Here is a 44,414-nt window from a genome sequence, read left to right as displayed (position 1 = left end):
CCTTCTTGGTGCGTGTGGTAACCCCGAGAATACCCTACTTTTTTGCTGCCTGTTAAGGCTCCAAATCTTGGTACACAAACTATTTTACATCGCCCACAGAGGCCTTATTGGGTTGAAATAGCTAGAAATACATGAGTTTATAGCTAAATAAGTCCTGTAGGATTCGTTAGAATTTCAAATCCCTATTTTCCAAGCAAATAAGACCTGTACGGTTCGTTACAATTATTCGCACTTAGCAATATTGTCGGGAAGTCCACGCTGGCCTCAGGTTGACCTTGACCTACAAAAAGAGCCAAACGCATCAAAGCGCTCGGCTCTTTCTCTACCATCTAACCTGTCGGACCATCTGCGAACAATACGCGCAGCTCTTCCAGCCTCGCCTGCATATGTTTAAGCTCAATCGCCAGAAACTCTTCACCAGAGGCTTCGAACGCCGATCTTAGCTTCGCTAAACTCTCGGTTGCCTCCGGCAGCAGCTTGAATGCCTCTTCAGCATGTTTGTAGAAAGGGTGGACTTGGACCGCCTGATGATCTGTCATCGATGCTCACTCCTTGCGCGTATGTAGGTACTCTATACTCTACCATCTCGCAAGCCGTTTTGCAAAATCCTGCCAGTTCAGCTTCCTCTATATGTGCTGTAACCGCCTGGCGAGACTAGCAGCGGGATATGATAGTTGGAGCTCGAATCCTCGACGAGGAATCGAACCGGAACAAGAGTCAGAAACCGTATCCCCCCGCCAAAATAGCCCCCAACATCAAAGATAAGTTCATACTCGCCTATGTGCAGTTCGCCTCGGCCCAACAACGGCGCATCCACACGTCCATCCGCGTTCGTTTGAACCTCTTTGATTAACTGCGGCGGTTTTCCAAGAGAGGAATGTACCCACAGTTGAATGTTCATCCCGACTGCCGGCTTTCCTTGCGACATGTCCAGCACATGCGTGGTTAATTGTCCCATCATGGCGACGCAACCGACTTTGCAGAAGGATTAGCAGCCAGCGCCTTCAGAAAATCCTCGCGCTCCAAATCCACTCTGCTCAGCGAGAACCCTTGGAACCCGAATGGAGGCCTCGGTTCCGTATATACACCTGCTCCTGTGACCGGATCACGCTCGACGATCGTTTCCCATGTCCGATTGTTGGATTCGAAGCTAACCTCCTCCAATTGCGGAAACCTGGTCAATAGCCGTAAGCCAATTTGGCAGACTAGATATTGAATAGACGGAGACTGAACCGAGTGGAACACATGCTGGGCCAAATCTCGGACTTGCTCCGCCGCTACATACCCGCCACCGTTCCCGTCCAACGCGTCCGCAACCTTCGAATACCGCCAATGCAGATTCAAGAAAATAAATAAAGGCCGATCATAGCTCTCAGGCAACGTCGTATATTCATCACGAATGAACCCGTAGAATGAGCTTCCGCTCACTTTGATAAGCTGCACATCCACGATTCCGCTGCAATGACCGACAACGACGGCTCCGGTATCGGCTGCCCGTTTCATCTGTAGGGATGCATGTGAATGCTCGTTATGAGACCGCCGAAACACCAATTCACTCTCGTTAAATCCGGCTTCTCCGCCTATCGAGATCGTCTGAAAGGGAATGCGATCCGCAGCAATTTCAATATCCGTCACGTGCGGGTATTGCGCGAGGAAGGCTTCTGATACAAAGGCTAGAAAGCCTTCGGTCGTACAACCGTCATAAGCAGCAGCATGTCGGAGTATGAAATTCTTCATCGAGTCGGTAGCCACAACATGCGTGTTGTCCCCTTCGCTAAACGAGCCCAGCAGCACCTCGCTGCTGACGGAGAACGTCACATTATGTGCAAAAACAACATTGGATTCGCCACAATAAGGTGATTCCGGAATCGGCGCTACAACAAGCGGAGCCGCATAGGTTCGATAAGTCAACACATCGCCTTTGCCATAATAAAGCGTCCGTCCATCACGAAGCTTCATCCTGCATCATCCTTTCACCTCAAGACTTATTCTTCGATTACATCCATCAGACGGAGTTGGGTGATCCGCTGAATTTCCAGCAGTGCTTGTCTGCGCTCCTGTACGGTAGAGTGCTGCAGTCGCTCTTGCATCGCCGCAAGTAAATCGGCCTTTGTTCTTCCACGTACCGCCATGATGAAAGGAAATCCGAATTGAGTGGTGTAAGCCGCATTTAACTGGGCAAATCGCTTATACTCGTCCGGAGACAGTTCATGCAGCCCTGCCCCTTGCTGCTCGGCAGAGGAGTAAGACGTCATCGTCATGCGAGCTGCCAAATCCGGATGTGCTCGCAGCAGCTCGGTCACTTGATCTTCCGGCGCTTGTCGCACTACGTCCAGCATCGCTTCATGCAGCTCATTCACGGAATGAAAAGGCCTTGCTTCCCAAGCCTTCTCCGCAATCCACGGCGAATGCTCAAACACACCTCCGATTTGACCCACAAACATCTCTTTACTGAGCGTATTCAGCTGCCATAAACTTATGCTCATGTCCAGTACCCCGCATGTACGGAAGCCGTCTCCGCATCGATTTCCGGGAATGGTCCAATGACTTCGATCGGCTTGCGACCGCAGGCAAAGACGTCTCTGCAAGGCAAATTCAACGTTAAATTCCGTTCATCTTCTCCGGTGAGCTCCGACAGTCTTTTCTCCGAGATGCCATATACGACCGTGCCCACATTCCCCCAATAGATTGCGCCTGCGCACATGGCACAGGGCTCTACGGAAGTGTAAAGTGTGAACTGCCATAGCTGCTGCTTGGAGAAGGTTCGGGAAGCGTTCACCATGAGCGTCGTCTCCGCATGACCGGCACAGCTGCCTGTAGTCACCTCCACATTGCCCTGCTCCAGAACGATCGTGCCGGACGAATCGACCAAGATCGCGCCAAACGGCGTATTGCCCGAAGCCAATGCCTGCTTGGACACCTCGATGCTTTTGCGCAAATAATACAAATGCCGTTCCTTCTCATTCATGGCTGAGCCCTCCCTTGTTCAATCACCCTGTGCACTGCACGGATAATTCCCCCATAGCCCGTACACCGGCATAAGTTGCCGGACAGCGCCTCCTCAACCTCTTCAAGCGTCGGGTTCGGCTGTTCCAGCAGCATAGCGGTTACCGAAACAATCATCCCAGGCGTGCAATACCCACATTGGTAGCCGCCTTCGTCGAGAAAAGCTTGCTGGACCGGATGCAGCCCTTCACGGCCCTCTATACCTTCAATCGTCGTGATGTCCTTCCCGCTGCATTGGTAAGCCATCGTCAGGCAGGCGTTGACCGCTTTGCCGTCCACCATCACCATGCAAGCGCCGCAGCGCCCGATTTCGCATGATATTTTCGTACCGGAGAGCTCTAAGTCTTCTCGAAGGATGGCCAACAACCGTTTACTCTCGGGCACGTTCAACTGTATTTCTTCGCCATTAACGGTGCAGCTTAGCGGAGAAGGCGAGGACCACTGCTGTAAGTCGTGTTCATTTTTCATAGATCCATCACCGCCTTCGCCATGAAAGTCGGACGCTCCAGCAGCTCCAATGGATCGATTGGTAGCTTATTCAATCGCTTTCCGGTTGCATCATGCACGGCTGCCAGTATGGCAGGCGCGACGCCGACCGAACCGATTTCGCCGACTCCTCGCGGACCGTAATCATCGCCTTCAGGCAACTCCTCAATCGCTTCGACATGAACAGTTCCGTTAGCATCCTTGATCGTTGGAATGAAATAGTTATCGAGGTTCGTCGTCAAATAACGCCCTTCGTGCATGAGTGCTTCTTCAGTCAGCGCGTAACCGAGCGCCATGATGCTGCCGCCTTCGATCTGCCCCAGATAGCCTTGTGGATTTACGACCGGACCGGCAGCTACAGCATGATATTGCTCTAGTACGTGAACACGGCCTGTCAGCGTATTTACCTCCACCTTCACGACCACCGCAGCAAAGGTGTACAGATAATGAGCTCCTGACCGTGGAAACGTCGTGGTAGGAAACGCGAATTTTGTCTCGGCGCGAATGTCCCGTCCGGCAGCGCCATCCGCCAACGCTTTGTAACTCAGCAATAGAATACCGCTGCCTTCGCTCGCTTCACCTTTACGCCAGATACCGCCTTCGCCAACGCGCAGCCCTTCCTCGGGAAGAGACAATAATTCAGCCGCCGCGCCGAGCAGTCCGCTTATGAAAGGAGACCGCAGCTTCTGCAGCGACTTCCACATCATCGTTGTCGCTCTGGAAGCGGTCGTCGATCCGCTGTCCGGCACGGCATCGGTGTCGCCGATAATGAGGCGCAGATCTGTTGACGCAAAGCCGAACTGTTCGATCAGCATGAGCTCTAGCGATGCTAATAGCCCTTGCCCACACTCCTCGTAACCGAAATGCGCTTCAATGACGCCATCTCCGGCGAGCACCAGTCTGCCCCCAGCGGGATCGGGTATGCCGGCTCCAAGCCCCGCTCCATGCATGATGAACGCCGCTCCTATGCCGGTATGAAGCCATGGTTCCGACGAGGTAAACCGCTGCACCTGCTGCTTTTCCTGCCACAATGGTGAAGCTGCTGTCGCATCCCATACTTGCCTGGCACCGTCCGTTGGTGCGATGGGATGGCCGAATGGTCCCGGATCATCGGGTTTACGCATATTGAGCAGTCGGAATGCCCAAGGCTCCATCCCGCATGCTTCCGCCAAACGATCCATCTGACCTTCCAGTGCAAATATCGCCTGATTGCCGCCAAATCCGCGAAACTCGCCGGACATCCCGTTATTGGTGTAGACAGAGACACTTTGTACATCGAGTGTTCCATATCGGTAAGGCCCAATCACATGCTCGGTGGCAAAATGAAGCACTTCCGCTCCAAGCGTCGCATAAGGCCCGGTATCCGCAGTTATTAGTACTTGATGAGCGAGGATGGTGCCGTTCCCATCCATACCTGTTTTCATCGTAATCGTCATCGGATGCCGTTTAAGTCCGGCTCTGACTGACTCTTGCCGGGAATTGTGTATCTTTATCGGCCGATTCGTCTTGAGGGCGAGCAAAGCACCATACGGCTGAACATTCAGTTCATCCTTGCCGCCGAAGGAACCCCCGATCGGACTGGACAAAATGCGAATGGCAGTCTCCGGCAGTGCCGTAATGCGCGAGAGCTGCAAGCGATCCATAAACCCATGCTGGGTCGGGGAGTGAACCGTCAGCCGTCCATCCGCTTCCGGAACGAACAAGCCGCCTTCGGTTTCCATGTACGTATGCATCTGACGAGGGGAAATGTAGGTCTCCTCCACGATGTGAACGCAGTTCGCGAACCCTTCCCCGATATCTCCGCGAGCAAATTCGGTTTGATGCAATATATTCCCCTTCGGATGCAGCTTCACCGCATCTGCCGCCATCGCCTTCGAAGGACTGTCCATAATCGGCAGCTCTTCATAATCGACCTCAATCAAAGCCAAAGCCTGTTCTGCAAGAAGCGCCGACTCTGCCGCAACACAGGCAACCGTATCCCCGACATAGCGGACTCTGTCCCAGCACAGGACAGGTTGATCTTGAATCGCAATCCCGTACCCATTCAAACCTGGGATATCCGCATGCGTCAGCACGGCATGCACGCCAGGCAGCTGTTTGGCTCGTTCGGTACGAATCGCTAGAATACGCGCATGCGGATAAGGGCTGCGAAGCACGCGTCCGAACAGCATGCCGGGCGTTGTCCGATCCGTGAGATAGGCAAGCTTGCCAGTCACTTTGTCAGGACCGTCGGGCCTGACTCGCCACCGCTCCTTGCCGGAGCTTCGGTTAAGCAGCATGCTCATCGCCCTCCCATCTTTCCTGCGTTCTGCCATTGCTGCCACAATAACGCCGAGATAAGCCCTGCAGCCGTTCGTTTCCGGTACGCCGCAGACACGAATGCATCGCCTATGAGCTGCGCCTCAAGCACGACTTGCTCATACAGCTTCTCCATCAGCTCGGGGCTCATCACGGCATTGAGCAGCAGCTTCTCTGCGCCATGCAGACGATGCGGAACGGTCTGCCCCCCGCCAACGGCGATCCGTATACGGCCGATCTCCCCGCTAATTGTATCGATGTCGCTGGTATAAGCTGCCGTCACGACAGATGGAGTAAACGCCTCGCGTCTGCCAATCTTCTGATAGACTTCCAATCTCCGCACAAGCGGGTTCGCCTCCGGCAGCTGCAGTTTCACCTGCGTCAGTATTCGTCCCTGCGGCGACGTCCCTTCGCTTACACGTTCGAGCCACTGGATAAGCGGTTCACGCTGCACACTGCGTCCATCATGCCAGAGCAGCTCGGCTTCACTGATCATTAGCGCCGGGAGGATGTCTCCGGTTCTGCAAGCGATATTCCCTCCGATTGTTGCCGCATTCCGGATCGACGGTGCGGCGATGCCGGTCACTGCATCGACGATGCTCCTGTAATGTTCGCTTAGAAATGGGTCTCGCCGAAGCGTCGTTAAGGCGGTTAACGCGCCGATTGTCGTTTCTTTCGAGCTGAAAGTGATCCCTTTCATCCCGGAAATGCAACTTAGATCGATCAGATGCTTAGGTTTGGCTGCTCCATTCTCCCACTGCGCGGAGAGCCAAGTGCCGCCGGAGATATACGTCGCTTCATCGCCATAGCTCTGCTTCAATCGCCAAGCTTCCGCCGCGTCTATCGGATGCCAGACCGACGGGGGGTCTTGCCAGCCCTCATTGCCTGTAATGCTCATCGTTCGATCACCTCCTTACCCAAACGAACAATCGAATCAGAATCGTTGTTCCCGATAATAAGGGTTGCCCAGCGCTTCAGGTGCACCGGACGGTTTGTTGCGGTTACGCCACCCTAATGCCATAAGGACGAGAATGGTGACGAGATATGGGATCATTTTCAGAAAATAAGAGGGGATTTCAACGCCAATGAGCTGAAGTCTAAAGCCGATCGTACTAAGCAAGCCGAAGAAATACGCGCAGAATAACGCACGAATGGGGTTCCATCTGGCAAATATAATGAGCGCAACGGCGATCCAGCCTCGTCCAGCCGTCATTCCCTCCGTCCAGGTCGGGGTATATACAAGCAGCAGGTCGGCACCGGCAATCCCGATCAGCATCGAGCCCGCGATCACGCAACCGTAGCGGAATGCATATACGCGGATCCCCATCACATCCGCTGTCGCCGGACTGTCGCCCATTGCACGCAGATGCAAGCCCCAAGAGGTACGATAGATATATACATGCATCGCGATAACTAGCAGGAAACTAAGCCAAGTGAACAAGTCCATCCGAGCAAAAATATCACCGATCACCGGCACTTGAGTAAGCCAAGTCAAACGAACCACAGGGATGGCATGTGCAATGGGAATACCGCTGATTCCTTTGCCCAGATAAGCGCTTAGTCCTGAACCGAATAACGTCAGCGCAAGTCCGGTCACGATTTGGTTCGTTCGCAGCGAAATCGTAAAAGCCGCATGCAGCAATCCAAGCACAGCGCTAATCCCGATGACAGCCAGCATGGTGAGTGCCAGATTTGCGGTATGCAAATAGGTCAGCCCTGCCATCACAGCGCCGAGCAGCATCAATCCTTCCGCTCCAAGCTGAATGATGCCGGAGCGTTCAATCAGAATGCCTCCAAGCGCTGCAATCAGGAGCGGCGTACCGGAGGAAATGGCGACCTGTATCAGCTGTACTACGGTATCCATAGGCGTGGCACTCCCCCGTTAGACGTTTCGACGCAGCCGCAATCGGCCAATGAAGCCCCCTGCTATGAGAAAAAATAAGATTGCGCCTTGCAGCATATTCGAAATAGATGACGGCAGGCCGATGGTTTGCACGCTGTAGCCGCCGACGATCAGCCCGCCGAACAATACGGAAGATAACACCAAGCCTAGCGGGTTCAGTTTAGCAAGCCATGCCACGATAATCGCTGTATACCCGTATCCCGGTGAAATGCCGTACATGAGTCGATGCGTAACGCCTGACACCTCGCTCATCCCGGCAATGCCGGCTAAGCCGCCGCTAATCAGCATGACAAGCAGGATATGTTTGCGCAGCGGAATTCCCGCATGCCTGGCCGCTTCCGGGTTAGCACCGATCACCCGAAGCTCATACCCCCATTTCGTATAGCGAATGGTAACGGCGTATAGTGCCACTGCGATGAGTCCGATAATTAGTCCGGCATGGAGTCGCGTGCTGCCGAGTACGGGCAATGTTTGTGCGGCGGTGAATATTGGCGTGCCGGGGAAGTTGAAGCCTTCCGGATCACGCCAAGGGCCGAATACCACGTAATCCAGTGCGAGCAGAGCAACATAATTCAGCATCAAAGACGTAATCAGCTCGTTGACACGAAAGAAAATGCGCGGCAGCGCCGTGAGCAAGCCCCATAATCCACCGGCTAGTATGCCGAATAGGGCCATTAAAGGAATAGAGAAGTACATCGGCAATGTCGGAAAATAAACCGTGACTGCAGTCGCCGCAATAGCGCCCGCTGCAAACTGTCCTTCTGCACCAATGTTCCAGAACGAGATCCGATAAGCGATGGAAACGCCGATCCCGCACAGGAGGAGCGGTATCGCTTTAACAAGCGTTTCCGATAGGCCATACGAGGTGCCAAATGCACCGGTCACCATCTTCTTATATACGATGAGCGGGTTCATCCCATTCATGGCAATGAAGATGCCTGACACGATCAGTGCCAGCATGATGGAAACAAGGACGACCCACCACGGATTCCGGACCGAATCTCCTCCCGGTTCCACTTCTAGCCGGAGAGGAAACCTGCGCTTTGCTTCAACCTGCTGCGACAATGTATGACCGGTAACGGGATGGTCGTTCATATCACTTCCTCCCCTTCACCGCTCTCATCTCGGACTCCTGCCATATAGAGACCGATCTGCTCTCGCGTAGCTTCCTCCCGCTTCATTTCCCCAACAATTCCTCCTCGGCTTATGACAAGAATACGGTCAGACAGACGAAGCACCTCATCGAGGTCCTCTGAGATTAGAAGTACGCCTCCACCTGAATTGCGAAGCTGAAACAATAACCGGTGCACGCTGCTTGCAGCCCCTATATCCAAGCCTTGCGTCGGATGAACGGCAATCATCAGCTTCGGAGACTGATGAATTTCCCGTGCGAACAGGAGTTTCTGCTGATTGCCGCCGGAGAGCCGGCTGACGGGCGTATCCACAGAAGGCATTCTTACATCGAATTGCTCGATAAGCTGCTGCGACCAGGCCATATTGCGTTTCATCCGCAGAAATCCAAGACTCGTCCGTTTACCGGAACGATAGGACTTCAATAACAGATTATCCGCAGCCCCCAAGCTTCCCGCCAATCCGCTGCGCATCCTGTTCTCGGGAATATGCGCAATGCCGGCCTCGATGAAATCTCTCACGGAAGCGGAACGCATATCCTTGCCTGCCATACGGATGGAGCCTCGAGTCGGATGGCGAAGTCCTGTCAGCACTTCAGCCAGTTCTTTCTGTCCATTGCCTGCGACACCTGCGATACCAACGATTTCTCCGTGGTGTACATGAAGCGACAGGTCCTTGCACGCCACGCGGCCATGATCGGCGATCACTTCAAGCTCTTGCGCGGAGAGCAGCAGCTCCCCGCGCGCATTCATGGCTGAGTGATGCGGCATTTCGATGATCGCTTTACCAACCATCAGCTTCGCTAAATCTCGTTCATTCGTTTCGCCGGTTTCCATCGTGACGACCATCTTGCCTTTGCGCATGACGGAGATTCGATCAGAGGCTTGCATCACTTCACCCAGCTTATGCGTCGTCATAATGACGGTCTTGCCTTCCTTCTTCATCGCTTCGAGCGTCTGGAAGAGGAGCTCCGCCTCGCCCGGCGTGAGCACGGATGTCGGCTCATCCAAGACGATGATATCCGCTCCGCGATATAAGGTTTTCATAATTTCAACGCGCTGCTGCTCCCCTACGGAGAGCTGCCAGATCGGACGATCGACATGGATCGCGAGACCAAACTTCGTCGCAATGGCTTCAATCTCTTCCTGCTTCTTCTTCATCCAACCGGTACCTCGCCAGATGGAGGATGGCTCGCCTAGCACGATGTTCTCGGCAGCCGTCAATGTCGGAACAAGTCGGAAGCTTTGAAAAACCATACCGATACCTTGCTTCAAGGCATCCTTCGGCGAACGAATTTTCACCTGCTCGCCGCGAAGATAGATGGCGCCGCCGGTCGGCTGGTACACCCCCGAGAGCATGCACATCAAGGTGCTCTTGCCAGCCCCGTTCTCCCCTAGCAGCGCGTGAACCTCACCTGCGCTAGCCCGAAAGTTCACCTCGTCGCACGCGATCACGCTTTCGAAGCGCTTCACTATGCCTCGCATTTCAACAGAGAAGCTTTCCTGCATGATGAAACGCCTCCCGACAATTGACGATAGAATTACTTCGGAATGGTACCTTCGACTCCTTTGACGAACCAATTCATGGTCAGAATGGTATCCAAACTCATCGTTTCGCCGGCTTTCAGCTTCTCTACTCCGCTTGCATCAACAATCGGACCGGTAAACACTTGAAGTGATCCGTCCAGAACCTTCGCCTTCGCATCCTCAACCATCTTCTTCACGTCATCCGGAACCTTCGCTCCAAGCGGTGCGAGATCGACCATCCCATCTGCCATCGAGCCCATAAATTGTTCGTTCTTCCACGTTCCGTCCTGCACGGCTTTCACGATACCGGTGTAATACGGACCCCAGTTCCAGACGGGGTTGGTCAAATACGCGTCCGGTGCATATTTGCTCATATCCGAGTCATTACCTCCTGCGAACGCACCACGTTCAGCCGCCGCTTGAACGGTAGCAGGTGAATCCTGATAGGCCATCAATACATCCGCACCTTTGTCCAGCAAACTAATCGCTGCTTGGCGCTCCGTATTCGGGTCAAACCACGTGTTGGACCATACGACATCGACTTTAATATCCGGATTCACGCTCAGAGCTCCTAATGCAAACGCGTTGATATTATAAATAACTTCAGGAATCGGAAAAGCACCTACATATCCGAGATGATTCTTTTTCGTCACTTTACCTGCCGCAATGCCTGCTAGGTAACTGGCTTCGAAATTTTTACCGAAATAAGTACCCATGTTGTCAGCTGTTTTGTAACCAGCCGTATGTTCGAAGATGACCTTCGGAAATTTCTTCGCCACGTTCAAGGTATAATCCATATAACCGAAGCTTGTGGTAAAAATAATATCGTGATTCTGCGCCAGCTCCGTAATGATTCGTTCCGCATCCGCGCTCTCCGGTACATTCTCTACCGTGTCAGCTTTAATGCCTGTCTGCTCCTCCATATACTTACGCCCTTGATCATGCTGAAACGTCCAGCCGCCATCCCCGGGCGGTCCGATGTAAACAAACGCGACGCGAGGAGCTTTCGTTTTAGTTTCCGTAGTTGTCGCGTTCGCGCTTGTCGTAGTGTTTGAATCTGAATCTTCTGTCTTAGACGCGTTAGTAGAGGTTGATGTCTTATCTTCGTTGTTCTTGCTGCTGCAGCCAGTGAGCACCATGACTGAAGCAAGAATGGCAGTCAAACCAAACGTCATTGCCCGGTTACGAAGTTTCATACCGTTCCTCCCCAAACCTATCTATATTCATCCCAGGTTCTGCCTGGGACGTAATTCCACTATAAGTCCGCGTCATCAATACGTCAACTTATATAACATAAACATAACTCACACATCACTTCGCATTCAACTGCATCTGCGACCAAATCAACTTCGCTTTCTCCAGCTGTTCTTTCGTATCAATATCAATAAACGCCCATTCCGCCGCGTAGCGAACCACTTTCCCCCGATAATCCGGCGATTTCAGCAGCTTCCTCGCTCCCGCGTCCCCCTCTAGCTCACAGAGCAGCGGGAACATAGATTTGTTGAAAATCACCGGCGGACCCGCAATATCCCCATATCCGCTGGCCACATAATCTACTGACGGATCTTCTAGAAACACCGAAACAAGGCGTTTAAGCAGTGTCGCGTTAACAAACGGTTGATCCGCAAGCGCAATTAATACGGCATCCGGATTCTCCGGCAGCAGCGCTTGAACACCGCTTCGGATGGAGTGCGACATTCCGCCGTGCGCTTCTTTACAAGGCGTTATGCGATATTTAGGCAGCACGCCGAGCCGTTCTCTGCGATCATAGAGCCATAAGAGCGGATCATCCGGCCGTACAACTACCGTCAGCGGGTGAAATCCGCAGCCGCGCAATTCCTGCAAACCTCGACTGCCCATTGTGATACCCGGGGCTAATTCGAGCGATAGCTTCGCCTCCCCCATCCGTTTACTCGAACCTGCCGCAAGATAAATACTGCCTATCTTCATCGCGGCATCACCTCCTCTCCGTTTCTTTTGCCGACCTGCCGCGCGGAAGCACGTACCTCAATCAACTGAGCCACTACGCTAATCGCAATTTCCTGCGGACCCTCTGCATGGATCGGCAGTCCCATAGGCGCATACAAATTCGAACTTCGATCTAACCCTTCCAGCAGCTTCGCTGCCCTCGAACTCGAACCCAACAGCCCAATATAGCGCAGCCCTAGCGGAATTGCCCGACTTAGCATCTCACGATCATGGCGCATGTGATGGCTGCACACGATCAGATAGTCGTTCATTCCGAGTTGTAGTTGATCTATTATTTCTTGAGGAGTCCCGATAACAAACGCCGCATCCATACAAAGAACAACGTTACCCTCACGTATACCTGCACCTGCATCTTCATAATCACGTTCACGCCAATCAGCGATAACGACGCGAAAACCAATCTCTACGGCCGCCTTGGCAATTGCCGCAGCATCTTGGCCATCCCCGAACAGAGTAAGCCGAGGCATCGGCTCCCATGTGAAGACGATACTCCGTCCAACCTGCCAGATATCCGTCTCGAATTGAGCTGCCACATCGTCACTGCCAATTACAATGGCATCATCATTCACCAGTGTGTACAACATTCGATCGCCATCCCACCGTCTGCTGAATGCAATCGTTTGCCCGTTCTGAAGCCGTCGACCTGCTTCTCTGAGCAATCGCAGCAGTCCGCCATGCGCGGCCTCCAGCAGAACCTTTATTTCACCGCCGCAGCCGACGGCCTCTCCCCATATCGCATCCTCTTCGGATCTCAAATTATAATTCACCAGGACTGGCAAACCGCTCTCGAGCACATCTACTACCCTCGCATGCAAATCCTCTTCCAGGCAGCCCGGACTTAAACTCCCGATTCTCCTGCCGTTAGCGAGAAGCAGCATGGCCGCTCCTTCTTTGCGGTAAGAATGACCACTCACCTGAATAATCGTGGCCAGAACAGCCGAAATTCCGCTTCGATGATCTGCCAGTTTGACTAATATCGGAGTCATATTCACCGTAGTCGCCCCCTAAACCTAACATATAGGTTTCACGATAGACATAACCGTCATGTCATTAATGTTATGTTATATAACATAATAGAATGCTTGTTCCATTAATTCAAGTGTCTAATGTAATGTTAATTTACATATTATATGCCAAAAAAACCTCCTAGCTGCACGTCCCAGACGTTGCAGCAAGAAGGTTTTAATGGGCTTATTCGATTGTTATTGCATATAAGGGTTCGGCTGCGAGACAAGCGAACTCTTCACTTGGGCCATCGCTTGCTGAATTTTCTGTTGAATGAGCTGAATTTGACGTTTCTGCGCATCCATTTGCATTTGCAGCTGATTCTCGGCAAGCTTCAGCTCGCGCTCAATGTTATACAGCTCTTGAACGACCTGCTGAACCTGCTGTGATTTAGGGTCCAGCCCTGCATTGCGGAGCGCTTGCTGAGCCTGCAGCTGCTCTTGCTGCTGTCTCAACTTGACCTGCTCTTGGAACTGCTCGTAGCTAAGCTGTTGACTGTTTAAGTTCGATTGACCTTGCATCTCCATCGTGTGAGCCTCCTGTGCGGAATCCTTATTCCGCTTTAGAATGCCCCCACATCGGCATGATTATGTCATTTCGTACCAATCAGCGCTTAATCCCGCCGTCACGATTGACGAGCTCCTCCACCAATTCATTCGAAATCGGTTGTTTTCCATAACGCACGCTGTGATAAGCGGCAAGCAGCGAATTCGCTTCGACAGCACCCTTGTCTTTGCTCAGATCCGATCCAATTTCATTCGGCGTCAGATGCGGCCTAAACGAATAGCCCTTCTTCACGAAGCTGCCCACCCAGCGGCGATACAAGTAACGAACACGCGCTTCGTTATCCGCAAGATCCTTCCACTTCAGCTTCTGCTCTTTGGAACGATTGCGCCACGAGGTGAACCGATTGCCGGTACTTCGAATTCGTTCGACTTCATCGACATAGCCGCTAGTCGTCCGTGCCGCATCCCTGCGGAATAGCTGTGCGAGTTTGCTGCGGAGCAGCTTCAACCACTGCGGCAGTTCCTTCAGCTTGCGAAGCGCGAGCCAGAGCACGAAGCCAACCATGATAGCTGCGATACCGTACAATATGATCTCTACCCACAGCGGAAGCCCCTTCGATGCACCGTCAATCGGCGGCATTTCTGGCATTTGCTGAGATTCTGCTCCGGTCTCCGGCAGAGCGGACTCTTTCCCGCTTCCGCTAAGCAAACCTCCGAGGAGATCCTTGACCTCTCGACCCAGAGCGCCAAACATCGCCTGCAGCTGGTAACTGAGCACGATCAGCACAGATATTGCTGCCGCAACCCCGACGAAGTACCGATTATGCCTGCGCACCGTATAGTCTACGTTCGGCTTGGCTTCTCCGGACAACGTTTCCCGGCTAACCGTGCTGCGATTGGTCTGAAACAGCGTCAAACCCAGTGTAAGCAATCCCGCAAACAGATAGAAGACATGATAGTTGTCGAACCCCTCTTTAAACTGATACACGACCGATCCGGCAAAATAAAACGACGTCCCCATCACATACGTTCGCGGCAGATGACGCAATAACGGATGTGTGACCGCGTAAGCCGAGCCTCGGAACAGTGCAGCTGTCACATACAGAAACGGAACAATCGCGTCTACTGTCAAACCGAACAGGAAGAAACAGCTGACGGCCGCAACAATTGCAGCAAGAACAATTCTGCCAAACGAATGCGCAAACTTCACCAGTAAGTTGAGGCCGCAACCGACCATATAACCCGCAAGCAGCAGAAGCATCATGGCAGGCAAAGGCATTTCAAATTGCGATTTCCATACATAAACAGCGAGGTAGATCGGCATGAACAACAATAATTCGATCAAGCCTGAACCGAATAACGAGAAGACGGCCCGCATCAAGTTTCCCTTCGTATTCGAAGCACTCATCCAGCAGCGACCTCCACTCCCGCAATCGGCAGCCAATCAACGGAATGACCGTCATTACGCAGCTTTGCCATTTCTCGTTCTATAGGGTCACTCATGAAAGCTGAAATGATGACTACATCGCAGCGTTCCTCCCACTCGGACCTAAGCTGATCCACCATTGCATCGAAAGGCTGCGTACGCACGATAACAAGCTTCGCGAGCTGACCGTACAAATGCGTCAAGTGCTCGCTTCCGCTTCCCCGCTCCACCTTCATCACCGTTTCCGGATGATCAAGCTCATGACCATTGCTCGCAAAGGCCGTTTCCACGCCTTGCTCCGTTGCGTATTGAAGAATCGCTGCCGCATAACGAATGCCTTCCTCTATGAGAGCCGGGTTATTCACCGCTTCCCACATCCCGGCATGATCCTCAACATTGAGCAGAACGATAAGTCGGTAATCTGCCGTGTAGTCGCGGCGGTGGACCTGCATCGAACCCGTGCGCGCAGTCGCGCTCCAATTGATCATTTTGAAGGAATCGCCCGGACGGTACTCCCGAACCCCGCTGATATAAAAGGGATCTTCCACAATCCATCTGCGCACCGCGATATCCCCTTGCCAGCTCCGAGAAGGAAGCTGGATCAATGAACGATCGGCAGGCTGCGGGTACACGAGCAGTTCCACTTCAAGCGGTACCGAACGCCATGAGCTGAACATCCCGAACAGATCGCCGAACGTCAGCGAAGCGCTGGTCAGCCGGTAACAACCTCTTGATGCTGCCAGAACCGTATGGCGTCGCTTCAACTGTTTATTGCCCATAAGGCTGAACAAGCTGCGATGATTCTGATAGAACTGTCCGTGGCTGACCGCGAAATTAGTATCGCTTTCGAATTTCAATCCGGTGTGCAGCAAGGATTCAACGCGAAGCCATGGCACAGGTACAAATTTGCGATTCGTTAACCGCTCCACCATCTCGATGCGGTCACCTTCAAAGCAAGTCGCCACACTGAACGTACGCGAGTATGTCACGCCTCTCATTCCGAAATAGCGGAAAAGATACCGCTGCACCAGGATGACGAATAACGCGCTTAGAATATACCAATGAATGCCCATGCTTCATCTCCCCTCCACGGCTGACTTCCTTAAGTCCTGCCGACAAGCGGCGAATCCGCAGGTACCGAGACGGATGCAAGAATGCTGCCGATAACCTGTTCCGCCGCTTCAGGACGCATCCGCTGTACGCTTCTAAGCGCGATACGGTGAGCCAGCACCGGCACTGCCATTGCCTTCACATCGTCCGGCAGAACATAGCCTCTGCCCTTAATAGCCGCATGCGCTTGGCAGGCACGCAGCAGCGCCTGACTGCTTCGCGGGCTTGCGCCGAGCGCAGCATCCGGATGTACCCGGGTAGCTTCGACAATCGCAAGCATATAGCCGAGCAGCTCCTCGCTCACTTGAATGGTGGTATACAGCTGCTTGGCCGCCTCGATTTCTTCCGCGCCGATAACCGGCTCCAGCTGCTCCAGCGGGCTGTCCGCCATAAACCGCTTCATAATGGAGATCCCTTCCTCCGTCGTCGGGTAGCCCATCTTAATCTTGAAGAGGAAGCGATCAAGCTGTGCTTCCGGCAGCGGGAACGTACCCTGCTGCTCGATCGGATTCTGCGTCGCAATGACGAGAAACGGACGACCAAGCGTATGGGTCGTGCCGTCGATACTTACCTGCCGCTCTTCCATGCACTCCAGCAAGCTGGACTGCGTACGCGGAGTCGCTCGGTTAATTTCATCGGCAAGCACGATGTTCGCGAAGAGCGGACCTGGTCGAAACTCGAATTCCGCGACTTTCTGATTATAGAAGTGAATGCCCGTCAGGTCGGACGGGAGCAAATCCGGCGTAAATTGAATCCGTTTGAACGCGCCGTCGATGGACTTGGCAAGCGCTTTTGCGAGCAGCGTCTTCCCCGTCCCCGGTACGTCCTCCAGCAGCACATGGCCGGATGTTAGAATGGCGATTATTAATTTGTCGACGATATCTTCTTTCCCTACGATGACTTTACTGACATTGGAACGAATTCGATCTGCCGTTTGACTGATTTTACTTAAACTCATCCTGCCTGCTCCTCTCGTTTTCCAGCGAATGGAAGTACATCCTCTCAAGTATACCCCCATTCTGATAGAGAGGCTAGACCCGATTGAGAGCGTTATCGAAGCTCCGAGCGTCCTCTCATGTAGGGACGAAGTACCAGCGGGATATGAATCGAGCCATCTTCGCGCTGATGATTCTCGAGAAGCGGAATGAGAATTCGCGGCGTGGCGACCATCGTATTGTTAAGCGTGTACGCATATTGCGGTTTGCCGCTCTCATCCAAATAGCGGATATTCGAGCGCCGCGCCTGGAAGTCCAGCAGCAGCGAAGCCGAATGCGTCTCCCCATAGCTGCCGCGGCTTGGCATCCAAGTCTCGATATCGTACTGCTTATAATTCTTCTGCGACATATCGCCGGCACACACCGCTACTACTCGGTACGGCAGCTCGAGAAGCTGCAGCAGCTCCTCGCTCATCGCCGTCATTTGCTCCAGCAGCGATAATGCCAGCGGAAGATCCGCTTTACACAACACAACTTGCTCCACTTTCGCAAATTGATGCACCCGGTAGAGACCTTGCACATCGCGGCCTGCCGATCCAACTTCGCTGCGATAACAAGGGCTGACAGCCCCAAGCCTCTTCGGGGCGGTGAGATCCACGAGTTCCCCGCTGTAATACGAGATAAGCGGCACCTCCGACGTGCCGATCAGCCACTTATCCTCGCCTTGGATACCGAAGGTCTGATCCCGATTGGCGGGAAAATAGCCCGACGAAACGAGCGTTTCCTCCTTCACCATAGCAGGTACATCCATCAGCTCAAACCCTTTATCCATCAGCATGTCGAGTGCGAGCTGTTGAACTGCCCGGTGCAATTGCAGCCCGTAATTGGCCAGCACATATTGCCGAGTACCGCCGATCTTTACCCCTCTTGCAAAATCCACCATTCCCAGCCGTTGCCCGATTTCCACATGGCTTTGCGGTGTGAACGAAGCAAAATCTGGAATCTCCCCCACTCGCCGGATTTCAACGTTATCCTCATCGTTCGCTCCGAGCGGCGTATCCGCCGAAGTCAGATTAGGGACGCGAAGCATGAGGTCCTCGTATCGAAACATCGTCTGACGATACTGCGCCTCTGCTTGCTTAAGCTGCTGCAGCAGCTCCGAGGTTTCCTGCTTCATCGGCGCCGCTTCTTCCTTGCGCCCTTCGAGCATCAGCTGCTCAATCGCCTTCGAGCGCCGGTTTCTCTCCGCACGAAGCGTTTCCGTCAGTTGAAGCAGCTCCCGTCTGCGGTCATCCACCGTGAGGAGCTCTTCAATCGATATCGAAATCTTCTTCCAATCTGCGGCTTGTTGATACGCCTGCGCTTGCTGTCTAATCGTCGCGATGTTTAACATGGTTAGCACTCCCTTTGATTTCTATTGTCGCTGGGACAAACAAAAATACGCGTTCCTTTTGTCCCATAACAATGGGACGAAGAACGCGCTCGCGGTGCCACCCAAATTAGTCAATCGCATGATCGACTCTCTCAGATCCGCCGATAACGGTGCGGTACCGGAATGCTTGGAGAGCCTGGAACGGCAACGAAAATTGCCCTCAAACTCTGTACGCAACGCCTCCGAGTTGGATGCTCATCATCGGCCTGTGTGCTTATTGCTCGTAAGTATAGCAGAGCCATACTCACGATGCAAGGGGCAGTCATGAAAGACTGCTCGGGAAATTACAGAACGGAAGAAATAAGCTCTTTATCAAGCACTTCGCGCTCAAACGCTTCTTGATACTTGCTCATGCAGTTGCAATAGTAATCTCTTCTGCAGATTGGACAAGGAACCGTAAGAAGACGGTTAACGCCGATCAGCTTCCAATCCGGTTTCTTCGTGAAGATCAATCGGCATTGCGTGTTATCGGACATCGTAACGACAAAATGATATAGTCCATCTGCTACATTAATGTCTGCAGCTGCAAAATCTTTAATTTTCATATTGAATTTCATAATCAATCTCCTGTTTTGTAGATTTGAAAATTCCTTGTAAGCTTATTAAATTTGCGGGTGAATGTCAATTCATTTATATAGTTTACCCATGTGGGAACCGCGCGAAACGTGAACTTCGGTCTAATCTCGCAATTCCGAGCATATCTAGCGCGAAAGAAAGAGCAGCCCCCAGAGTAAGGAGCTGCTGCCCAAGCGAATCTTAAGCACCCGTCTGCATCGCAAGCGACTGCTGCATCTCGAATTGCGTCATATAAAGCTTGTGATACAAACCGCTTTGTTTCATCAGTTCATCATGCGAGCCTTGCTCCGCAATCTGGCCGTCCTTCACAACGAGGATGATATCAGCATCTCTAATTGTAGATAGCCTATGCGCGATAATGAAGGCAGTCCGACCTTCCAGCATCGTCTGCAACGCTGCTTGGATATGCTGCTCCGTTTCGGTATCGACACTCGAAGTCGCTTCATCCAGGATGAGAATACGCGGATCGGAGAGCAGCACTCGCCCGAATGCGAGCAGCTGACGTTGACCGACGGACAGCTTCGAACCGCGTTCCTCCACTTGCGTCTGATAGCCGTCTGCATATTGGGAGACGAACTTGTCGATGCGGACATTCTCGGCTGCGCGGCGCAGCGCCTCGTCGGATGCATCCTCGTTGCCGTAGCGCAGATTCTCTTCTATCGTACCGGAGAAAATGAAGGAATCCTGCAGCACGATGCCCATCTGACGCCGCAGCGACTCCAGTGTAACATCCTTGACCTCTTGACCGTCGATCAGGATCCGACCTCCGGTTGCATCATAGAAACGCATGAGCAGATTGACGATCGTACTCTTACCTGCACCGGTCGGACCTACAAGCGCGACACGCTGACCCGGCTTGATATGAAGATTAATATTCTTGAGCACGTCCGGTTTATCCGATTCATAGCGAAATGCTACATTCTCGAATATAACCTCGCCTTGGATCGGCTTTATGGCTTTCGCATTGGCGCGATCTTTCACTTCCGGCTCCGAATCCAGAATCTCGAAGATGCGCTCAGCCGAAGCCATTGCGGACAGCACCTGGCTATACACTTTGGAAAGCGCACTTAGCGGTCCCCAGAAACGCCACAAGTAGTTAATGAATGCCATAATGAAGCCCAGTGTTAACTCTTTATCCATTACAGCTTGCGCACCGAACCATAACACGACGCAGGTTCCGATCATCCCGATCATCTCAACGGATGGGAAGACGATGGATTCCAACGTCACGGCCCGCATGAACGCATTCTTGTTGCGTGTATTCAACTTCTCAAACCTCTTGTTGTTCTCGGATTGGCGAGAGAACGCTTGAATGACGCGAATGCCTTGCAGCGTCTCATTCAAATTGCCGTTGATCGCGGACATCGTTTTGCGCGAACGCGACCAGGAGCCTTCGATTTTGGATTGCATTTGGCCGAAAACCAAGTACAGCAACGGCAAAGTAATGAAGGATAATAACGCCAGCTTCCAGTCCATCCAGAGCAGAATGACCACGATCCCGATCAGATGCGTAAACTCCATGACGAGCGTAATCAATCCACCGTTAATGAGCTCACCGATTGAGTTCGTATCATTCGTGATGCGAGACATGATTTTGCCTGCAGGTCTGCCATCGAAGAATCGGAAGGATAAGGACTGCAAGTGATTGAACAATTGCTGACGCAGATCGAACAAAATCCGCTGCCCGGTAAAGTTGATGAATCTGGTGTGCAAATAGCCAAACAGCCACCCCGCCACTCTAATCCCCAGCAGGGTAAAGCCAATCATATTAATCACGAAGAAATCTTGTTTCAGGATCCCCTCGTCAATGATGTACCTTAGCAGCAGCGGTTCCGCGAGACTGAGACCCATGTTGAATAGGACGATAATGAGGACGATGGTAAGGACTTTGCGATACGGGAGTACATAGCGGAACAATCGCTTCATGTACGCCCGGTTAAACGGCTTCTCTTCTAAATCTTCGTCGGAATCCCATTCGACTTGACTCATAGAGGTTTCCCTCCTTTATGACGTTAATCATATTTTTTATTGCCATTAATTGATCGACTATCTGGCTGCTGCAGCCTCTTGCATCTGGAACAGATTCCGGAAGAACCCTTCCTGCTCGAACAGCTCTTTATGGGTACCTTGCTGCACGATCTTGCCTCCGTCAAGCACGACGATGCGATCTGCCCGTTTCACAGAGGATAGTCGCTGCGCGATGATGAACGTTGTGCGCCCCTTCATGACCTCCAGCAGCTCCTCGTGAATCGCGGACTCCGTAGCCGTATCGACGCTTGCTGTTGCTTCATCCAACACTAGAATCGGCGGATCCATTAAGATCGCGCGTGCCAGTGCGACACGCTGACGCTGCCCGCCGGACAGCCCGACTCCGCGTTCGCCGATGATTGTGTCATAGCCATGCGGCAAGGTATCGATAAAGGAATGAATCTGGGCTTTACTTGATGCCCATTCTATCTGCTCCTGTGTCGCTTCCGGCACGCCATATGCGATATTCTCCCGGATTGTCGCAGAGAACAGGAACGTTTCCTGCGGTACGATACCGATTTTGCGACGGAGTCCTTCAAGCTCATAGTCACGGACATCGACGCCGTCAATCAACAGCCGGCCTTGGCTGACATCGTAGAATCGCGACATCAGCGCGATCAAGCTGCTCTTGCCGGAGCCAGTTGCGCCAAGCACGGCGACGACTTCCCCCTGCTTCACGCCAAGCGAGATGTCCTCCAGAATACCTGCGTCTTGCTCCGGATCTTGATCGGCGAAGTGGAAGGAGACGCCTTCAAAGCTGACATTCCCTTCTATGCGATCCGAATCCGCCTTAGCGCCCGTCTCCGAGCTGATATCTACCGGGGTATCCAACACTTCAAACACGCGAGGCGCGGCTTTGATCGCCTGCTGCATAATGTTGATTTGCCAGCCTAGCATGTTAAGCGGCCAGATGATTCCCCAGGTGTACCACTGGAACGCCATGAATGTACCGAGTGTCATGTGCCCTTTGGCCACGAAATACGCCCCGACCCACACCATGGTCAGAAAGACGAGACCTCCGTAAAAGTTCATGAGCGGGAACGATTTGGCTTCGAGCTTCGCCCGGTCCATATTCGTTTCGAAATTCTGATCGTTGCGTTCCTCGAACTTGGATTGTTCAACATGCTCACGAGCGAATGCTTTAACAACACGAATACCCGAGATATTTTCTTGCAAGGTTGTCGTCAACTTGCCCATTTGCTCTCTAATCTGACCCCAAGCCGGACCAACCTTTTTGTTAAACTGATAAAGTGCCAGCAGCAGCAATGGAACGCTGGCCATACAGAGCAGTGTAACTTGCCATTGAATAAACGCCATGAAAATAATCGTACCGACAAAGGTCATCACCCCTGTGAACATCGCCATCGCTCCGAAACCGATGAAGTTCTTCACGGATTCGATATCCCCTGTCATGCGCGACATCAGCTGTCCGGTCTGGGCTTTATCGTAATAGCTGAAGGATAACCGCTGCAGATGATTATAGAGCTGCTCCCTAAGCGTATAGACGACGTTCTGCCCGACAAGCTCTTGCGCTCGGCCTTGGATGAACATGGCGACGCTTTTCACGACTTGAATGCCTGCCAGACCTAAGATCAAGGCTAGTATCAGCTTGACATCGCTATTGGCAATTCCTTCGTCGAAGATCAGCTTCAGCATCCATGGCGCGATCAGATCGATCGCAGTTCCGAGCACCATCATCACAAGCGAGATGACGACCCAGCTCGTGCTTGGGCGCAAATAACGCAATAAGCGAACCAAATTTTTCATTGATGTATTCCCCCTTTAAACAGAACATGCGCAGGTTCCTTGACGGCAACAAAAAAGGAGACCTCGAGCCGCATGGCTCAAGATCTCCTTATACACAGACGGGTACACAGCTAGTTAAGGCTGCAGTCTGTGAAAGAAGTCGGGCCGATGGACTCTGTTAAACGCTTCATTGCGCACATCAATAAAAACGTTTACCATATCCATCGCCCTCCTTTCATCGTTTTCCGTAAATTGGAACAACCAAATCTTAACACCACTTCCGGCAGTGCGCAAGAGGCTCTTGAGAAATTTATTTTCGCCCTAGGGTGAAAGATATCGTTCTATAAATCGACGATGTCTTTCACCCTCAATCGGTCTAAATCAGCCTAAACGCGGTCATGCTCCCTTTAGCAGCAGCTTACAAATCACTGGTAGGTTCGAAATCCGCAGCCGTAATTCCTTGTTCCACCGCAAATTCGAAATCCTCTATATCGTACACCTGGACAGGCACTTCAGCCTCCAGAAGCTTATCTTGAAATTCGAATTGATCCGACAGCAAAGGCACGCTCAGCTTGATCGAGGTCAACAGCAGCTCAGTTTCAATCGGGTCAAAATATTCGCCGTAGTGCGCGTTATCCACCGCATGCACGATGGTAAATTGAATCCTGTCGTCCAACAGCAGAGGCGAACTCTGACGCCAAGGCATCTGAAGGGCACGCTCGATCTTCTTCTTGTTGAACGGGTCCTCGAAGAACGCGATAAGCTCTCCGATCTTCGCTTTCACATGCGCATCGTCTTCGGGATCATCCATCACAGGATCTGTGCCCGCTTGCATATCGTAGAGTTCCATAATTGTCGAATAAGGCAAGACAAAATCGACCGGCCGGCTTGGTACGAGCAAATGACCATAGGTTGCTACCATTACGGCTTCAATGACAAATCGCCGTCGCATTCCATCTCCCCCTTCTAATCCGTGTTAGCTTATTATACAACATAACCTTTCACGTACACAGAGCTAAATGCTTGTTTTACAGGAAGCAACTGTTTGGAAGCTGTGCTAAAATAAGACTGGTCCTTACCCTAATGTTAAATGTGTATTGGAGTTGATCCCGAACTTATGCATAACGAACAAGTAATCATCGTCGGCGCCGGTCCATGCGGACTAGCCGCAGCTATTGAATTGCAGGCGATAGGCATCGATCCGCTCATGATCGAGAAACGCAATGTCGTGCATTCGATATCGCAATACCCCACCTATATGCACTTCTTCAGCTCACCGGAGCTGCTCGAAATCGCCGGCATTCCGTTCACGACGGCCAATGAGAAGCCGTCTCGCATTGAAGCGCTCAACTACTACCGAAGCGTTGCGCTTCGGCGAGAAGTGCGCATACATGCTTATGAGGCTGTCACGTCGATTCATCCGCAGCCGGATGGCAGTTTCGTGCTAGAGAGCTCGAATCGTCATGGCGAATTGAACACGTATCACGCCAAAGCCGTCATTATCGCAACCGGGTACTTCGATCATCCGAATGAGCTTGGCATTCCCGGCGAACAGTCCGATAAAGTGACCCATTTCTTCCGAGAAGCCCATCCGTATACGGGCATGCAGGTTGCCATCATCGGCGGCAGCAATTCGGCGATCGATGCGGCTCTGGAGCTGGAGCGAGTTGGCGCGAAGGTAACCGTCGTGTACCGTGGCGAACACTATTCTTCGAGCATCAAGCCATGGGTTCGTCCGATCTTCGAGAGTCTTGTATCGAAAGGCCGTATCCAGATGCGATTCACTTCCCGCGTTGTTGCCATCCATTCGCGAAGCGTCACGATCGAAAGTGTAGACGGTCTGGACGAACTGCCGAACGACTTCGTCCTGGCCTTGACCGGTTTCCATCCGGATCGTGCATTCCTTGCCTCTTTCGGCGTAACGATGGAGGAAGAAGGGTATCCGACCTTTAACGATGAAACGATGGAGAGCAATGTACCGGGTATATATTTGGCAGGCGTTGTCGCTTCTCGGCGGGAAGCCAATGAAATCTTCATCGAATCCGGTCGGTTCCACGGGCGGAAGATCGCCGCTCATCTTGTACGTACCGGTGCTATAATGCTATAGTCATCTTCGAGATAATAGAGAACTTAAAGAGGCTTTGCATCCCGAATTGAGCAATCGCGCAATCGGAAGATTCAAAGCCTCTTAGGTATGCTTATAAACTAACAATCGGCTGAATTCCGTCCTTATCGATGCCTTGGAAGGTCATCACTGTCGCAATCTTCTGCAGCCGGATATATTCATTATGAAGCAGTTCCGTTCGAAAATACGCAAACATATAGACCGCTTCGATGAAGGTTAATGCCGGATATACGGTAATGTTCTGATTGCTGAACGGATTATCGAGCAGCACCTGCCACTCGCCGCTTCGCTGGTCTTCCGGTATGGATTCGAATACATGCCGCTTGGTCCGAATGATGCCTGCGAACTCACGCCAAACGTACGTCCATGATGGACTTGTCCGTCCAGGCTCGGGCACTGCAAGTTGCCCGCGTCGCAGCAGCTCTAAGGCAAACTCCGCTTCCTCATCGGTAAATGTACGCAAATACTGCCTGAAGTCATCCAGAAATCGTCTTATTGCGGTGAATCCTTCCGTTCTGAGCGTCAGGCCGAACGCTTCTATTTCCACATCGGAGCCCAGCCCCTTGATCTGTTGAAAATAGGATTGATCCGTCACATTCATTCGCCTCTTACCCTCCTACACGTACGCTATGACTTCAGCAGCCTGATCGTCCCATCTTGCTCCAGCACTATTCTTCTAGTCGGATTGTTGTTCAGCTTCACGTTAAACAGCTTCAACCGCTCTTCCTTCACTTCAAGAAGTTCCCATTCTGAGTAGGGTTGGGCGAAATCCCTCTCCATCAGGGCATGTTCGGCCAGCTGTTCAGCCACATCAATATCCTCCCACCAGAGAGCGCCATAGTATGCAAAATCATACACATTTCTCAACATCCCACATGCGATCTCTCCTGTTATGCGATGACGCAATACGATAGGCATCGTGTTTCACCTCTCCTTCTAACGGGCATGGTGTGGGTCAAAACGAAAGGCGCGGCCGCTTATTCGCCGCCGCGCCCTCACAGATGTTACAAGTACATATTCTCGTGTTTCGCTTTCAAGCGAAGCCAGCGGCGTTCCACTTCATCCTCGAATGCCTTAAGCGCTTCGGCATATTCCGGACGCGTCATATGTTTGGTTTTGCCCATATTCTTCAGCCAGTCGCCAAGCGGGATTCGTTTGCCCTTGTCTTCCGGGTTATACGTAATCGTCGTGACGCCTTCTTCGACCTCATACATCGGAAAGAAACAGGTGTTAACCGCTTCGTCGATTAAAGTCTGACCGATCTTCTCCTCCGACAGCCAGTTCAGCGGACAAGAAATGAGAATTTTGCCGTACACAAGGCCGACATTCTGCGCATAATACTGCGCCTTGGCCGCTTTGCGAAGCAAATCCTGCGGAAGCGATTCCGAGCCGGTAAACACATATGAAATATTGGTTGCCGCCATAATTTGCGCCGTATCCTTATGATGGAACAGCTTACCGCCTTGATGTTTGCCTACGTTGGAGGTTGAAGTACGATGGCCAAGCGGTGTTGAATACGACATCTGCGCGCCGGTATTCATATAACCCTCGTTATCGTACTCGAGAATGATCATCTTGTGGTTACGGAGCGCGCTTCCGATTGCCGGCCCCATACCGATGTCCATCCCGCCGTCACCCGTAATCATGACGAAGGTGAAATCATCCTTCAAGCCATATTGTTCAAGCTCGCCGCGGCGCTTGCGTTCCCAGAACATCTCAACGACACCGGACAGCGTTGCGGCACCATTCTGGAACAAGTTATGAATATAAGTTGCTTTATGCGAAGAGTACGGGAATCCGGTCGTAACCACCATTGCGCAGCCCGTTTGGTAGAGGGCGACGATATCGCCTTCGATTCCCTTGAAGAACAGCTCCAAGCCGGAGAAGATACCGCAGCCCGGACAAGCGCCATGACCCGGCGCAAGGCGTTTCGGCTTCTTCGTCAGCTGTCGAACCGGTGGAACTTTAACCTTCAGCTTGCCGGTAGCCTCATCGCGGTCAACCGTAATCAGTCCGGTCTTCAGGTCCTCATACTTAAGCGGCTCCAGCACGCGCTTCGGCGCTTTCTCCGGATCGCCCGGCGTATGGCCCCAGTAATCAAACGGAACTTCGACTTTGCCTGATTGCGCGGCTTCAATCGCCAGCTCAAACAGGTGATGCCCGTCTTCGGCGTAGAAATCTTTGCCGCCCAGACCATAAATCCGACTGATGACGAGCGTATCCCGCACGCCATGCGTAAACAGCGCCGCTTTAATTTCGTTCGTCATGTTCCCGCCATGACCGCCATAGGAATCTGCGCGGTCACCTATCGTTACCGCTTTGACGCCGCGCAATGCTTCGGCGATTTCTTTGGCTGGGAATGGTCGAATGATATTCGGCGCTATAGAGCCTGCTTTGATCCCTTTGGCGCGCAGCTGATCCACGACGTCCTTGATGATTTCGGATGCCGAATTCATCAGGAATACCGCAACCTCGGCATCGTCCATCCGGTACTGATCGAGAATCGGATAATCTCGGCCGGTCAATTCGGCATACTCGGTGCGGATGCGATCGAATACTTCTCCTGCATTGTACATGGCCACCGACTGCTGATAGCAGTTGTTGATATAATCCGGTTCATTCATGTAAGGACCGACGGTAACCGGATTGTTGCGGTCGAGTACATGCTTGAAGCCTTCGGGAGAATGCTCGCCAACGAATGCATGTACATCAGCACGGTGTGCAAAGGTTTGGACGCGGCGTTTCTGATGAGAGGTGAAGTAGCCGTCAGAAGCGACTAGAACAGGCAGACGCACCTGCGGATCTTCAGCAAGCTTAAGCGCAATAATGTTCATGTCATATACGGCTTGCGGATCGCGGCACATCAAGATCGGCCAGCCGGTATTGAGTGCGAAGTACAAATCGGAGTGGTCACCATGAATATCAAGCGGTCCGGAGACAGAACGGCAGACGAGATTCATTACCATCGGGAAACGCGTACCGGATTGGACCGGCATTTGCTCCAGCATATACAAATATCCATTGGAGCTGGTTGCATTAAACACGCGGCCCCCGGCTGCGGACGCGCCATAGCAAATTCCTGCAGAGCCGTGCTCGCCGTCCGCTGGAATCAGTTTAATATCATGCTGCCCGTTCGCTTTCATCAGATCGAGAAACTGGGCAACCTCGGTAGAAGGTGAAATCGGGAAGTACCCCATAACGTGATAATTGATTTGATGCGCGGCATATGCAGCCATCTCGTTGCCTGACTCATAGACCATACGCTGCTCTACTTTACCTCTGCTCACTTCTTTGTTGATTTCAATGGCCATGTTATCGCTCCTCTCTTCCGTGCAAACCTACACGACTTTAATTCGCTTTTGCCCAATCAAACTTATGTGGCACTCGGTTTTGTTCGCCGTAACCATCCGTCTCGCGTTCAGAAGCAAGCGCTTCGGTCGGACAGGCGACAACGCATTTCAAGCAACCCTTGCAATATTGGTAATCGATCCCCTGCAGGAACATTTGCGGACGACCCTTCTTATCCGGCTGCTCCTCCCATACGAAGCAGAAGTCCGGACACGCGGTGTCGCAAGCTGCGCAGTGGATACATTTCTCATCGTCGAAATGCGGCATCATGCCTTGTCTTGAAATACTGATATCCTTCAGCACACTGTTTCCGGGATTGATGATCATCCCGCCCATAGGCTGCGTCTCATAGCCGAGTGAAGGAACATCCCACCGTGTCGGCTGCGGCATGCTCTCGCCTTCGGCAAGCGAGTACGTCTGGAACTTCACTTCATCGTAACCGCGCTGGAACGTTCGCAGCGCCGGCTCGACAGCCTGCGGATATTTCTTCTCCAGCGACTTTCGGATAATTCCTTTCATATGCTCAAAATCCAGGAAGGTGCAGAGTCGGAATAGACCCCCAAGCATTGCCATGTTCACGCGATTGTTCTCCTCGAGTGAAATGCTTGTAGCATCAACAACAGCAAGTGTACCAGCGGACAAGTTCATTTTCTGCTTCAATTCATCGGTTGTTTTACTAGAATTGACCAGCACCACGCTGTCTTCATAGATCCCGCTGATGACATTCACGGTCTTGGACATATTCTCGTGAAACACCCCAACGATATGAGGGCGCTCTACCGGTGTCGTGTCGCGGATATTCGTCTCCATATCGCAGAAGCGAATATGCGCCTTTACCGGCGAGCCCTTCTTCTCTGATCCGTAAGAGGAGAAACTGACCCCATTGAAACCGCTTCCAACTACGCCCGCTTCAGCTAACATCTTTCCGGCCAAGTTAGCGCCCAATCCACCTATTGATTCCAATCGAATTTCAAAGAATCCAAGATCATTCTGTTTTGGAAGTACCGCCACTTGCTCCACTCCCTCCGAATTAACTGAATACTTATATAATTCACAACTATCAGTATATCACCACGAGGAATTGACGAATAGCGTTTATTTCCAAAACAGGAGTGTTCAAACAGTAATACAGGTGAATGTCCGGTATGCTGTTCTAGTACAGCTTGTCCGAATTCAATAAACAAAGCTAGCACAGCAGCTGTTCATTTCCGACATGGACAACCCTGCATGCTCGAATTATGGCCTCGAATTGCGGCGTTGATAGTGCCGTAATTCCTTCCAGCCGATCTGTTTGATTCCCTCGTAATGCATCACATCTTGTACTTCTTTATCGCGAAAAATATCCATTTCCATCCCGCGTTTTAGCGGTTCCGAGTGAAACGCGGTCAACTCGTCAGTTACGAGCGCCGGGTGTATGATCAGTTCGGATACGCCGGGCTTTAACCGTTTCAGCAATGCAATCATTTGCGACTTGAACTGTGCATACGTTTCACCTAGCTTTGAATGAAACGGCAGTGCTACGAGATAATCAAGCACGACGACTCCGCGCCGATCTGCTTCCGCAGCATGTTTAAGCGCCTGCAAGGCCAGCTCCGGAGGCGCCGGCGAACCCGATTCCAACTGCAGAAACCGAGGAAGTCGGAAAGGCAGCCCATATCCCGCGCATACCTCAAACACTTCCGCCAGAAAATGCCTGCCCGTCTGCAAGCCATACAAGCTTCCCATATGGTTATCCGCGTGAGTCACGTTAACGCCCATCTGCAGTGCCATCTCCACTTGAGCGATCAGCTCCTGCTTCACCTGCTCCCCGTCAGCTCTGCGCTCGAACGATTTGGAATCCCGATGAAAATACCCTTCACCCGTTACTAGCGATTCCGTTGATCCGCCGCGGTAAACCGGTCCCCACTTCATCACATCCCATTCGCTTGTCAGGGTGAAATGGACGCCGACATCCAGGAGCGAATGGCTTGCACTCCATACGGCTGCTTCTCTTGCCCAGGCGCAAGGCATCATAATCGTAGATGAAGAGACAATCCCGCCTTCAAGAAGCTTCTGAATTCCTTTATTGCTGGAGTGACACAAGCCATAATCATCCGCATTAATAATTAACAAGCGATCACTCGGTCCGTAACCCAGCAGCTCTGCCGTACTCTTCATATGCATGCCTCCCCGCCTTGCTTCAGCATGAATGTTCCGGTCCACCGAAATTGCACATGTTCATGTTATCTATATGAATAAAACAAGGCCGATCATTCTCCACAAGCGGAGATAGATCGGCCTTACATGTCCTCGCGGTTTAACTCAAGTGGCGACGGAACACCTTCATTAGCTCTTCATGCCAGCGATCAATCCAATCGCATACGAATGCAGCACGTTCGACCTGATCAAGCCAGATTTCATCGGAATCCATCCCCTCGTATAACCTGCCGGCAAAATGAAGCCAAACATCGATCATCCGAAGCTTAACTAACGCAGGCAGCATCAGCACTTCTTCCTCCGTCAGCTTCGCCGCTCTACCATAACCGCTGCAAAATAACGCTATGCGCCTGATGGCTTCTTCATGGTCTTCACTTGGAAACTCGGCTAACGCAACAGCCAGCTCCATCACTCTAACATCGATCGTGCAAAATTCGAAGTCCAGCAAACCCGTTACTCGTACGCCTGCTGCCACTGCGTTGGTGAACACAATATCGCCATGTATCCATTGCTGCGGCAAGCTCGCTATTTTATCCCTTAATACCATTAATTGTTCCCGCTCTAGCTGAAGCGACGCCAGCTTCTCACGACTGTTTAAGAGGCGCTCAGAACGTTCACACAGCCCTATAAGGACTTCTTCCGACATAGAGCCGTGGTTTTCATCGAGCTCGTAGTAAGGTTTATATTGGGGTACGATTTCCCCATTGACGTTTACAAGCGCCAGCGCCTGCGAGAGCTCTCCTGCCGCATTGCCTAATCCGAGCAGATGTGAATCGAGTTCTGGCGTCGGCCTATTTCCATTAATAAAGTGATATAAGGCTGCCAGCTTGCCACTCGAGCCCTTTGTAATCGTACAACTTGAGCGATTAAGCACCGGCAGAGGTACTTCAAAGGACAGCTTCTGTCTCTGGAGCTCATCCAGAATTGCATGCTCCGTACGAATAAGCGCTTCGTCACGGTGGTTCTCATAGATGCGGAGCACGAACTTCTCTGAACCGGAGTAAACCATGCGAGTCGTATTGTTCATCCCGCTTTCTTCCTGTACGATCTTCCGACTCGGATCAAGCCGATATGCATGTAAGTATTCGGCTAATTCGCCCTCATTGATTTGACCCATGTCAGCCGCTGCCTCCTGTTGGTTCCCTTCCCAATCCCCACTGCTGTTACATCTAATTTCTTTGCCTGTCGCAAACAACGTTATTCGGCATTCAGTTTCTCCAGCCTGCCGGTAAGTGTTTGCTGCCAACTTGCCGACAACTCCGTAATGGCAAGCAATGCAAGCATGCCGGCCTTGTCCTGTTTATCGATATGCATCACTCGGTTCGCTTCTGCAATCGTAATCGCTGCCGGATGCCTGCTCGTCAGAAGCAGCTTGTCCCCCAGCTTGACATGACCTTCCTTTATCACGCGCAAGTAGAACCCGGTATAACCGTTCCTCTGCACCTCATGTGGAAGCTCAGGCAATTGATGTTTCATTCCGAGCTTGTAGCAGGGCTGTCTCGGCTGGCTGACTTGGACCACGGTTTCACCTACGCTCCAAATATCACCGATACATACATCAAGCTCTGTTAGTGCGGAGACAGTGAAATTTTCACCGAAAGCACCTGGGAGAACCTCGCGCTGCCAGCGTCCTCCCCAATATGGGAAATGTTCGGCCGAATACACGCAAACGGCTTTATCTGCTCCGCCGTGAAAGACAAGATCGCCTTGCCCATCACCTTCCAGCCCGGTACGGGTGAGATAAACAGGCTGTGTTCCGATCGGCTCCTTATTGATGCCCGTGCTTATATCTTTCTTCCCGAATTGTACGGTTTCCGGCAGCCCCGTATTAAGCGAGATCAGTGTTCCAAGCTCCATCCCTGCTCCTCCTTCATCAACAACGGCATATTACAACGAATTATAAGCTGGAATATGGGAGCCATGCAAACCTTAATGCCGTTAATAGTAGCAGTTTTGACATGATTTCCCTTATTCGCTCAACTTGTTACAGAACGTGTCGAAAGCGCACTTTTCGTGTTGTTTCATGCGCTTCCCCGGGAAATAGTTGCGAGCATTTGGGGAAATATTTTCCGATGACAAGATTATTATTTCCCCATGCTCCATGCTGTATTTTAATTAATCGAAGGTTGGATATCTAATGTTGCGGGAATTTTCTTTCAATTCTGATACATTCATCGATCGACCTTCGGCTGAACCGAATGGAGCCTACAACTTTGAACGGCAGCTTCTTCAGCAATGCTCGGTATTTCCACTCGATTAGCAAGCCGCCGATCAACGCTGAGAATGCCAAGTAGAGAAGGAGGACAGAATCCATGTATGCGAATGCTGCAGTTGCACTTATCGTAAGCCAACTGAGTGCGATCGCATCCACATAGATCCCATATGCACCGAGATTCCATGGTCCCTTCAGCTTCGCAAGATTCCTATTCGTTATTTCCCCATAGAGCTTAGCTCCAATAGGTAGTGCCAGTGCAACATGGAGCGCTCCTACACTTATTAAAATCAGCTGTTGAAGAGTGTATTGCGGAGTCACTGCGCCTGCAGACAGCGATTTGAGCACCAATGAGCATACGCCTGCACCTATAGATACGGCCAGAACCGCACGAAGCGGCGTACGATAGAGCACTGAAACGGCTGAAAGCCTGCCTGAGTAAGGCGCGGCTTCATCTCTCGCCATGGCAAATAACGTACGAGAAGCTGCTGCCATTGAGGCATTCCCATTCATCCACACGAACGAAACGATAAGCAGCAGAAGGATCGCGTTGCTTAGCGCTCCCCATTTGGTCCACAAGGTCACGAACCAAGTACTGATGTCCGAATAGGCGGTCAGCCCCTCGCTCCCGAGCGGAAACCACATAAACAGAAGCACGAATAATATGAATCCGAATAATCCAAGCATGACCGATGAGAAGAAAATGGACCACGGAACGATAATCCGAGGGTCCCTCGTTTCTTCTGCCATCTGCCCTGCAAAGTCGCTGCCCAGTAAGAGCCGCTGCAGCATCAGCATGCCGATAATCAGTACAGGTTCGGTATTACCCGCAATTGGGTCCGTGCCGGCCAACATTTGAAATGGATAGTTAGCCGGCCATGCTGCAACAACTAAGAAAAAAAGGATAGCAATCCATAAAAACAGCTGCAATCCGGTCGAAATGCCTGCGATTTTCCCTAACGCGTGAACCCCTCGTATATTCAGAAGAGCTTGCGTAAGAAACAGCACAATCAGGAGCGCATAATACAACTCCCCGCCGCCTGCATACCCTAACCGCTGCTCCATCACTTTATAAATCCAATCTGCCAGAAGCAGATTAGTCGTTACTAGCATGAAGATCGTGCCTAGCAAATGCAGCCAGCCCGACCACAAGCCCATTCGCCGTCCGCCGGCCGATAGCGCCCAATGATAGCAGCCGCCTGCGGTAGGCACGGCAGAAGCAAGTGCCGCAACCGAGCTTGCCGTTACGATGCCAAAGCAGGTTAGGACTGGCCAACCGATACCGATGACCGCAGGGCCCCCTTCAGCTAATGCAGGACCTATAAACAGGACCGCTCCGCCGATAAACGATAAGGATGTAAAGGACAGCCCAAACAAGGATAAACCGCCGAGATGCCGAGTAAGCTGTTGTGCGAATCCGATTCCGTTCAGATCATGCTTATCTTGCATATAGCGCACATAAGGCGAGTAGTGATGCAAGGATTGGTGCATGGACCGCTTAGCGCCGCGTTCCGCAGTCCGTGCAAGGAATAGGGAGAGACCACATGCACATACGACAATCAAACAACCTGCCCACAGCAAAAACAATGTCTCCACCCCCATACTTGACTCTATGAGCGTGACAATCCCATCAGCACAACTAAAAAATCCGCCTGCATGGAAGCTGCCAGAACGGATTGGACCTTGCATGATTATTCGATTAGAGGGTCATGCTCAACCTTGCAATCCTGTTTCTTCAAGCTGTTCAATACATGACACTTCACTCGCTCAATATCAAACGGCTTGGTGAAAAACGATTGCACGCCCAGCTGTTTCGCAGCCTCCATTTTGAGGGGATCGCCGAATGCGGTTATCATCGCAACCTGCGCATGTTCGTTCCATCGACGAATCCCTTGCAGTGCTTCTATTCCGTCCATATCCGGCATCTTCAGATCAAGCAATATGAAGTCAATCGCCGTTGAACGAACGGTATCAATCGCAGCAGCACCATTAATCGCCTCATAGACAGTCAAACCTTCAAGCTCGAACAATTCCCGCAGCAGCATTCGGATTGCCGACTGGTCGTCAATGATGAGAATGCTGCAAGTCGCCAAGTTATCACTTGTATCCGTTTCGGCATCCGCTGTCCGTTTACGCTCTTCTGAAGCTTGCTGAGCATTGAATGGATGCAGTTGGCTTGGATGGTCGCTGACAATGACTGGTTTATTATTCTCGCGCTGTCTTCGTCTGATCATTGTGAAAGTCAGAATAAAGCATATTGGCAGCAATATGAGAACATAAATCATAAGGATCTCCTCTAGTACAGTTAATTGTTCACATCCATTCGGCCAAGTGGTCCGTTCGGATTAATGATATCGCTAAGGTCATAGACGGAAATCGGAAAGTACGGAAACCCGAATGCATAAGGAGCAAGCTCATACAAGGCAAAATAGATGACTAGCGCACGATCTGCAATGTAGAAGGGTTGATCCGGCCGAATGGCGTTGAACGGCTCTAAAGTGGCGATTTGTCTCTCATCGATTTGAGCCTTGATGATATCGGACAGCCTGCCGACATAATTACTGCCTGGTTTGAAAAGCTCAGACAGCGTGTATGACTTGCCTGAACCTGTATCGAACGTAAGCGACTCCTGAAGCGTTAGCCCATGAGCCCCGCCCGTAAAGGCATAATTAAACAGCGATAAGCTTAGAACGTCCTTCTCGTTCGTCTTGATCTCGAAATACCCTTGCATATCGGCGCGCGGATCCTCAAGCGAGCCTTGATTTTGCACAAGCTCACTTACTGTTCTGCGTATTTTACCATTAATCGAATTGCTTGCCGCTGTGTTATGAAGTCCGCTTACGACCGGAACCCAAAGCTCGGCTTTTGGGAATGTGACACGGGAGGCATGAATGACGGCCGGAAACTGGAATGCCATGATGGAACACCTGCCTATTCTAGGTTAATGCTCCATTGTATGCCGGTTCCTATTTAGATGACTCTTCTCATCTCATGCCATTCAATGCCCCCGTGCGTAGATGCCGAAACGGCTGCATATTCAAACCCGAGACCTTCATAGAAAGCAATCAAATGTTGTTCACACATGAGAACGATTGAAGCGAGCCGATCGGATTGGGCTTGCTCTATAAGCGCTCTCATAAGTGCAGTTCCGATGCCGCTGGATCGATACTCGGGAGCGACTGCGACGGACAGGATAACGAGGTGGTTTCCACCGGTTTCGGCACTGTGCGCACTCTTCACCGCATCGCTCTCGCAGCTGCTTTCATCTGTGCGAACACCGCAGGAGAGGCCGATTAGCTCGTTGTTCTGCCAAGCCGACCAGAAATAGCCCGGGAAATGCTGTTGTCTGAACGCAAAAGATTCCCTCGTTGCCGCGGCTTCTACGGAATAACAAGCGAGCTCCAGCTTATGTGCGGCATCCAGTTCCGTTTGGTCAATTGGCCGAAGATCATAAGTAATGGAAGTACTCACAGCAGCATTTTCTCCCGCTCCGTCATTCTTCTTCCCTTGATATCCAGCACGATCTTCCCGTTATTCAAACCGATAATCCGATCCGCGAAGCGTTCTGCCCAGTCACCTTGATGCATGACCGCAACTACCGAGATCCCTTGCGTCTGGCACATCTTCTTCAAGTCTGCCAGCACTTGCTCAGCCGCATGCGGATCCAAGCCGGATACCGGTTCATCAGTAAGCAGCGTCTTGGCACCGTGGACCAAAGCGCGTGCCATCGCAATACGCTGCTTCTCCCCACCGCTCAGCTTGTCGCCCTTCTGATGCGCCTTCTCGAGCAGTCCCATCTTCTCGATCATATCCATGGCACCCATGTAGTCATCGCTGCGAATCATGCCTGTCACTCGCCGCCAGATCGGCGTTTGATGCGACGTGCCGATGAGCACGTTCTTAAGCGCGGTCCTTTTGGCAATTAGAGTCGGCTTCTCTTCCAGGTATGCGATTTCACGGCGGATTTTCATTTTGCCGAGCAGACCTTTTTTGAGAATATCGACGCCGTCCACGATGTAGGTTCCGCTGCTCCACGACTCTCTCATCGCTAAGCATCGGAGAAGCATGGACTTCCCGCTTCCGCTTGCCCCTTTGATGGCGATGAATTCACCGGGATCTATGTTAAAGCTGATCCCGGATAGCACCTTCGGCCCGCCGGGAATTTGTTTGGATAATTGATCGACTTTTATCATGAGTGGCGCTCCTTTATGCATGCATTTGCTATTGAATTCGCAGAGTTCTATGTAAGCTATTAATCTAGTTTAAGTTAAAAAAATAATAGTTTCCATACGAACAAATGTTTGCTATAATAAAAACAAGAACACACGTTCTAAATTCCCGCCAATTGTGAGGAGGCTAACCATCATGAATAACTGTGAAAACTATCGATTTATCGAAACGCATCGACCTTTCCGGGATCTAACTTTTAAGTTTTATTCCAACGGCTCCTTGACTATTATCGACAACAGTGCTGAAGAGGTTATTAGCCCCCGCGAATTGAAAGGGGCCAGCTATGACTTCTATGTTCGCAAGAGAATCGCTTATATTAAGCAGGATCTCACTGCGAAATTAAATAAGTATGCTTAACATCTCACAGTCTCTATACTTGTTCGCAGTTGCCCTCTGATTTCTGACTGCTGACCGTATAGAGACTGTTCCCTGTCTCTTCCCTGCCGTATATTAAGGCAGCTGTTTGTTAATGCCGTTTAAGCTGGACGGTCTGCTTGCGAATTTATCCAGCTTCTTTAATGTGGAAGTATAATCTTTTCCTTCTAATTCACTACCACGGTTTCTCGAATTGCTGTTCCGATTTGTTGGCATACATCATTCACCTCCACCTACAGTATTTGTAAATCTTCCCAGTACTATTCGATTTGACGGCGAATCCCAAGATGCGGTAGATTGAATCTACACAGCGAAATCATCTGGGGAAGGAGCCGTGCCTAAGATGAAACAAAGTATTTTATTCGATCTCGATGATACGCTAATTTACTGCAACAAGTATTTCTACTTCGTTATTGATCAATTTACGGATCTCATGTCAGACTGGTTCAGAGGTTATGGAATTTCGGCTCAGGAAATTCGTGACAAGCAAACCGAAATCGACATTGCCGGCGTACATCTATCCGGCTTTAAGAGCGATCACTTCCCACAATCCTTTATCGGAACGTATCAGCATTTCTCCGATCTGCTGGGTAGAGCATTATCCCCTGTAGAGGTAGACATGCTGTGGAAACTAGGAAGAAGTGTTTATGAACATGAGGTTGAGCCTTATCCGTTCATGGAAGAGACGCTCGACGAACTGGCCTCGAAGGGGCATGAGCTGCATCTTTACACCGGTGGGGAAATGTTGATCCAACAACGCAAAATCAAGGAGATGCAGCTGGAGCGGTATTTTGGCCCGCGCATCTATGTGCGTTCAATGAAGAATGTCGAAGCGATGGAGAACATTCTGCGCGAAGGCAAATTCGATCGCAAGTCGACTTGGATGATCGGCAACTCCATCCGTACTGACGTCATACCCGCTCTAACTTCGGGCATACACGCTATTCACATGAAGACGGATTCCGAATGGGCGTACAATATTGTCGGTATTGATGTGGAGCCTAAAGGCGCATTCTTCACCCTGGACCAACTCCGCGATGTTCCGACAAGTATTCATACTTACCTGAACCAGCGCGGTCCTAACTAACGGCACACATGAAGAGGCTTGTCCCGCACAAGAGTCATTATTGACTCCTGTGAGGACAAGCCTCTTGTTCATTATTATGGGGCTGGTACAAATTCTACTGCTCCGGTTGTGTTATTCGTTAAGATCAGTTTGCCTGACTCGCTGGTACCGTCTTCCTTCTTAAACGTGGAAGTACGCGTTGCGCCGCTAACAGCCAGCGCCTTCGCCATAGCTGCCGTGACCAGTCGTCCCTGCTGTTCTTTCCAGATGACGAAAGTACAGCCTTCCCTGAAACGCAAACAGCCATAGCCGCGTTTACCTTCCACAAGCTCACCGCCGCAGCCCGGCCGCGGACAAGATGCAATCACCTTCGGCGTGTTTGCTGACGGTTCCGGAGATGCTGCAGGACGTGTAGCTGTTGCAGCACGGGTTGGGGAGCTGCTGCTTCCAGTCGTTGAAGTGCTTGCCGACTTCGAGCGAGATGCAGCTGCGCTCCTAGCAGGAGAGCCCGAGCTCGATCCGGCCTCCGCTGACTTCGCTGCCTTCCCCTTCGAAGAAGACCTCGTGCTCTTCTCGCCCGAAGCAGAAGCTTTCGCCCCTCTGCCTCTGCCCTTAGCTTCTCCGCCCGCTTGCCCCGGCTCCTCGAAAAGACTAGCATCCGCTTGGCGCTGATGCTTCACTTTGCCGACAATCATCTCGGCAAACTGCTTCACCTTTGCAATGAACTGCTCATCCGATGCTTCGCCCTTCGAGATCTGATGGAGGCGCTGCTCCCATCGGCCCGTCATTTCCGGTGAAGCGAGCAGTTCAACGCCGGCGCCGCGAATGAGCTCGATGGCTGCGCAGCCCTTCGTCGTGATATCGAGCCGCTTGCCTGTAGGCTTAATATAACCGACATACTTGAGCCGCTCAATCGTCGCCGCGCGAGTTGCTGGCGTACCCAGCCCCGTCTGCTTCATAGCATCTCGAAGCTCTTCATCCTCAATCGCTTTGCCGGCACTCTCCATCGCTTTGAGCAGCGTGCCTTCCGTATACGGCTTCGGCGGTTTCGTCGCCTTCTCCAGTGCATCAGCGCCGTCACAATGGACGGCAGCATCGGGATCTACCGAGAATGGACGATCGGTTTCAACGAGATCATCCTCTTGTTCGTCCGGCGCATCGTCGGATTTCTTCTTCGACTTGCTCTTTGCTTTGCTCGCGTTTCCGTCATCCTGATCGCCTAACACGACGCGCCAACCGTCATCCAGCTGTTCCTTGGCACGCGTGCGGAACTGCTCCTCTTCTACCTCTGTCAACACTTCATGATTGTTATACACAGCGGGAGGATAGTAATGAGAGAGGAATCGACGAACGATCATATCGTAAATGTGCTGCTCTTCCGTGCTTAAGGTGCCAGGACGCTTAGGCGTCGGCAGAATTGCATGGTGATCCTCGACCTTAGCCGGATTACAGACGGCTTTGTTGCCCTTATGCACCCTGCTGCGATCCGCACCGTTAGCCAGATCACCGTAAGACGTTTGTTTTAGCATGTTAAGAACATTGCCCATGATGGAAAGGTTCTCTTCCGTCACATAGTTGGAGCTTGTCCGTGGATAGGTAATTACTTTATGTTTCTCATAAAGGGATTGTGCAATATCGAGCGTTTTCTTCGCCGGATAACCATATCTGCCATTCGCTTCGCGCTGCAGCAGTGTAAGGTCGTAAAGCCGATATGGATATTCCTTCGACTCGGTCACCGTATAGCTGACAATCTTAGCCGGTTTCCCGGACACCTTCGCAGCCAGCGCTTCAGCTTGCTCGCGCTTCGTTATTCGATCTCCTTGCCAGACGCCTTTATACGTAAAGTCGCCCTGACTGAATGAAGCTTGAACGACGAAATACGTCTCACTGTCAAAAGCCGTAATTTCTTTATGCCGATCATACAGCAGCGCTAATACAGGTGTTTGTACGCGTCCGACCGACAGGAGCGTTTTGTGGCGGATGGTAAATGCCCGCGAAGCATTCATGCCAACCAGCCAATCCGCTTCACTTCGTGCCTTCGCCGCACGTGTCAGATCATCGTACTCCTGATCGCTGCGCAGCCCATCAAACCCCCGGCGAATCGTCTCCGGCGTCAAATCGGAAATCCACAGCCGATCTGTCGGCTGCGGCATTTTCAAATATTGCCGAATCAGATGGAAGATAAGCTGACCTTCACGCCCGGCATCGCATGCGTTAACAAGCCGGTCACAGCGCTTCGACAGCTCGCCAATTGTAGCAAGCTGATCCTTCGTCCTCGCATTAGGCCATAGCTTAAAGCGATCCGGAATGATGGGCAAATCCGCTTCATTCCATCTCTTATACTTGGGGTCGTACTGATCCGGCTCTGCGAGACTGACCAAATGGCCGATTGCCCACGTAATAATGTAGTGCTCGCCTTCCAAATAAGCGCGTTTGTTCTGCGCCTTCGGCTCCACGACTGCGGCGATTGTCCGACCCATATCGGGTTTCTCTGCGATAATCAATGTTTTCAAGCAATCGCCTCTTTACCGTTCGTTAACCGACATAATCTGACGTTTCATCGCTTCCAAAATCGTCCGAACGCCTTTCGACCAATTGACGTCTTCGGCATATTTGGTATTGATCCAAGTGAGTGCGTCGATATCGTCAGGTCTTCCTTGACTTTTATGTACAATCGTATTGCTCGCGATCTTCGCAGACTCGCTGATTGTTGTATTGAACTCTTTCCAGCTGTGAAACACATTAAACGGATTGTTTGCGATCTTCTTCGCATCTTTATGCGACTTCGGGACAAAAGCCTGTTCTTGTCCGGTTATCGCAAACAGCAATAGCGGATGGATATCATGATCCTTAGCCGCATTAACAATAGTACTGAGGTACGGCTCCTCGGCAAGTAAAGACGATTTCCCCGCCAAATACTGTACGAGCCGTTCTTTATTAATTTCCACATACCTCAGCTCACCGGGAAGCTCATTCTTATACTTCTGAACGACCGCGTCGGGCGGCTGGGAAACCGGACGGCTCACTACCAAAGGTTGTCCTGTCTTAACAGGGATGGCTGCAGGAGATGTTGGCGGTTGTAGGGTCCACCAGCCGTAGAACAACGTCGACATGCTTAACGCCACCGTAAGGAACATATACGTACTCGGCTTGCTCCTGCTGCCAATACGGCCATTACGGATGCCAGGAAGCGTGATAATCTCTGCCACTCGATCCGGCATGCGATAATAGCCTGCCACAGTACCGACCACCGCATCCCAAGCTTCTACTTGCACATCGGGAGAGTTCGCAATATGAATGCCTTCTTCAACGATGCCTTTGAACACTTCAGCCTCGATCGTCACGCCAAGTCGCTGTTCTACCCACTCGTGCAAGGCATGGAAAAGCTGAGGATCACGATAATCGAGCCTCAGGCATGCTTCAAAAATATGCTTCTCATGAACGGGAACTTGCTTCCGAACCGCAATACTCCGCAGCAACTCAGTCGAAACGCTCATCTTATGAACCTGCGGAAAATCAGGCAATTGTCGCAGGACGATACGCTGCATCGCATCCGCTACAATCTCGGCTCGGCGATCACTAGGCAAGTCACCGTACTTATGCTGGACATAATGTCTGATATTATGGATATCTGTCGGCGTAAGAACCCCTGCAGCTGTGGTGCGCAATCGAATCTCCTCCCACCAAGAAACGATAACCTACAGCTCATTTTACCACATCTTACCTTATTCGCCGATAGAGAGATTTGCAATCTGTTCTTGCATTTCTGCAGATTCTACGTACGCTTGTATCTGTTCCTTCTCATCAGAGGTGAATTGAAACTCGCAATCGCAGCCTTCATCCAGCGGAACGATCTGAGCAATTACGCCGCTGTGCGTACAGATAACTAATGCCGTTAAATCAATTAGCCCATCAGGGATAGGCGTTCCTTGATCCACAATCATGCGCAGCTCAAGATCAATCCATTGATCGTCACGTCGCTCTATGCGAGGAATGAATGTCATAAATCGCAGCTGTGTAATCTGCTCGGAACCGTATTGAATCATCTTCTTCCTTCCACTCCTTCGTTAAACGAAATAAAAGCGCCCGTAGGCGCTTTGCATTCCGAATTCCTTCGTACATTAAGGAAGCATCGTAGTTCCCATCAAATAACGGTCCACTTCACGCGCAGCCTCGCGTCCTTCGTTGATTGCCCAAACAACCAAGCTTTGTCCACGGCGCATATCGCCTGCAGCGAAAACTTTATCGACGCTCGTTTTGTATTTGCCGTATTCGGCTTTTACATTCGAACGACGGTCTTGCTCAAGTCCAAGCTTCTGAATCAACGTGTTCTCAGGACCTTCGAAGCCGACCGCGATCATAACCAGATCAGCTGGCCATACTTTCTCCGTACCTGGGATTTCCGTGTAGATTCTGCGACCTGTTTCGTCCACAGTACGCTGGATTTGCACAGTGTGCAATTCTTTCAGGTTGCCATTCTCGTCGCCTACGAATTTCTTCGTCAGTACGGAGAATGCACGAGGGTCTTCACCGTATAGTGCGCGAGCTTCCTCTTGTGCATAGTCAAGCGTATACACGTTAGGGAATTGCGGCCATGGGTTCTTCTCTTGATCGCGTACCAGCGGTGCTTTACCGACCGTACCGAATTGCGTGACCGATTTACAACCGTGGCGTAGTGCCGTTGCCACACAGTCAGTACCTGTGTCGCCGCCACCGATTACGATAACATCCTTGTCTTTAGCCGAAATATAATTACCGTCTTCCAAATTGGAATCCAGGTAGCTCTTAATAGTACCGTTCAAATAATCCATTGCCAAATGAACGCCATTCAGGTCACGGCCTTCAATGTCAACTTCACGCGCTTTGGTAGCACCGCCGCAAAGGACAATAGCATCGAATTCATTCATCAACTGCTCCGCCGGTACGTTTGTGCCAACTTCAGCGTTCGTTACGAAGTTAATGCCTTCAGCTTCCATCAGATCCACACGACGTTGAACGACCTTCTTGTCGAGCTTCATCGTTGGAATCCCGTAAGTGAGCAAGCCGCCGATACGATCTGCACGCTCATAAACCGTTACCGTATGGCCGGCTTTGTTAAGCTGTGCTGCGGTAGCCATGCCGGCAGGACCGGAACCTACAACGGCAACCTTCTTGCCAGTACGCATAAGCGGCGGCTGTGGAACGACCCAGCCTTCTTCGAAGCCTTTGTCGATAATGGATTGTTCAATTGTCTTAATGGTAACCGGATCGCCGATCAGGCCGACCGTACAAGAGCCTTCACACGGAGCCGGGCAAACACGGCCGGTGAATTCCGGGAAATTGTTCGTTTTGTGCAAACGATCCAGCGCTTCGCGCCAAAGTCCACGATAGATGAGGTTATTCCATTCCGGAATAAGGTTGTTCACCGGGCAGCCCGATGCGCCTCCCGGAAGCTCGATACCTGTATGGCAATAAGGCGTACCGCAATCCATGCAGCGCGCGCCTTGCGTTCTCAGCTGATCTTCACTGAAATGCTTATGAAATTCATCCCAATCCTTAATCCGTTCAAGCGGATCGCGGTCAGCAGGCAGCTCGCGTTTGTAGTCCATAAATCCAGTAGGTGTAGACATGATCGCTTTTCCTCCATCCATTTTCCCATTACCGAATGTTCGTTATCTCTCTAAAACTATATCGGGAATCGACATTGAATTCAATATCAAACTTTACCATATAAAACCTGATAACTATTTACAATATCTTAGCAACTTGGCTGAACGCAA

General features: G+C 51.5%; 43 protein-coding genes. 3 read left to right on the top strand and 40 right to left on the bottom strand.

Annotated features, from left to right (window positions below; all coding sequences use genetic code 11):
* Nucleotides 1-329: 329 nt before the first annotated feature.
* The 23 genes from BLW29_RS26905 to BLW29_RS26795 form a co-directional block, all read right to left on the bottom strand.
* Nucleotides 330-539, bottom strand: a complete 210-nt coding sequence (locus tag BLW29_RS26905) for a hypothetical protein (RefSeq protein ID WP_090985494.1) — start codon at nt 537-539, stop codon at nt 330-332.
* Between the two features lie 77 nt (nt 540-616).
* Nucleotides 617-961: a hydroxyisourate hydrolase gene (uraH, locus tag BLW29_RS26900; protein ID WP_090985492.1), complete on the bottom strand. Its 345-nt coding sequence runs from the start codon at nt 959-961 to the stop codon at nt 617-619.
* Complete coding sequence (pucL, locus tag BLW29_RS26895; protein ID WP_090985490.1) at nt 958-1,959, bottom strand: factor-independent urate hydroxylase; 1,002 nt, start codon at nt 1,957-1,959, stop codon at nt 958-960. Before pucL ends, uraH begins: the two co-directional genes overlap by 4 nt.
* Nucleotides 1,960-1,985: 26 nt before the next feature.
* Nucleotides 1,986-2,486 (bottom strand): 2-oxo-4-hydroxy-4-carboxy-5-ureidoimidazoline decarboxylase, encoded by a 501-nt coding sequence (gene uraD / locus BLW29_RS26890; protein ID WP_177186838.1) that lies wholly within the window; start codon nt 2,484-2,486, stop codon nt 1,986-1,988.
* Nucleotides 2,483-2,968 carry a nucleoside deaminase gene (locus BLW29_RS26885; protein ID WP_090985488.1) on the bottom strand — a complete coding sequence of 162 codons (486 nt, stop codon included), beginning with the start codon at nt 2,966-2,968 and terminating at the stop codon, nt 2,483-2,485. Before BLW29_RS26885 ends, uraD begins: the two co-directional genes overlap by 4 nt.
* Nucleotides 2,965-3,474 carry a (2Fe-2S)-binding protein gene (locus tag BLW29_RS26880; protein ID WP_090985486.1) on the bottom strand — a complete coding sequence of 170 codons (510 nt, stop codon included), beginning with the start codon at nt 3,472-3,474 and terminating at the stop codon, nt 2,965-2,967. Before BLW29_RS26880 ends, BLW29_RS26885 begins: the two co-directional genes overlap by 4 nt.
* Nucleotides 3,471-5,771: a xanthine dehydrogenase subunit D gene (gene pucD, locus BLW29_RS26875; RefSeq protein ID WP_090985482.1), complete on the bottom strand. Its 2,301-nt coding sequence runs from the start codon at nt 5,769-5,771 to the stop codon at nt 3,471-3,473. Before pucD ends, BLW29_RS26880 begins: the two co-directional genes overlap by 4 nt.
* Before the next feature lie 2 nt (nt 5,772-5,773).
* Nucleotides 5,774-6,688, bottom strand: a complete 915-nt coding sequence (locus BLW29_RS26870; protein ID WP_090985480.1) for an FAD binding domain-containing protein — start codon at nt 6,686-6,688, stop codon at nt 5,774-5,776.
* Nucleotides 6,689-6,724: 36 nt separating this feature from the next.
* On the bottom strand, nt 6,725-7,654 hold the full coding sequence (locus BLW29_RS26865) for an ABC transporter permease (RefSeq protein ID WP_090985478.1): 930 nt from the start codon (nt 7,652-7,654) through the stop codon (nt 6,725-6,727).
* Between the two features lie 18 nt (nt 7,655-7,672).
* Entirely contained in the window at nt 7,673-8,788 is a 1,116-nt protein-coding gene (locus tag BLW29_RS26860; protein WP_090985476.1) for an ABC transporter permease, read from the bottom strand.
* A complete protein-coding gene (locus BLW29_RS26855; RefSeq protein WP_090985474.1) occupies nt 8,785-10,332 on the bottom strand; it encodes an ABC transporter ATP-binding protein in 1,548 nt (515 codons plus the stop codon). The genes BLW29_RS26860 and BLW29_RS26855 overlap by 4 nt, the downstream gene beginning before the upstream one ends.
* 32 nt (nt 10,333-10,364) lie before the next feature.
* The gene (locus BLW29_RS26850; RefSeq protein WP_256208958.1) at nt 10,365-11,546 is read right to left on the bottom strand and encodes a BMP family ABC transporter substrate-binding protein; all 1,182 of its coding nucleotides are present in this window, start codon (nt 11,544-11,546) and stop codon (nt 10,365-10,367) included.
* Between the two features lie 115 nt (nt 11,547-11,661).
* Entirely contained in the window at nt 11,662-12,300 is a 639-nt protein-coding gene (locus BLW29_RS26845) for a nucleotidyltransferase family protein (RefSeq protein WP_090985472.1), read from the bottom strand.
* Nucleotides 12,297-13,325, bottom strand: a complete 1,029-nt coding sequence (locus tag BLW29_RS26840; RefSeq protein WP_256208964.1) for an XdhC family protein — start codon at nt 13,323-13,325, stop codon at nt 12,297-12,299. The genes BLW29_RS26845 and BLW29_RS26840 overlap by 4 nt, the downstream gene beginning before the upstream one ends.
* Nucleotides 13,326-13,541: 216 nt before the next feature.
* Complete coding sequence (locus BLW29_RS26835) at nt 13,542-13,871, bottom strand: hypothetical protein (protein WP_090985468.1); 330 nt, start codon at nt 13,869-13,871, stop codon at nt 13,542-13,544.
* Nucleotides 13,872-13,950: 79 nt separating this feature from the next.
* Nucleotides 13,951-15,258 carry a DUF4129 domain-containing protein gene (locus BLW29_RS26830; RefSeq protein ID WP_090985466.1) on the bottom strand — a complete coding sequence of 436 codons (1,308 nt, stop codon included), beginning with the start codon at nt 15,256-15,258 and terminating at the stop codon, nt 13,951-13,953.
* A complete protein-coding gene (locus BLW29_RS26825; RefSeq protein ID WP_090985464.1) occupies nt 15,255-16,349 on the bottom strand; it encodes a DUF58 domain-containing protein in 1,095 nt (364 codons plus the stop codon). The genes BLW29_RS26830 and BLW29_RS26825 overlap by 4 nt, the downstream gene beginning before the upstream one ends.
* A 29-nt stretch (nt 16,350-16,378) precedes the next feature.
* Nucleotides 16,379-17,344 (bottom strand): AAA family ATPase, encoded by a 966-nt coding sequence (locus BLW29_RS26820; protein ID WP_090985463.1) that lies wholly within the window; start codon nt 17,342-17,344, stop codon nt 16,379-16,381.
* 92 nt (nt 17,345-17,436) lie between these two features.
* On the bottom strand, nt 17,437-18,714 hold the full coding sequence (gene serS / locus BLW29_RS26815; RefSeq protein ID WP_090985461.1) for a serine--tRNA ligase: 1,278 nt from the start codon (nt 18,712-18,714) through the stop codon (nt 17,437-17,439).
* A 323-nt stretch (nt 18,715-19,037) separates the two neighbouring features.
* A complete protein-coding gene (locus tag BLW29_RS26810; protein WP_090985459.1) occupies nt 19,038-19,310 on the bottom strand; it encodes a hypothetical protein in 273 nt (90 codons plus the stop codon).
* A gap of 199 nt (nt 19,311-19,509) precedes the next feature.
* The gene (locus BLW29_RS26805) at nt 19,510-21,318 is read right to left on the bottom strand and encodes an ABC transporter ATP-binding protein (protein ID WP_090985457.1); all 1,809 of its coding nucleotides are present in this window, start codon (nt 21,316-21,318) and stop codon (nt 19,510-19,512) included.
* 57 nt (nt 21,319-21,375) lie between these two features.
* The gene (locus BLW29_RS26800; RefSeq protein WP_090985455.1) at nt 21,376-23,124 is read right to left on the bottom strand and encodes an ABC transporter ATP-binding protein; all 1,749 of its coding nucleotides are present in this window, start codon (nt 23,122-23,124) and stop codon (nt 21,376-21,378) included.
* Nucleotides 23,125-23,521: 397 nt separating this feature from the next.
* On the bottom strand, nt 23,522-24,055 hold the full coding sequence (locus BLW29_RS26795; protein WP_090985453.1) for an ADP-heptose synthase: 534 nt from the start codon (nt 24,053-24,055) through the stop codon (nt 23,522-23,524).
* Between the two features lie 165 nt (nt 24,056-24,220).
* Here BLW29_RS26795 and BLW29_RS26790 point away from each other — a divergent pair, with 165 nt between their 5' ends.
* Complete coding sequence (locus BLW29_RS26790) at nt 24,221-25,210, top strand: YpdA family putative bacillithiol disulfide reductase (protein WP_090985451.1); 990 nt, start codon at nt 24,221-24,223, stop codon at nt 25,208-25,210.
* A 91-nt stretch (nt 25,211-25,301) separates the two neighbouring features.
* Here BLW29_RS26790 and BLW29_RS26785 read toward each other — a convergent pair whose 3' ends face one another.
* The 12 genes from BLW29_RS26785 to BLW29_RS26730 all read right to left on the bottom strand — a co-directional run bounded on the left by BLW29_RS26785 (nt 25,302) and on the right by BLW29_RS26730 (nt 37,177).
* The gene (locus BLW29_RS26785) at nt 25,302-25,829 is read right to left on the bottom strand and encodes a hypothetical protein (RefSeq protein WP_090985449.1); all 528 of its coding nucleotides are present in this window, start codon (nt 25,827-25,829) and stop codon (nt 25,302-25,304) included.
* 26 nt (nt 25,830-25,855) lie between these two features.
* Nucleotides 25,856-26,146, bottom strand: coding sequence for a hypothetical protein (locus BLW29_RS26780; RefSeq protein WP_090985447.1), 291 nt, complete (start codon nt 26,144-26,146; stop codon nt 25,856-25,858).
* Between the two features lie 86 nt (nt 26,147-26,232).
* Nucleotides 26,233-28,539, bottom strand: coding sequence for a thiamine pyrophosphate-dependent enzyme (locus BLW29_RS26775; protein ID WP_090985445.1), 2,307 nt, complete (start codon nt 28,537-28,539; stop codon nt 26,233-26,235).
* Between the two features lie 37 nt (nt 28,540-28,576).
* Nucleotides 28,577-29,587 carry a 2-oxoacid:acceptor oxidoreductase family protein gene (locus BLW29_RS26770; RefSeq protein ID WP_090985443.1) on the bottom strand — a complete coding sequence of 337 codons (1,011 nt, stop codon included), beginning with the start codon at nt 29,585-29,587 and terminating at the stop codon, nt 28,577-28,579.
* Nucleotides 29,588-29,812: 225 nt separating this feature from the next.
* Nucleotides 29,813-30,733, bottom strand: a complete 921-nt coding sequence (locus BLW29_RS26765; RefSeq protein WP_090985442.1) for a polysaccharide deacetylase family protein — start codon at nt 30,731-30,733, stop codon at nt 29,813-29,815.
* Nucleotides 30,734-30,872: 139 nt separating this feature from the next.
* Nucleotides 30,873-31,889, bottom strand: a complete 1,017-nt coding sequence (locus BLW29_RS26760) for a phosphotransferase (RefSeq protein WP_090985440.1) — start codon at nt 31,887-31,889, stop codon at nt 30,873-30,875.
* Nucleotides 31,890-31,969: 80 nt separating this feature from the next.
* Nucleotides 31,970-32,629 (bottom strand): MOSC domain-containing protein, encoded by a 660-nt coding sequence (locus tag BLW29_RS26755; RefSeq protein WP_090985438.1) that lies wholly within the window; start codon nt 32,627-32,629, stop codon nt 31,970-31,972.
* A gap of 277 nt (nt 32,630-32,906) precedes the next feature.
* Nucleotides 32,907-34,571: an amino acid permease gene (locus tag BLW29_RS26750; protein ID WP_177186837.1), complete on the bottom strand. Its 1,665-nt coding sequence runs from the start codon at nt 34,569-34,571 to the stop codon at nt 32,907-32,909.
* Between the two features lie 104 nt (nt 34,572-34,675).
* Nucleotides 34,676-35,269 (bottom strand): response regulator, encoded by a 594-nt coding sequence (locus BLW29_RS26745; protein WP_090985434.1) that lies wholly within the window; start codon nt 35,267-35,269, stop codon nt 34,676-34,678.
* 20 nt (nt 35,270-35,289) lie between these two features.
* Nucleotides 35,290-35,901 (bottom strand): DUF3298 and DUF4163 domain-containing protein, encoded by a 612-nt coding sequence (locus BLW29_RS26740; RefSeq protein WP_090985432.1) that lies wholly within the window; start codon nt 35,899-35,901, stop codon nt 35,290-35,292.
* A gap of 53 nt (nt 35,902-35,954) precedes the next feature.
* Nucleotides 35,955-36,455 (bottom strand): GNAT family N-acetyltransferase, encoded by a 501-nt coding sequence (locus tag BLW29_RS26735; RefSeq protein WP_090985430.1) that lies wholly within the window; start codon nt 36,453-36,455, stop codon nt 35,955-35,957.
* Entirely contained in the window at nt 36,452-37,177 is a 726-nt protein-coding gene (locus tag BLW29_RS26730; RefSeq protein WP_090985428.1) for a phosphonate ABC transporter ATP-binding protein, read from the bottom strand. Before BLW29_RS26730 ends, BLW29_RS26735 begins: the two co-directional genes overlap by 4 nt.
* A gap of 172 nt (nt 37,178-37,349) precedes the next feature.
* On the opposite strand from BLW29_RS26730, the gene BLW29_RS26725 reads away from it, so the two are divergent.
* Entirely contained in the window at nt 37,350-37,571 is a 222-nt protein-coding gene (locus BLW29_RS26725; protein ID WP_090985426.1) for a hypothetical protein, read from the top strand.
* Between the two features lie 93 nt (nt 37,572-37,664).
* Here BLW29_RS26725 and BLW29_RS31560 read toward each other — a convergent pair whose 3' ends face one another.
* Nucleotides 37,665-37,805 carry a hypothetical protein gene (locus BLW29_RS31560; protein ID WP_177186836.1) on the bottom strand — a complete coding sequence of 47 codons (141 nt, stop codon included), beginning with the start codon at nt 37,803-37,805 and terminating at the stop codon, nt 37,665-37,667.
* A gap of 127 nt (nt 37,806-37,932) precedes the next feature.
* Between BLW29_RS31560 and BLW29_RS26720 the strand changes: the two genes are divergently transcribed.
* Nucleotides 37,933-38,676, top strand: coding sequence for an HAD family hydrolase (locus tag BLW29_RS26720; RefSeq protein WP_090985423.1), 744 nt, complete (start codon nt 37,933-37,935; stop codon nt 38,674-38,676).
* Nucleotides 38,677-38,750: 74 nt separating this feature from the next.
* Here the strand turns inward: BLW29_RS26720 and BLW29_RS26715 are convergent, their stop codons facing one another.
* From BLW29_RS26715 to BLW29_RS26700, 4 genes are all read right to left on the bottom strand, one after another.
* On the bottom strand, nt 38,751-41,168 hold the full coding sequence (locus BLW29_RS26715; RefSeq protein ID WP_090985421.1) for a DNA topoisomerase 3: 2,418 nt from the start codon (nt 41,166-41,168) through the stop codon (nt 38,751-38,753).
* A 12-nt stretch (nt 41,169-41,180) separates the two neighbouring features.
* On the bottom strand, nt 41,181-42,323 hold the full coding sequence (locus BLW29_RS26710; RefSeq protein ID WP_090985418.1) for a hypothetical protein: 1,143 nt from the start codon (nt 42,321-42,323) through the stop codon (nt 41,181-41,183).
* A gap of 57 nt (nt 42,324-42,380) precedes the next feature.
* Nucleotides 42,381-42,701, bottom strand: a complete 321-nt coding sequence (locus BLW29_RS26705; protein ID WP_090985416.1) for a hypothetical protein — start codon at nt 42,699-42,701, stop codon at nt 42,381-42,383.
* Nucleotides 42,702-42,776: 75 nt separating this feature from the next.
* Complete coding sequence (locus BLW29_RS26700) at nt 42,777-44,264, bottom strand: glutamate synthase subunit beta (RefSeq protein WP_090985414.1); 1,488 nt, start codon at nt 44,262-44,264, stop codon at nt 42,777-42,779.
* Between the last annotated feature and the right edge of the window lie 150 nt (nt 44,265-44,414).

The sequence above is a fragment of the Paenibacillus sp. CF384 genome (assembly GCF_900106745.1).
In the GTDB taxonomy this organism is placed as follows: domain Bacteria; phylum Bacillota; class Bacilli; order Paenibacillales; family Paenibacillaceae; genus Paenibacillus_Z.
The sequence above is the reverse complement of the archived record's forward strand: the minus strand, read 5'-3'. Positions and strand labels throughout refer to the sequence as shown.

Bases quoted from the DNA above. Each gene is read 5' to 3' on its own strand.
- BLW29_RS26790 (WP_090985451.1), top strand. From the start codon at position 24,221: ATGCATAACGAACAAGTAATCATCGTCGGCGCCGGTCCATGCGGACTA.
- BLW29_RS26830 (WP_090985466.1), bottom strand. From the start codon at position 15,258: ATGAGTGCTTCGAATACGAAGGGAAACTTGATGCGGGCCGTCTTCTCG.
- BLW29_RS26780 (WP_090985447.1), bottom strand. From the start codon at position 26,146: ATGCCTATCGTATTGCGTCATCGCATAACAGGAGAGATCGCATGTGGG.
- BLW29_RS26840 (WP_256208964.1), bottom strand. From the start codon at position 13,325: ATGACTCCGATATTAGTCAAACTGGCAGATCATCGAAGCGGAATTTCG.
- BLW29_RS26700 (WP_090985414.1), bottom strand. From the start codon at position 44,264: ATGTCTACACCTACTGGATTTATGGACTACAAACGCGAGCTGCCTGCT.
- BLW29_RS26720 (WP_090985423.1), top strand. From the start codon at position 37,933: ATGAAACAAAGTATTTTATTCGATCTCGATGATACGCTAATTTACTGC.
- BLW29_RS26850 (WP_256208958.1), bottom strand. From the start codon at position 11,546: ATGAAACTTCGTAACCGGGCAATGACGTTTGGTTTGACTGCCATTCTT.
- BLW29_RS26870 (WP_090985480.1), bottom strand. From the start codon at position 6,688: ATGAGCATTACAGGCAATGAGGGCTGGCAAGACCCCCCGTCGGTCTGG.
- BLW29_RS26795 (WP_090985453.1), bottom strand. From the start codon at position 24,055: ATGCGACGGCGATTTGTCATTGAAGCCGTAATGGTAGCAACCTATGGT.
- BLW29_RS26835 (WP_090985468.1), bottom strand. From the start codon at position 13,871: ATGGAGATGCAAGGTCAATCGAACTTAAACAGTCAACAGCTTAGCTAC.
- BLW29_RS26820 (WP_090985463.1), bottom strand. From the start codon at position 17,344: ATGAGTTTAAGTAAAATCAGTCAAACGGCAGATCGAATTCGTTCCAAT.
- BLW29_RS26805 (WP_090985457.1), bottom strand. From the start codon at position 21,318: ATGAGTCAAGTCGAATGGGATTCCGACGAAGATTTAGAAGAGAAGCCG.
- BLW29_RS26730 (WP_090985428.1), bottom strand. From the start codon at position 37,177: ATGATAAAAGTCGATCAATTATCCAAACAAATTCCCGGCGGGCCGAAG.
- uraH (WP_090985492.1), bottom strand. From the start codon at position 961: ATGATGGGACAATTAACCACGCATGTGCTGGACATGTCGCAAGGAAAG.
- BLW29_RS31560 (WP_177186836.1), bottom strand. From the start codon at position 37,805: ATGCCAACAAATCGGAACAGCAATTCGAGAAACCGTGGTAGTGAATTA.
- serS (WP_090985461.1), bottom strand. From the start codon at position 18,714: ATGTTAAACATCGCGACGATTAGACAGCAAGCGCAGGCGTATCAACAA.
- BLW29_RS26740 (WP_090985432.1), bottom strand. From the start codon at position 35,901: ATGGCATTCCAGTTTCCGGCCGTCATTCATGCCTCCCGTGTCACATTC.
- BLW29_RS26845 (WP_090985472.1), bottom strand. From the start codon at position 12,300: ATGAAGATAGGCAGTATTTATCTTGCGGCAGGTTCGAGTAAACGGATG.
- BLW29_RS26755 (WP_090985438.1), bottom strand. From the start codon at position 32,629: ATGGAGCTTGGAACACTGATCTCGCTTAATACGGGGCTGCCGGAAACC.
- BLW29_RS26855 (WP_090985474.1), bottom strand. From the start codon at position 10,332: ATGCAGGAAAGCTTCTCTGTTGAAATGCGAGGCATAGTGAAGCGCTTC.
- BLW29_RS26865 (WP_090985478.1), bottom strand. From the start codon at position 7,654: ATGGATACCGTAGTACAGCTGATACAGGTCGCCATTTCCTCCGGTACG.
- BLW29_RS26825 (WP_090985464.1), bottom strand. From the start codon at position 16,349: ATGGGCATTCATTGGTATATTCTAAGCGCGTTATTCGTCATCCTGGTG.
- BLW29_RS26810 (WP_090985459.1), bottom strand. From the start codon at position 19,310: ATGAAATTCAATATGAAAATTAAAGATTTTGCAGCTGCAGACATTAAT.
- BLW29_RS26880 (WP_090985486.1), bottom strand. From the start codon at position 3,474: ATGAAAAATGAACACGACTTACAGCAGTGGTCCTCGCCTTCTCCGCTA.
- BLW29_RS26905 (WP_090985494.1), bottom strand. From the start codon at position 539: ATGACAGATCATCAGGCGGTCCAAGTCCACCCTTTCTACAAACATGCT.
- BLW29_RS26705 (WP_090985416.1), bottom strand. From the start codon at position 42,701: ATGATTCAATACGGTTCCGAGCAGATTACACAGCTGCGATTTATGACA.
- BLW29_RS26775 (WP_090985445.1), bottom strand. From the start codon at position 28,539: ATGGCCATTGAAATCAACAAAGAAGTGAGCAGAGGTAAAGTAGAGCAG.
- BLW29_RS26785 (WP_090985449.1), bottom strand. From the start codon at position 25,829: ATGAATGTGACGGATCAATCCTATTTTCAACAGATCAAGGGGCTGGGC.
- BLW29_RS26885 (WP_090985488.1), bottom strand. From the start codon at position 2,968: ATGAATGAGAAGGAACGGCATTTGTATTATTTGCGCAAAAGCATCGAG.
- uraD (WP_177186838.1), bottom strand. From the start codon at position 2,486: ATGAGCATAAGTTTATGGCAGCTGAATACGCTCAGTAAAGAGATGTTT.
- BLW29_RS26745 (WP_090985434.1), bottom strand. From the start codon at position 35,269: ATGATTTATGTTCTCATATTGCTGCCAATATGCTTTATTCTGACTTTC.
- BLW29_RS26760 (WP_090985440.1), bottom strand. From the start codon at position 31,889: ATGGGTCAAATCAATGAGGGCGAATTAGCCGAATACTTACATGCATAT.
- pucD (WP_090985482.1), bottom strand. From the start codon at position 5,771: ATGCTGCTTAACCGAAGCTCCGGCAAGGAGCGGTGGCGAGTCAGGCCC.
- BLW29_RS26860 (WP_090985476.1), bottom strand. From the start codon at position 8,788: ATGAACGACCATCCCGTTACCGGTCATACATTGTCGCAGCAGGTTGAA.
- BLW29_RS26725 (WP_090985426.1), top strand. From the start codon at position 37,350: ATGAATAACTGTGAAAACTATCGATTTATCGAAACGCATCGACCTTTC.
- BLW29_RS26765 (WP_090985442.1), bottom strand. From the start codon at position 30,733: ATGAAGAGTACGGCAGAGCTGCTGGGTTACGGACCGAGTGATCGCTTG.
- pucL (WP_090985490.1), bottom strand. From the start codon at position 1,959: ATGAAGCTTCGTGATGGACGGACGCTTTATTATGGCAAAGGCGATGTG.
- BLW29_RS26800 (WP_090985455.1), bottom strand. From the start codon at position 23,124: ATGAAAAATTTGGTTCGCTTATTGCGTTATTTGCGCCCAAGCACGAGC.